This is a genomic window from Pseudomonas sp. YA1 (assembly GCF_058680555.1).
Genome location: NZ_JBZWBG010000031.1, coordinates 1 through 48,893, shown reverse-complemented (window position 1 = coordinate 48,893; position 48,893 = coordinate 1). Strand labels below are relative to the sequence as shown.

General features: G+C 67.7%; 43 protein-coding genes. 23 read left to right on the top strand and 20 right to left on the bottom strand.

What is annotated here, in order from left to right:
• Positions 1-187: 187 nt before the first annotated feature.
• Positions 188-2,251, bottom strand: a complete 2,064-nt coding sequence (locus AC4OR5_RS30065; protein WP_003101985.1) for a TonB-dependent receptor — start codon at positions 2,249-2,251, stop codon at positions 188-190.
• A 463-nt stretch (positions 2,252-2,714) separates the two neighbouring features.
• Between AC4OR5_RS30065 and putA the strand changes: the two genes are divergently transcribed.
• Both putA and putP read left to right on the top strand, forming a co-directional pair.
• The gene (putA, locus tag AC4OR5_RS30060; protein WP_003085590.1) at positions 2,715-5,897 is read left to right on the top strand and encodes a bifunctional proline dehydrogenase/L-glutamate gamma-semialdehyde dehydrogenase PutA; all 3,183 of its coding nucleotides are present in this window, start codon (positions 2,715-2,717) and stop codon (positions 5,895-5,897) included.
• Positions 5,898-6,208: 311 nt separating this feature from the next.
• A complete protein-coding gene (gene putP / locus AC4OR5_RS30055; protein ID WP_003085592.1) occupies positions 6,209-7,729 on the top strand; it encodes a sodium/proline symporter PutP in 1,521 nt (506 codons plus the stop codon).
• 144 nt (positions 7,730-7,873) lie between these two features.
• On the opposite strand, the gene AC4OR5_RS30050 is transcribed toward putP, so the two are convergent.
• Positions 7,874-8,803 carry a LysR substrate-binding domain-containing protein gene (locus AC4OR5_RS30050; RefSeq protein ID WP_079743458.1) on the bottom strand — a complete coding sequence of 310 codons (930 nt, stop codon included), beginning with the start codon at positions 8,801-8,803 and terminating at the stop codon, positions 7,874-7,876.
• Positions 8,804-8,929: 126 nt separating this feature from the next.
• Between AC4OR5_RS30050 and azoR1 the strand changes: the two genes are divergently transcribed.
• From azoR1 to AC4OR5_RS30035, 3 genes are read left to right on the top strand one after another with little or no spacing between them, the layout of a single operon-like run.
• Positions 8,930-9,568 (top strand): FMN-dependent NADH-azoreductase AzoR1, encoded by a 639-nt coding sequence (azoR1, locus tag AC4OR5_RS30045; protein ID WP_003120774.1) that lies wholly within the window; start codon positions 8,930-8,932, stop codon positions 9,566-9,568.
• 9 nt (positions 9,569-9,577) lie between these two features.
• Positions 9,578-9,883, top strand: coding sequence for a DMT family transporter (locus tag AC4OR5_RS30040; RefSeq protein WP_003085598.1), 306 nt, complete (start codon positions 9,578-9,580; stop codon positions 9,881-9,883).
• Between the two features lie 55 nt (positions 9,884-9,938).
• A complete protein-coding gene (locus AC4OR5_RS30035; RefSeq protein ID WP_073700295.1) occupies positions 9,939-11,102 on the top strand; it encodes an AAA family ATPase in 1,164 nt (387 codons plus the stop codon).
• 4 nt (positions 11,103-11,106) lie between these two features.
• On the opposite strand, the gene AC4OR5_RS30030 is transcribed toward AC4OR5_RS30035, so the two are convergent.
• Positions 11,107-14,232: a transglycosylase domain-containing protein gene (locus AC4OR5_RS30030; RefSeq protein WP_031693836.1), complete on the bottom strand. Its 3,126-nt coding sequence runs from the start codon at positions 14,230-14,232 to the stop codon at positions 11,107-11,109.
• A gap of 154 nt (positions 14,233-14,386) precedes the next feature.
• Between AC4OR5_RS30030 and AC4OR5_RS30025 the strand changes: the two genes are divergently transcribed.
• From AC4OR5_RS30025 to AC4OR5_RS30015, 3 genes are all read left to right on the top strand, one after another.
• Entirely contained in the window at positions 14,387-14,596 is a 210-nt protein-coding gene (locus tag AC4OR5_RS30025) for a hypothetical protein (RefSeq protein WP_009875978.1), read from the top strand.
• A 4-nt stretch (positions 14,597-14,600) separates the two neighbouring features.
• On the top strand, positions 14,601-15,266 hold the full coding sequence (locus AC4OR5_RS30020) for a class I SAM-dependent methyltransferase (protein ID WP_031639890.1): 666 nt from the start codon (positions 14,601-14,603) through the stop codon (positions 15,264-15,266).
• A gap of 322 nt (positions 15,267-15,588) precedes the next feature.
• Positions 15,589-17,004 (top strand): amino acid permease, encoded by a 1,416-nt coding sequence (locus tag AC4OR5_RS30015; RefSeq protein WP_003109752.1) that lies wholly within the window; start codon positions 15,589-15,591, stop codon positions 17,002-17,004.
• A gap of 121 nt (positions 17,005-17,125) precedes the next feature.
• On the opposite strand, the gene AC4OR5_RS30010 is transcribed toward AC4OR5_RS30015, so the two are convergent.
• Entirely contained in the window at positions 17,126-17,941 is an 816-nt protein-coding gene (locus AC4OR5_RS30010) for a sulfite exporter TauE/SafE family protein (protein WP_058156866.1), read from the bottom strand.
• A gap of 106 nt (positions 17,942-18,047) precedes the next feature.
• On the opposite strand from AC4OR5_RS30010, the gene AC4OR5_RS30005 reads away from it, so the two are divergent.
• Positions 18,048-18,836, top strand: coding sequence for an AraC family transcriptional regulator (locus tag AC4OR5_RS30005; RefSeq protein WP_034049240.1), 789 nt, complete (start codon positions 18,048-18,050; stop codon positions 18,834-18,836).
• Here AC4OR5_RS30005 and prpD read toward each other — a convergent pair.
• The 6 genes from prpD to AC4OR5_RS29975 form a co-directional block, all read right to left on the bottom strand.
• Positions 18,814-20,298, bottom strand: a complete 1,485-nt coding sequence (prpD, locus tag AC4OR5_RS30000; protein ID WP_003109750.1) for a 2-methylcitrate dehydratase — start codon at positions 20,296-20,298, stop codon at positions 18,814-18,816. The two genes, AC4OR5_RS30005 and prpD, sit on opposite strands and share 23 nt — an antisense overlap.
• Positions 20,299-20,432: 134 nt before the next feature.
• A complete protein-coding gene (gene prpF, locus AC4OR5_RS29995; RefSeq protein WP_003085624.1) occupies positions 20,433-21,620 on the bottom strand; it encodes a 2-methylaconitate cis-trans isomerase PrpF in 1,188 nt (395 codons plus the stop codon).
• A 118-nt stretch (positions 21,621-21,738) separates the two neighbouring features.
• A complete protein-coding gene (gene acnD, locus AC4OR5_RS29990) occupies positions 21,739-24,345 on the bottom strand; it encodes a Fe/S-dependent 2-methylisocitrate dehydratase AcnD (protein ID WP_058160725.1) in 2,607 nt (868 codons plus the stop codon).
• Positions 24,346-24,475: 130 nt separating this feature from the next.
• Positions 24,476-25,603: a bifunctional 2-methylcitrate synthase/citrate synthase gene (prpC, locus tag AC4OR5_RS29985; RefSeq protein ID WP_003085628.1), complete on the bottom strand. Its 1,128-nt coding sequence runs from the start codon at positions 25,601-25,603 to the stop codon at positions 24,476-24,478.
• Positions 25,604-25,695: 92 nt separating this feature from the next.
• Complete coding sequence (gene prpB, locus AC4OR5_RS29980) at positions 25,696-26,592, bottom strand: methylisocitrate lyase (RefSeq protein ID WP_003103044.1); 897 nt, start codon at positions 26,590-26,592, stop codon at positions 25,696-25,698.
• 10 nt (positions 26,593-26,602) lie between these two features.
• A complete protein-coding gene (locus tag AC4OR5_RS29975; protein WP_003085635.1) occupies positions 26,603-27,325 on the bottom strand; it encodes a GntR family transcriptional regulator in 723 nt (240 codons plus the stop codon).
• Between the two features lie 117 nt (positions 27,326-27,442).
• Between AC4OR5_RS29975 and AC4OR5_RS29970 the strand changes: the two genes are divergently transcribed.
• Complete coding sequence (locus tag AC4OR5_RS29970; protein WP_003118644.1) at positions 27,443-28,093, top strand: class I SAM-dependent methyltransferase; 651 nt, start codon at positions 27,443-27,445, stop codon at positions 28,091-28,093.
• A gap of 13 nt (positions 28,094-28,106) precedes the next feature.
• Here AC4OR5_RS29970 and AC4OR5_RS29965 read toward each other — a convergent pair whose 3' ends face one another.
• On the bottom strand, positions 28,107-30,428 hold the full coding sequence (locus AC4OR5_RS29965; RefSeq protein WP_003085638.1) for a DEAD/DEAH box helicase: 2,322 nt from the start codon (positions 30,426-30,428) through the stop codon (positions 28,107-28,109).
• A gap of 325 nt (positions 30,429-30,753) precedes the next feature.
• On the opposite strand from AC4OR5_RS29965, the gene AC4OR5_RS29960 reads away from it, so the two are divergent.
• From AC4OR5_RS29960 to AC4OR5_RS29940, 5 genes are all read left to right on the top strand, one after another.
• Positions 30,754-31,050: a DUF3649 domain-containing protein gene (locus tag AC4OR5_RS29960; protein WP_003085639.1), complete on the top strand. Its 297-nt coding sequence runs from the start codon at positions 30,754-30,756 to the stop codon at positions 31,048-31,050.
• Complete coding sequence (locus AC4OR5_RS29955) at positions 31,047-32,567, top strand: PepSY-associated TM helix domain-containing protein (protein WP_058160727.1); 1,521 nt, start codon at positions 31,047-31,049, stop codon at positions 32,565-32,567. The genes AC4OR5_RS29960 and AC4OR5_RS29955 overlap by 4 nt, the downstream gene beginning before the upstream one ends.
• On the top strand, positions 32,567-32,890 hold the full coding sequence (locus tag AC4OR5_RS29950) for a DUF3325 domain-containing protein (protein WP_004364132.1): 324 nt from the start codon (positions 32,567-32,569) through the stop codon (positions 32,888-32,890). Before AC4OR5_RS29955 ends, AC4OR5_RS29950 begins: the two co-directional genes overlap by 1 nt.
• Before the next feature lie 85 nt (positions 32,891-32,975).
• The gene (locus AC4OR5_RS29945) at positions 32,976-33,416 is read left to right on the top strand and encodes a VOC family protein (RefSeq protein WP_058160728.1); all 441 of its coding nucleotides are present in this window, start codon (positions 32,976-32,978) and stop codon (positions 33,414-33,416) included.
• Between the two features lie 31 nt (positions 33,417-33,447).
• Positions 33,448-34,269: an aldo/keto reductase gene (locus AC4OR5_RS29940; protein WP_058160730.1), complete on the top strand. Its 822-nt coding sequence runs from the start codon at positions 33,448-33,450 to the stop codon at positions 34,267-34,269.
• 209 nt (positions 34,270-34,478) lie between these two features.
• On the opposite strand, the gene AC4OR5_RS29935 is transcribed toward AC4OR5_RS29940, so the two are convergent.
• Complete coding sequence (locus tag AC4OR5_RS29935) at positions 34,479-34,706, bottom strand: hypothetical protein (RefSeq protein ID WP_003085644.1); 228 nt, start codon at positions 34,704-34,706, stop codon at positions 34,479-34,481.
• A gap of 560 nt (positions 34,707-35,266) precedes the next feature.
• Here AC4OR5_RS29935 and AC4OR5_RS29930 point away from each other — a divergent pair.
• The 3 genes from AC4OR5_RS29930 (at position 35,267) to AC4OR5_RS29920 (ending at position 37,598) form a co-directional block, all read left to right on the top strand.
• The gene (locus tag AC4OR5_RS29930; protein ID WP_003114197.1) at positions 35,267-35,662 is read left to right on the top strand and encodes a DoxX family protein; all 396 of its coding nucleotides are present in this window, start codon (positions 35,267-35,269) and stop codon (positions 35,660-35,662) included.
• A 626-nt stretch (positions 35,663-36,288) separates the two neighbouring features.
• Positions 36,289-37,056, top strand: coding sequence for an N-acetylmuramoyl-L-alanine amidase AmpDh3 (ampDh3, locus tag AC4OR5_RS29925; RefSeq protein WP_003114198.1), 768 nt, complete (start codon positions 36,289-36,291; stop codon positions 37,054-37,056).
• Positions 37,057-37,124: 68 nt separating this feature from the next.
• Positions 37,125-37,598 carry an SRPBCC family protein gene (locus AC4OR5_RS29920; protein WP_058160732.1) on the top strand — a complete coding sequence of 158 codons (474 nt, stop codon included), beginning with the start codon at positions 37,125-37,127 and terminating at the stop codon, positions 37,596-37,598.
• A 51-nt stretch (positions 37,599-37,649) separates the two neighbouring features.
• On the opposite strand, the gene AC4OR5_RS29915 is transcribed toward AC4OR5_RS29920, so the two are convergent.
• From AC4OR5_RS29915 to AC4OR5_RS29890, 6 genes are all read right to left on the bottom strand, one after another.
• Complete coding sequence (locus AC4OR5_RS29915) at positions 37,650-38,966, bottom strand: Nramp family divalent metal transporter (RefSeq protein ID WP_058160734.1); 1,317 nt, start codon at positions 38,964-38,966, stop codon at positions 37,650-37,652.
• A 106-nt stretch (positions 38,967-39,072) separates the two neighbouring features.
• Complete coding sequence (locus tag AC4OR5_RS29910) at positions 39,073-39,774, bottom strand: haloacid dehalogenase type II (protein ID WP_003116497.1); 702 nt, start codon at positions 39,772-39,774, stop codon at positions 39,073-39,075.
• A gap of 30 nt (positions 39,775-39,804) precedes the next feature.
• The gene (locus tag AC4OR5_RS29905; RefSeq protein WP_003085654.1) at positions 39,805-41,052 is read right to left on the bottom strand and encodes an MFS transporter; all 1,248 of its coding nucleotides are present in this window, start codon (positions 41,050-41,052) and stop codon (positions 39,805-39,807) included.
• Positions 41,049-42,344 (bottom strand): 3-keto-5-aminohexanoate cleavage protein, encoded by a 1,296-nt coding sequence (locus AC4OR5_RS29900; RefSeq protein ID WP_003085656.1) that lies wholly within the window; start codon positions 42,342-42,344, stop codon positions 41,049-41,051. The genes AC4OR5_RS29905 and AC4OR5_RS29900 overlap by 4 nt, the downstream gene beginning before the upstream one ends.
• Before the next feature lie 288 nt (positions 42,345-42,632).
• On the bottom strand, positions 42,633-43,880 hold the full coding sequence (locus tag AC4OR5_RS29895) for an aminotransferase class V-fold PLP-dependent enzyme (RefSeq protein WP_058160741.1): 1,248 nt from the start codon (positions 43,878-43,880) through the stop codon (positions 42,633-42,635).
• Entirely contained in the window at positions 43,877-44,311 is a 435-nt protein-coding gene (locus AC4OR5_RS29890; RefSeq protein ID WP_003158601.1) for a RidA family protein, read from the bottom strand. Before AC4OR5_RS29890 ends, AC4OR5_RS29895 begins: the two co-directional genes overlap by 4 nt.
• A gap of 220 nt (positions 44,312-44,531) precedes the next feature.
• Here AC4OR5_RS29890 and AC4OR5_RS29885 point away from each other — a divergent pair, with 220 nt between their 5' ends.
• Positions 44,532-45,485 (top strand): LysR family transcriptional regulator, encoded by a 954-nt coding sequence (locus tag AC4OR5_RS29885; protein WP_003085661.1) that lies wholly within the window; start codon positions 44,532-44,534, stop codon positions 45,483-45,485.
• On the opposite strand, the gene AC4OR5_RS29880 is transcribed toward AC4OR5_RS29885, so the two are convergent.
• The gene (locus AC4OR5_RS29880; protein WP_003111828.1) at positions 45,458-46,342 is read right to left on the bottom strand and encodes a LysR family transcriptional regulator; all 885 of its coding nucleotides are present in this window, start codon (positions 46,340-46,342) and stop codon (positions 45,458-45,460) included. The genes AC4OR5_RS29885 and AC4OR5_RS29880 overlap by 28 nt on opposite strands.
• Before the next feature lie 100 nt (positions 46,343-46,442).
• Here AC4OR5_RS29880 and AC4OR5_RS29875 point away from each other — a divergent pair, with 100 nt between their 5' ends.
• Positions 46,443-46,868, top strand: coding sequence for a VOC family protein (locus AC4OR5_RS29875; RefSeq protein WP_043104329.1), 426 nt, complete (start codon positions 46,443-46,445; stop codon positions 46,866-46,868).
• A gap of 30 nt (positions 46,869-46,898) precedes the next feature.
• Here the strand turns inward: AC4OR5_RS29875 and AC4OR5_RS29870 are convergent, their stop codons facing one another.
• Entirely contained in the window at positions 46,899-47,171 is a 273-nt protein-coding gene (locus tag AC4OR5_RS29870) for a hypothetical protein (RefSeq protein WP_003085667.1), read from the bottom strand.
• Positions 47,172-47,377: 206 nt separating this feature from the next.
• On the opposite strand from AC4OR5_RS29870, the gene AC4OR5_RS29865 reads away from it, so the two are divergent.
• From AC4OR5_RS29865 to AC4OR5_RS29855, 3 genes are all read left to right on the top strand, one after another.
• Positions 47,378-47,617 (top strand): hypothetical protein, encoded by a 240-nt coding sequence (locus tag AC4OR5_RS29865; RefSeq protein WP_058160744.1) that lies wholly within the window; start codon positions 47,378-47,380, stop codon positions 47,615-47,617.
• Positions 47,618-47,880: 263 nt separating this feature from the next.
• Positions 47,881-48,246, top strand: a complete 366-nt coding sequence (locus AC4OR5_RS29860; protein WP_003111825.1) for a type II toxin-antitoxin system RelE/ParE family toxin — start codon at positions 47,881-47,883, stop codon at positions 48,244-48,246.
• Complete coding sequence (locus AC4OR5_RS29855) at positions 48,239-48,562, top strand: XRE family transcriptional regulator (protein WP_031693826.1); 324 nt, start codon at positions 48,239-48,241, stop codon at positions 48,560-48,562. The genes AC4OR5_RS29860 and AC4OR5_RS29855 overlap by 8 nt, the downstream gene beginning before the upstream one ends.
• The last annotated feature ends 331 nt before the right edge of the window (positions 48,563-48,893 follow it).

Genomic DNA, 48,893 nt, shown 5'->3' with positions numbered 1-48,893 from the left:
CCAGATCCAGACCAATGCGACTAAGGTTCATGCTGACTCCCCCTCCGGGACTTGTGGCTGCACCATTAGTCTGGCGCTTGACGCCGTAGGAGGGAGGAGTCCATTTCATTGCCCTACCGGGAGTGGTGTAGGGTGGATAACGGCGCGGACGTCATCCGCCGAGCGGATTCGTCCCGCACGGCCTGTCTCAGAACGCCACCTTCACCCCCGCCTCGATGCCGCGTCCCGCCGCCGGCACCCGGTCGCGCAGGATCGAACTGGCGTAGCGCACGGTCTGGTTGGTCAGGTTGGTGCCCTTGACGAAGGCCAGCCAGCGGCTCTCGCCGAGGTCGAAGTTGTAGCCGAGGCTGGCGCCGAGGGTGGTGTAGCCGTCGGTGGAGAGTTCTTCCTCCGGCACGCGGTGCTGCGAGGCGGCGTGTTCGACGTCGACCCGCGCCTGCCACTGCTGCAACTCCCAGATCAGCGCGGTGTTCAGGCGCAGCGGGGCGATGCGTGGCAGCGGTTCGCCGGTGTCCTTGTTCTTGGCGCGGGTGTAGTCCCCGGAGAGTTCCAGGTCGAAGTTGCCGTACGGGCTTTCCAGCAGGTGGATGCGGTCCTGCGCCTCGACGCCGTAGAAGTCCGCGCGAACGCCGCTGTAGAGGTATTCCGGTAGCGCCTCGTCGTCGCCGGCGGCGACCACTTCGCCTTCCTCGTTGCGATGGCGACCGCTGGCGAGCAGGCCGATGTAGTTGGAGAAGCGGCTGTAGAACACCCCGACGCTGCCCTTGTGCACGCCGTTGTCGAAGCGCAGGGCGAGGTCGGTGGAGACCGCCTTTTCCTTGTCCGCGTCGGCATCGCCTACCTCGTAGGTGCCGGTGGCGGCGTGCGGACCGTTGGCGTACAGCTCGTAGAAGGTCGGTGCGCGCTCGGTGTAGCTGAGGGTGGCGGCCAGCGACCAGATCGGCGTGAGCTTGTACACCGCGCCGGTGGACAGGCTGCCGGTGGTGAAGCTCTGCGAACCGTCGTTCTCGGCGAAGCGCTCGTTGCCCTTGGCGTCGGGGTCCACGCGGGTGTGCTCCAGGCGGGCGCCGAAGCTGAGGTCGAGGCGGTCGCTGAGCTTCCATTCCTCCAGGGCGAACAGCGCGGCGCTGTCGGTTTCCGTGTGCGGCACGAAGGCTTCCTCGCCGAGGGCGGAGAAGCGGCTGTTGGCGAACTGCGCGCCGACCACCCCGTTCAGCGGGCCGAGCGGGCGGTGGCGGGCCTCGATGCGGCCTTCGTAGCCTTCGTTCTTGAAGGTGGTGCCGGTCTCGCCGTCCTCGATTTCCTTGTGCTCGTACTTGGTATAGGCGGCGTCCAGCTTCAGCGAGGTGAACGGGCCTTCGAGGTCGCGGATCTCGGAGGCGAAGGCGTAGCGGTCCTGCTGCATCTTCAGGCGCACGTCGTCCTCGGCCGGCGAGCCATAGTTGCTGTCGTAGCCGCTGTAGGAGAGGCCGGCGTAACCGTGCTCCCAGTGATAGGAGCCACCGACGGCGCCGCCGTCCTGGCGGCCGTCGCTGTTCTGCACCCGATGCTTGCCGGTGTCGCCGTCGATCTGCCGCTGGCGGCTGGAATGGGCGTAGCCGGGAATCCTGACGTCGTTGAACTCGCGGCTGGCGGCGTCCACGTGCAGGGCGAAGTTGCCGTCGCCGGCCTCCAGTGCGCCGGAGCGGCTACGGGTGGTGTCGGCGCCGCCATAGCGCAGTTCGCCGCTGCCGTGGATGCCGTCGACGGGTTCGCTGGGGATGCGGTTGTCGAAGCTGTTCACCACCCCGCCGATGGCATTGCCGCCGTAGAGCAGGGCGGCCGGGCCGCGTACCACTTCCAGGCGTTCGACACTGTTGGGGTCTTCCGGCACCGCGTGGTCGTAGGACAGCGACGAGGCGTCGAGCGCGCCGACGCCGTTGCGCAGCAGGCGGATGCGGTCGCCGTCCATGCCGCGGATCACCGGTCGGCTGGCGCCCGGTCCGAAGTAGGTGGAGGACACCCCGGGCAGGCCGTTGAGGGTTTCGCCGAGGCTGCCTTTCTGACGCAGGGTCAGCTCGTCGCCTTCGAGCACGCTGCTGGGCGTGGCGGGAGATTCGTTGCCCAGTGGGTTGGCGGTGATCACCTGGGAGGGCAATTCGCTGGGGCGGCCGTCGGCGCCGAGCGTTTCCCCCGAAACGATCAGGCAGGCCAGCGCCAGTGGCGTGAGAGGCCAGAGCGGACGGGAAGGGAAAAGGCCGGAAGAGGACATTGCGGGCTCCATGGTCATGGGTCGAACTTTTTTCAGGCCAAAGCGAACCCAGGCCCTTCCCGGAGGAGGGGCGACGGGGTCGGATCGGCGTATTTATTGGGATGTTATATTATTTCTTTTTGTGTCGATAGACCCGCGTAGCCACTCTGCATGGCGTCGTGCCGACGAGCAGCGGCAATGTCCGCATGCCTGCCGGCGAAGAGGAACGGGAAAGTTCCGCGGCCAGGAGTTTTCCGCAAAAACTCCAGAGTCTTTCGCAAGAATCGCCCCTCTCGCAGCCACTACATTCCGCTATCCGCTGGTGCCTCGCGCCGGCGGAATGGGCCTGACCCATACTGATCCGTATTCCCGCGCCACAGGACGTGCCGCGCCGCCGGCACAACCCGTCGGCGGCGGTGCCCCGGGCAATGGACGCCTGGCCGGACTTCTTTCAATAACAATGGCTCCACAAGAGGAGGGCGTGATGTTCAAAGCCAGTCACGTCTTGCAGGGCGAGGACCAGACCCGGTCCGCAGCCGAATTCTTCCCTGTCATCAGCGCCAACTACGCGGTCGACGAGGAAGCCTACCTGGGCGAACTGCTGCAGCTCGCCGACCCCGGTCCCGACGGCATCGAGGCTATCCGCCGCAACGCCCGCGCACTGATCGAAACCGTGCGCAGCCGGGACAACGCCGTCGATACCCTCGACGCACTCCTGCGCCAATACAGCCTGGACACCCAGGAAGGCCTGATGCTGATGTGTCTGGCCGAGGCGCTGTTGCGTGTGCCTGACGCGGCGACCGCCGACGCGCTGATCCGCGACAAGCTGTCCGCCGCCGACTGGCAGCGCCATCTCGGCCAGAGCGACAACGTTCTGGTCAATTTCGCCGCCTGGGGCCTGGTGATGACCGGCAAGGTGGTGAACATCGACGAACGCACCGACGGCCGCGCCCCGAGCGTCATCAGCCGGCTGGTGCAGCGCTCTGGCGAACCGGTGATCCGCGCCGCGATGAATCAGGCGATGAAGCTGATGGGCAAGCAGTTCGTGCTTGGCCGGACCATCTCCGAAGCGCTGAAGAACGGTCGTCCATGCCGCGAGCAGGGCTACACCTATTCCTTCGACATGCTCGGCGAGGCCGCGCTGACCGCCGCCGACGCCGAGAAATACATGGCCGACTACCGCCAGGCCATCGACACCGTCGGCGCCGAGCCGCAGGTCGGTCCGGGGCCGCGGCCGTCGATCTCGATCAAGCTCTCGGCGCTGCATCCGCGCTACGAAGTGGCGCAGCGCGAGCGGGTGCTCAGCGAGCTGTTCGCCAACGTCCTGGAACTGGCGGTGCGCGCGCGCAAGCTGAACGTCGGCATCACCATCGACGCCGAGGAAGCCGATCGCCTGGAGCTGTCCCTCGAACTCTACGAGAAGCTGATGCGCGACCCGGCCATCGCCGGCTGGGGCGAGTTCGGCCTGGTCATCCAGGCCTACTCCAAGCGCTGCCTGCCGGTGCTGGTATGGCTGACCCTGCTCGGCCGCGAGCTTGGCGCACGCATCCCGCTGCGCCTGGTGAAGGGCGCCTACTGGGACAGCGAGATCAAGCAATGCCAGGTGCAGGGCGCCGACGGCTACCCCGTCTACACCCGCAAGGAAGGCACCGACACTTCCTACCTGGCCTGCGCCCGCTACCTGCTCAGCGAGCACACCCGCGGGGTGATCTACCCGCAGTTCGCCAGCCACAACGCCCACACCGTGACCGCCATCCTCGCCCTGGCCGACGAAGCCAGGGCCGCCGGCGGCGAGGAGCGCGACTTCGAGTTCCAGCGCCTGCACGGCATGGGCGACGCGCTGTACGACACGGTGATCGAGAAGTACCGCCGCAACGTGCGCATCTACGCCCCGGTCGGCGCGCACAAGGACCTGCTGCCGTACCTGGTCCGCCGCCTGCTGGAGAACGGCGCCAACTCTTCCTTCGTGCACAAGCTGGTGGACCCGCGCGTGCCGGTGGAGACGCTGATCCAGCACCCGGTTACCCAACTGCGCCAGTTCAAGACGCTGGCCAACGACCGTATCCCTCTGCCCCAGGCGATCTTCGGCGCCGGGCGGAAAAACTCCCAGGGCATCAACATGAACATCCAGAACCAGTGGAACGAGCTGGAGCTCGCCTACAAGCCGCACCTGACCCGCCAGTGGCAAGCCGCGCCGATCGTCAACGGCGAGAAACTTTCCGGCCCGGCCCACGAAGTGCGTTGCCCGTACGACCTGGAGAGGCTGGTCGGCAGCGTCCAGTACGCGTCCGCCGAGCAGGCCGGCAAGGCCCTCGACGTGTTGCAGGCGGCCTGGCCGCGCTGGAGCGCCACCCCGGTGGACGAGCGTGCCGGCATCCTCGAGCGTCTCGCCGACCTGCTGGAAGCCCAGCGCGGCGAGCTGATGGCGCTGTGCACCCTGGAAGCCGGCAAGTCGTTGCAGGACGGTATCGACGAGATCCGCGAGGCGGTCGACTTCTGCCGTTACTACGCCCAGCAGGCCCGCCAGCGCCTGGTCCGCGAGGAATTGCGCGGCCCGACCGGCGAGCGCAACGAACTGTTCTACGAAGGCCGCGGCATCTTCGCCTGCGTCAGCCCGTGGAACTTCCCGCTGGCGATCTTCCTCGGCCAGATCAGCGCCGCGCTGGTGGCCGGCAACACCGTGCTGGCCAAGCCGGCCGAGCAGACCAGCCTGATCGCCGCGCGCACCGTCGAACTGATGTTCGAAGCCGGCCTGCCGAAGGACGTTATCGCCCTGCTGCCGGGCGACGGCGCCACCCTCGGCGGCGTGTTCTGCCGTGACGCGCGGGTCGCCGGGGTGGCCTTCACCGGCTCCACCGACACCGCCCGCATCATCAACCGCCAACTGGCCGAGAAGCCCGGCGCCATCGCCACCCTGATCGCAGAGACCGGCGGGCAGAACGCGATGATCGTCGATTCCACCGCTTTGCCGGAACAGGTGATCAAGGATGCGGTACAATCCGCGTTCACCAGCGCCGGCCAGCGCTGCTCCGCGCTGCGCGTGATGTACGTGCAGCAGGACATCGCCGAGCGGGTGATCGAGTTGCTCAAGGGCGCCATGGCCGAGCTGAAGGTCGGCCCGACCGACGTGCGCGTCAGCGACGTCGGCCCGGTGATCGACGCCGAGGCCAAGGCCGGCCTGGAGCAGCACATCGCCGCGCTGAAGGCCGCCGGCAAGCTGATCGCCGAGACCAAGGTGCCGGGCAACCTGAACGGTCACTTCGTCGCTCCCGTCGCGTTCGAGATCAGCGGCATCGACGAGCTGAAGAAAGAGAACTTCGGCCCGGTGCTGCACGTGGTGCGTTATGCCGCGCAGGACCTGGAAAAGGTCGTGCAGGCGATCAACGCCACCGGTTTCGGCCTGACCATGGGGGTCCATAGCCGCAACGAGGAAACCGCCCGTCGCATCGAAGAGCTGGCGCGGGTCGGCAACCTCTACATCAACCGCAACCAGATCGGCGCGGTGGTGGGCGTGCAACCGTTCGGCGGCCACGGGCTGTCCGGCACCGGTCCCAAGGCCGGCGGGCCGAACTACCTGCTGCGTTTCGTCAGCGAGCGCACCACGTCGGTGAACACCACCGCGGTGGGCGGCAACGCGTCGCTGCTGTCGCTGGCCGACGCCGAGTGATACTCCGTTCCCGGGCGCCTTGGCGCCCGGGTCGGTTTCCGGGGTTCGCCGTGGCGGACGCCGAGGGAAATGACCGCCGTTCCGGTGCGTGCCCGGAGCGGACCATAAAGGACGATTTTCCCTGCCCGACAGGGGAGGGATCGTGAGGCGTGGGCCTGTTCGGACTCGTTTGAGGCCACCCACGTTTCCGGCTTGCTCCGGCAAGCGCTCACGGAGTGACGCCACAAGCGCCATTCTGCCAACCAAGGGCCCGCTACCCGTTGCTTGCACACGCAAGGGCCCGGATAAAAACAAGCAATAGGGGAGTCCCTATGAGTGTCAATACGCCCACGCTGATCACCTTCGTGATCTACATCGCGGCCATGGTCCTGATCGGCCTGGCGGCATATCGCTCCACCAACAACTTCTCCGACTACATCCTCGGCGGCCGCAGCCTCGGCAGCTTCGTCACGGCGCTGTCCGCCGGCGCCTCCGACATGAGCGGCTGGCTGCTGATGGGCCTGCCCGGCGCGGTGTACCTGTCCGGCCTGTCCGAAAGCTGGATCGCCATCGGCCTGATCGTCGGCGCCTACCTCAACTGGCTGTTCGTCGCCGGCCGCCTGCGGGTGCAGACCGAGCACAACGGCAACGCGCTGACCCTGCCCGACTACTTCACCAACCGCTTCGAGGACAACAGCCGCCTGCTGCGGATCTTCTCGGCCCTGGTGATCCTGGTGTTCTTCACCATCTACTGCGCTTCCGGCATCGTCGCCGGTGCGCGCCTGTTCGAGAGCACCTTCGGCCTCTCCTACGAGACCGCGCTGTGGGCCGGCGCCGCGGCGACCATCGCCTACACCTTCATCGGCGGCTTCCTCGCGGTGAGCTGGACCGACACCGTGCAGGCCTCGCTGATGATCTTCGCGCTGATCCTCACCCCGGTGATCGTGATGCTCGCCACCGGCGGCGTCGAGCCGACCTTCACCGCCATCGAGCTGAAGGACGCGACCAGCTTCGACATGCTCAAGGGCGCCTCCTTCATCGGCGTGATCTCGCTGATGGCCTGGGGCCTGGGCTACTTCGGCCAGCCGCACATCCTGGCGCGCTTCATGGCCGCCGATTCGGTGAAATCGATCCCGGCCGCGCGCCGCATCTCCATGACCTGGATGATCCTCTGCCTCGGCGGCGCCGTGGCCGTGGGCTTCTTCGGCATCGCCTACTTCCAGGCGCATCCGGAGCAGGCCGGCGCGGTCAGCGACAACCCCGAGCGGGTGTTCATCGAGCTGGCCAAGATCCTGTTCAACCCGTGGGTCGCCGGCGTGCTGCTGTCCGCCATCCTCGCCGCGGTCATGAGCACCCTGAGCTGCCAACTGCTGGTCTGCTCCTCGGCGCTCACCGAGGACTTCTACAAGGCCTTCCTGCGCAAGGGCGCCAGCCAGCTGGAACTGGTCTGGGTCGGTCGCGCCATGGTGCTGCTGGTGGCGGTGATCGCCATCTGGCTGGCCGCCAACCCGGAAAACCGCGTGCTCGGCCTGGTGTCCTATGCCTGGGCCGGCTTCGGCGCCGCCTTCGGCCCGCTGGTGCTGTTCTCCCTGCTGTGGAAGCGGATGACCCGCAACGGCGCGCTGGCCGGCATGATCGTCGGCGCGGCGACAGTGATCCTGTGGAAGAACCTGCTGGGCTGGACCGGCCTGTACGAGATCATCCCCGGCTTCCTCTTCGCCAGCGTCGCCATCGTCGTCTTCAGCCTGCTCGGCAAGGCGCCTTCGACGAGCATGCTCAAACGCTTCGACGATGCGGAGCAGGAGTACCGCGAGGCGCACCAGGGTTCCGCCGCTCCGGTAACCCAGCGCTGATCGAGCCTGCGGGCGGGTGAAGCGCCCGCGCATGGAGACGGCCCGCCCCGCAAGGTGCGGGCCGTCGTTTTTTCCGGCGGCTGCTGCGCCTCTCCGCGCAGGACGGATAACGGCAGCCGCGTTGTCTCTGTCCCGCCGCGCCGCTCAGGCGTCCCGCTCCAGCCGGCAAGCGTGCCCCGACTGTCGTGCCTCCAGCCTCAGCCATTCGAAGAATGCCTTCACCGGCGGATGACGTTCCCGTCCGGGCACGCATAGCGCGCTGTAGCCGGCGCCGTCGACACTGATATCCGCTCTGTAGGGTTGCAGCAGGCCGCTGGCGACGCTTTCCGAAACCAGGATCGAACTGGCCAGCACCAGTCCCTGGCCGGCGATGGCCGCCTGCAGGGCATAGTGCTCCTCGTCGTACTGGCGGATCACCGGCTGGCCCTCCATCCAGTTTTCGCCGGCCTGCGCGCACCAGGCCTCCCAGCCGTGGGCGTAGAGCCTGGAGTTGTGCCAGCGCACGCTGATCAGGGTCGGCTGCCGTTCTCCGGCCAGGGCGACCTGGGCCGGCGAGCCATAGACCGCGAAGCATTCGTCGAACAGGCAGAGACCGTAGAAGTTCGGGTAGTCGTCGAGGCTGTAGCGGATCACCAGGTCGATGCTGGCGTCCTGGTGCAGGTCGAGGACTTCGCAGTTGGTGTCCAGGCGCAGGTTGATCTGTGGGTGCGCGGCGTAGAAGCGGCCGAGACGCGGCACCAGCCAGAGGGCGGCGAAGGCCGGGGTGGTGGAGACCGTCAGGTTGCCGCCGCTGCGCTGCGGCCGCAGCGTGTCGACGCTCTGCGAAATTTCCAGCAGGGCTCCGTGCAGGCTGCGGAACAGCCGTTCGCCGCAGTCGGTCAGGCGCACTTGCCGTGGCAGGCGCTGGAACAGCGGAACGCCGAGCCAGGCTTCCAGCGAACGGATCTGGTGGGAAACCGCGGTTGGCGTTACCGCAAGCTCCTCGGCGGCGGCCTTGAAGCTCGACTGACGGGCCGCCGATTCGAAGGTGCGCAACGCGGTCAGCGGCAGGGAAGCGAACATTGGAATCTCCATGGATGAACTGAATTCATCCTGAACAACTATTGCTCATTTGTCGGGAACCCCCGCTGCCAATAATTTCTGGCTCAAGGCGAAGGGGCTTTAGGTCATTCGAGTCTAGCCGAATCCAAGGAGATACAGATGAGTAGAATTCTTGCAGTGCATGCCAGTCCGCGAGGCGAGCGCTCGCAGTCCCGGCGTCTCGCCGAGGTTTTCCTGGCGGCCTATCGCGAAGCCCATCCGCAGGCCCGCGTGGCTCGCCGCGAAGTCGGCCGGGTACCGCTTCCGGCGGTCACCGAGGCCTTCGTCGCCGCCGCCTTCCATCCCCAGCCGGAACAGCGTTCGCTGGCGATGCAGGCCGACCTGGCGCTGAGCGACCAACTGGTCGGTGAACTGTTCGACAGCGACCTGCTGGTGATCTCCACGCCGATGTACAACTTCAGCGTGCCCAGCGGCCTGAAGGCCTGGATCGACCAGATCGTGCGCCTCGGGGTGACCTTCGATTTCGTCCTCGACAATGGCGTCGCCCAGTACCGGCCGCTGCTGCGCGGCAAGCGTGCGCTGATCGTCACTAGTCGCGGTGGCCATGGCTTCGGCCCGGGCGGCGAGAACCAGGCGATGAACCACGCCGATCCCTGGTTGCGCACCGCGCTGGGTTTCATCGGCATCGACGAGGTCACGGTGGTCGCGGCGGAAGGCGAGGAATCCGGCGGCAGGTCCTTCGAGGACTCCTGCGCCGAGGCGGAACAGCGCCTGCTGGCGCTGGCGCGGTCGGCCTGAGGAGCCGCCATGGCCTGGTTCCATCTGCTGGTGGCGGCGGCCTTCGAGGTCGCCTTCGCCATGGGCATGAAGTTCTCCAACGGCTTCGGCAGGCTCTGGCCATCGCTGCTGACGGTGGTCGCGGCGATCGGCGGGATCTATTTCCTGACCCTGGCGCTGCGCGAGTTGCCGGTCAGCGTCGCCTATCCGATCTGGACCGCGATCGGTTCGCTGGGCACGGTGTTCCTCGGCGTCCTGCTGCTTGGCGAGAGCCTGACGGCGGTGAAGCTGATTTCTGTCGGGTTGATCGTCGCCGGGGTGGCCGGGCTCAAGTAAGCGATGCGGCATTTGGCCTACAATCGGCCGCGTTTCCGTTCCTTCGAGAGCAGCCATGCTGACCACCCTGGCGGTGTCCAACTACCGCACCCTGCGCGACCTGGTGATGCCGCTGCGGCGCCTGAACCTGATCACCGGCGCCAACGGCGCCGGCAAGTCCAACGTCTACCGGGCCTTGCGCCTGCTGGCGGACAGCGCGCGCGGCGAAGTGATCCCGTCGCTGGCGCGCGAGGGCGGCCTGCCGTCGACCCTGTGGGCGGGACCGGAGGACATCAGCCGGGCCATGCGCAGTGGCGCCCAGCCGATCGAAGGCAGCGTGCGCCGGCAGTCGGTGAATCTGCGCCTGGGCTTCGCCGGGGAGGATTTCGGTTATTGCATCGACCTCGGCCTGCCGGAGCCAAGCAAGAGCAAGTTCGGTCTCGACCCGGTGATCAAGCGCGAATGCATCTGGGCCGGCCCGTTCCTGCGCCCGGCCAATGTCCTGGTCGACCGTCGCGGGCCGTTGTTGCGCGCACGCGGCGGCGGCGGTCGCTGGGAAGTGGCGGCGCAGCACCTCGCCACCTTCGACAGCATGCTGGGCGCGGCGGTGGACCCGCGACAGGTGCCGGAACTGCTCGGCCTGCGCGAGCGGATCCGCTCCTGGCGCTTCTACGACCATTTCCGCAGCGACGCCGAGGCACCGGCGCGGCGGCCGCAGATCGGCACCCATACGCCGGTGCTGGGCGCCGACGGCGCCGACCTGGCCGCGGCCCTGCAGACCATCCGCGAGATCGGCGATGCTGCGGCGCTGGACGAAGCGGTGGACGATGCCTTTCCCGGCAGCCGCCTGCACATCGACAACCCGGGAGGGCGCTTCGACGTGCTGATCGAGCAGCCCGGCCTGCTGCGGCCGCTGCGCACCGCGGAGCTGTCGGACGGCACCCTGCGCTACCTGCTGTGGATCGCCGCCCTGTTGTCGCCGCGGCCGCCGGCGCTGCTGGTGCTCAACGAACCGGAAACCAGCCTGCATCCCGACCTGCTGCCGGCCCTCGGGCGCCTGGTCGGCCAGGCCGCGCAGTACTCCCAGGTGCTGGTGGTGTCGCACGCCGCGCGGCTTGTCGCGACGCTCGAAGAACACCCGGAATGCCATTCGCTGGGGCTGGAGAAGGACTTCGGCGAGACCCGCATCCAGGGGCTGCGCGAGCTGGACCGGCCGGCCTGGTACTGGCCGGTGCGCTGAACCGCTACAGGCGGCCGATCTGTTGCGGCGACAACGGTACCTGGCAGCGGGTGGCGGTGCGTGGGTCGAGGTAGTCCCTGAGGAGCGGTGCCATGCCCTTGAGTACCTGCACCGGCAGGGCCGAGGTGAACTTGAACTGGCTCGACTCGCTGCCGTCGACGTAGGCGGTGAGGGTACCGAAGTGCCGCGGGCCGATGTAGAAGACGAAAGTGGCGGTGCGGTTCAGTGCCTTCGAACTGCGCACATGGCCGCCGGCGCTGAAGGTCTGCAGGCGGTTGTCGCCGGTGCCGGTCTTGCCGCCCATCACCAGCGGCGCGCCGTCCGGACGGCTGAAGGTGCCTTGCAGGCGCCGCGCGGTGCCGGCGTCGACCACCTGGGACAGCGCGTTGCGCAGGGTGGTGGCGACCTCCGAGGTCATCACCCGCTGGCCGAGGGTGGCTTCCGGGGCGAAGCGCGTCTCGTAGGGCGTACCCAGGGCGAAGTCGAGGTGCTCCAGGCGCAGGGTCGGCATGCGCACGCCATCGTTGACGATGATCCCCATCAGTTCGGCCAGCGCCGCCGGGCGGTCGCCGGAGCTGCCCAGGGCGGTGGCGTAGGAGGGCACCAGGTGATCGAAGGGATAGCCGAGTTTCTTCCATTGCTGGTGCAGATCGAGGAAGGCCTCCACCTCCAGCAGGATGCGGATGCGCTTGTCGCGGGCGTTCTTGTGCCGCGACTTGAACAGCCAGCCGTAGACCTCCTTGCGCTCGGCGCCGCTGGCCGCCACCGCCTCGCCGAAGGTCGCCTGCGGCTGCTTCTGCAGATAGCCGAGCAGCCATAGCTCCAGCGGGTGCACGCGGGCGACGTAGCCCTGGTCGTTGAGGTTGAACTTGCCCGGGCCGTAGCGCTCGTACAGCTCGGCGGCGCGCTTGTCGGTCAGGCTGCCGCGGGGCAGGCGTTCGCGGAGGAAGGCGCTGAAGCTCGCCAGGTCGGCCTGTGGCTGCAGGTAGCGATGGATCGCAGCCAGCCGCACCGGCCAGGGACGCAGGCCGTCGAGGAAGGTCTCCAGGCGCTGGTTGGCGTCCTTGTCGCGGTACTTGACCCAGAAGCGGCGCAGGTAGACCTGGCTTTCCTTGTCGACGAAACGGTCGAGATAGTCGGCGCGGCGCGGGTCCTTGTCGTCGGCCAGCAACTGCACCTTGCTCCCGGCGTTCTGGTAGATGTCGTGGCGGATCAGGTCGCGCAGCAGGCGCACGAAGGGCAGGTTGATCGATTCGCGCAGGGCTTCCAGCAGCATTGGCCGGCGGCCGTTGTCTTCCTTGCGGAAGTTGTTGAAGGTGTGCAGCCCGCCGCCGGTGAAGAAGCTCTCGTAGGGGCTGGCCGAATAGCGCCGTTCCATGGCCGCCTGGAGCATCGCGGAAAGATCGCGGTCGCGGCTGGCCACCAGGTGGTCGATGCCCCAGCGGAGGATGAAATCGAGCGGCTCCACTTCCACCTTGCGCAGCTCGGCGACGCTCATGCCGCCATAGTCGCGGTGGATCTGCGCGACGGTCTCCAGGTAGCTGGCCAGCACCCGTAGCTTGGCGGTGGAGCCCAGCTCCAGCTTGCTGCCTTCGTTGATGTCGAAGGGCTGGTCGGTGTTGTCGGTCTGCACCCGCACTTGGTTGCCGCTCGGCGTACGTTCGAACAGGGTGAAGCTGTAGCGTACCGAGCGGGTCGAGGTCGGGGTCAGCAGGCGTTCGCCGATCAGCCCGAGCTGGGCGGCGTAGTCCGGGTCGGCGAGTTTCTGCAAGTAGGCGGTGACGCTTTCCTGCAACTCGTGCTGGAGGGTGGTATTGGCCCGCAGGTCGAGACGGTCGAGGTCGTACAGTGGCACGCCGAGCATCCCGGCCAGGCGGGTGCGAGCCAGGGTCACGCCCTTGTTGGTCGGCAGCGGTTGCACCGTCGGCTGGCTGCGTGGGTCGCGGAACGCCAGCTTCTGCGCCAGCGCCGCATCGCGTAACGGCGCCTCGATGACGCCGGCCTGGGTCAGGACCCGCAGGTGGCTGTCGGTCATCCGGTCCAGCTCGTCGCGGCCGCGTGGCGCCAGATAGAAGGAAGGCCGGCGGTGGGCGATCATCAGCGCCAGCACCTGGCGCAGGGCCAGGCCCTGGGCGGTGAGTCCGGCCTTGCCGTCGAGGGCCTCGCCGACCTGCCGGTAGTCGGCGCCGTACCAGACCCACAGGCCATCGGCCAGGCCGGTGACCTCGCCGTAGCCCGGCGCCGCCGACAGCGGCACCGAGTTGAGGTAGGTGAGCACGATGTCCTGGCGCGCGGCGAAGTTGGCCGGGCCTTCGCGATAGCTGCGTACGCTGGCCGAGAGCATCTGCCGCAGCTTGTCGCCGATGCTGCCGGTGCGCCCTTCGGCAGAGTGGCGGTATTTCTCGATCTGGGTCGCCAGGGTGCTGCCGCCGGAGGAATGCGCGCTGAAGCCGAGCATCTTGCCGACCTGCGACAGCGCCGCCTGGGTGAAGCGACCCCAGTCCACGGCCGGGTTGAGGTAGGGGCGTTCGTGATCGAGCAGGTCGCGGTTCTCGATGAACAGCAGGCTCTGCACCGCCAGCGGCGGCAGGCTGGCGAAGTTCGCGTAGCGCCGTTGCGGATAGCGGAAGTCGTAGATCGGCACGCCGCGGCAATCGGCGATGTCCAGCCCGGCCTGGGCCTTTTCCGCGTAGGGCGGGAACAGCCGGTGTTCGGCGTAGCGCATCAGCGCCGGGGAGAAGTGCGCCTGGCGGGTGATGGCGTAGTCGCGGTCGTACAGGCGCTGCATGAACGAAGGCAGCAACTGGTAGCCGAGGCGGCGGTCGAAGGGGCCGTCCGCCGGGAACAGGATGGCCTCGCTGGGACCCTGGCGCACCTCGTAGTCCAGGGTCGCGGCGTAGCGTGCCAGCTCGCGTGCCTGCAACCGCGAGGTGTGCGCTTCGTGAAGGACCACGATGCCTACCGCGGCGAGGATCGGCAAGGCGAAGCCGATCAGCATCAGGCGTTGGCGGAGACGGCTTTTTCGAGGAGAAGCGGAGGCAGGGAGACTGCAGGGTTGCAGCTCGGAAGGGTCGTTCGTGGATCGTTCTGATGCACCCATGCTCGCACCGCCTGTAGCTGCGCAATTCATCCGCACCTGGGGGGAAGTCTAGTTGTCCCGCTGCAACCCTGCTGTCATTCGTGCAAGGAAAATCTCCCCGACGGCAATCGGACGACCGAGGATTGGAGCGGCGTGGCGCAGGGGTTAGAGTGTCTGTCTGAGTTCCTTGTGTTTCGGGTCCGGAATGTCGATGCGCACACTTTTCCCCCTTCTCGTCGGTGTCGTCCTGGCGGGTTTCTCCGGCCTCGCGGCGCAGGCCGCGCCGGCACCCTTCTACAAATGGCAGAGCAAGCTCGACGGCCAGGTCGCCTGCATGCAGACCTCGCCGGGAGACGGCTGGGTCAGGCTCGACGGCCCCTACCGCGATCTCCGCTGCCGCGAGCCTCTGCGCTGACCCCATGGAGCGCAGCCGACGGCTCGAGCGCAGCTGGCGCGGCAATGCCGAGGCCTGGGCCCGCGCCGTGCGCGAGGGACGCCTGGAAAGCCGCCGCCTGGCCACCGACGACGCGATTCTCCAGGCGCTGCGCCAGCGCGCGCCGCGGCGCCTGCTGGATATCGGCTGCGGCGAGGGCTGGCTGTGCCGGGCGCTGGCCGGCGAGGTCGGTGAATGCGTCGGCATCGACGCCTCGCCGGAACTGATCGAACTCGCCCGCGCGGCGGGCGGCGGCCGCTTCCGGCGCCTGGCCTACCGCGAGCTGGATGCGGCCTCGGGGCTCGGTCGTTTCGACGCCCTGGTGTGCAATTTCTCCCTGCTCGACGAAGACCTTGCCGGTTGCCTGGCGGCCTGGCCGGCGCTGCTGGAAAGCGGCGGCGAGTTGCTGATCCAGACCCTGCATCCCTGGGCTGCCGGCGACGAGGACTACCGCGACGGCTGGCGCGAGGAGCGCTTCGACGGTTTCGGCGAAGGCTTCCGCGACAGCATGCCCTGGTATTTCCGCACCCTGGAGTCCTGGCTGGCGCTGCTCGACGGCAGCGGCTGGCGCCTGCGGGGCCTGAGCGAAACCGTCCATCCCCGGCTCGGCAGGCCGCTGTCCCTGTTGCTGCGGGCGGGACTCGCCGAGTGAAACCTTTCAGCCCCGCAATGGGCGTTGCAGAGCGCTTACGCCTTTGGTCCAGTTGCCCTGTCGCGGGGCATGACGGCCTCGAAATCTTGTGTAAAACTCCGGCCCGACCTCAGTTGTAGTCGACTCCCGCAATGCCCACGTTCGCTCCACGAGAGCGGACAGCCTCTTCCGGTGTGCAGTCCTGGAACCTATGACGCCCCGTCGTCGCCTGCTGTGCGGTATCGCGCAGGGGCCGCGCCGTTGGCGAAATCCGCTTCCCTACCCCGACCGCACGAGCGAGTCCGCAACTGATCTATCTCAATAACAAAATGAGGTTGTTCCCATGTCGTCTGTCGGCGAACAGAAGGTTCAAGACGGCTCCCTGAAGCGCGAGCTCGGTGAGCGACACATCCGCCTGATGGCGCTCGGCGCCTGTATCGGCGTCGGCCTGTTCCTGGGCTCGGCGAAGGCCATCCAGATGGCCGGCCCGGCCATCATGATCTCCTACATCCTCGGCGGCCTGGCGATCCTGGTGATCATGCGCGCCCTCGGTGAGATGGCGGTGCACAATCCGGTGGCCGGTTCCTTCAGCCAGTACGCCAAGGACTACCTGGGCCCGCTGGCGGGCTTCATCACCGGCTGGAACTACTGGTTCCTCTGGCTGGTGACCTGTGTCGCCGAAATCACCGCCGTCGCCGTCTACATGGGTATCTGGTTCCCCGACGTGCCGCGCTGGATCTGGGCCCTGGCGGCCCTGGCGAGCATGGGCACGATCAACCTCATCGCGGTGCGTGCCTTCGGCGAGTTCGAGTTCTGGTTCGCCCTGATCAAGATCGTCACCATCCTGGCGATGGTGGTGGTCGGCATCGGCATGATCGCCTTCGGCTTCGGCAACGACGGCATCGCCACCGGCATCTCCAACCTCTGGGCCCACGGCGGCTTCATGCCCAATGGCATCCAGGGCGTGCTGATGTCGCTGCAGATGGTGATGTTCGCCTACCTCGGGGTGGAAATGATCGGCCTCACCGCCGGCGAAGCGCGTAACCCGACCAAGACCATTCCCAGCGCGATCAACTCGGTGTTCTGGCGCATCCTGCTGTTCTATGTCGGCTCGCTGTTCGTGATCATGTCGCTCTATCCGTGGAACGAGATCGGCACCCAGGGCAGCCCCTTCGTGATGACCTTCGAGCGCATGGGCATCAAGACCGCCGCCGGGATCATCAACTTCGTGGTGATCACCGCCGCGCTGTCGTCCTGCAACGGCGGCATCTTCAGCACCGGGCGCATGCTCTACAGCCTGGCCCAGCATCGCCAGGCCCCGGCCTTCTTCGGCAAGGCCTCGCGCAGCGGCGTACCGCGCCGGGCGCTGATCCTGTCGATCCTGGCGCTGCTGCTGGGCGTGTTGCTGAACTACCTGGTGCCGGAGAAGGTGTTCGTCTGGGTGACCTCCATCGCCACCTTCGGCGCGATCTGGACCTGGGCGATGATCCTGCTGGCCCAGTTGCGCTTCCGCAAGACGCTCAGCCCGGCCGAGTGCGACAAGCTGCAATACCGCATGTGGCTGTACCCGCTCAGTTCCTACCTGGCGCTGGCGTTCCTGGTGATGGTGGTGGTGCTGATGGCCTTCTTCGAGGACACCCGCATCGCCCTCTACATCGGCCCGCCGTTCATCCTGCTGCTGACCGTCCTGTACTACGCCTTCAACCTGGCGCCGAAGGAGCCTGCCGGCGCCGGCGCGGTAAGCCGCGCGGCGTCCTGAGCGGTGTAGCGCCGGAAAAGAAAGAGGGCCTCGGACGAGGCCCTTTTTTCGTTGCGCCGATATCCGGCCCGGTGCGGCGGATAACGCCGTTGGCGTTATTCGCCCTACCCAGGCTGGGGCATCAGCCCGCCAGCATGCTCAGCATCACCGCCGCCAGCAGGCCGACGTACACCCGCGCATGCAGCGCATCGGGAATCCGCCCGATCAGCGGGGTCGCCAGGCGGATGCCGAGCCAGCCGCCGCCGGCCAGAGCGGCGAAGGCCAGCAAGTCGATGTAGCCGACGAAGCCTCGGCCCAGGCCTTGCTCCTGGTAGCCGGCCAGGACCAGGTAGGTAAGGGTGCCGCCAAGGGCCACCGGCAGGCTCAGCGGGTTGGCCATGGAGGTCGCCTGGGTCATGCTCAGCCCGCAGCGGCGCAGCAGCGGTACGGTCATCACGCTGCCTCCGACGCCGAGGAAGGTGGCGATCGCACCGATCAGCGTTCCGCCCAGGCGCGTCTCGCCGACACCCAGCGGCCGCGCCTGGCGCTCCTCGGCGCGGCTGAGGAAGCCGCGGCGCAACAGGCAGTCGAGGATGGTGATGGCGAGGTAGGCGACGAAGGCCAGGCGGATGAAGTCGCCGCTGGCCAGGCCGACCAGCGCCGCGCCGAGCACCGCGCCGACACCGATGTACGCGCCCAGCGGCCAGACATAGGCGCGCAGCAGACTGCCGGCGCGCCGGTGGCGATAGGTGGCGAGGGCGGCGTTGACGATCATCACGCAGGTCGAGGTGGCCACCGCGACCTGCATGGCCGCCTGGGCCAGCGGGTCGTCGGCGGCGCGACCGAGTTGCAGCAGGTGATAGAGCAGCGGCACCACCACGAAGCCGCCGCCAAAGCCGAACAACACGGCGCTGACCCCGGTGAGGCAGCCGCAGAGAAAGAGCAGGAGATAGAACATGGCGGGTTTCCGGAGCGAGAGCGGAAGGCCAGCTTAGGTGTCCCGGGGTTGGCCCGCTTCGCGAGGTTGGCCAATACTATTCGTGTTTCGGCCAGGTGCTTCGACCATGCGCAACGCTTCCATCGAGCAGTACGACGCCACGCCCCGGGCCGTGGTGGCCATGGGTACCGACTATCCCGACGGCTACCTGCTGCCGCGCCATCGGCACCGTCGCGCGCAATTGCTGTACGGTGCCAGCGGAGTGATGCAGGTGCGTACCGGCGACGCCGGCTGGGTGGTGCCGCCACAGCGCGCGGTGTGGATTCCGCCGGGCGTCGAGCACGAGGTGCGAATGCTCGGGGTGAGCACCCGCAGCCTGTACATCGAGCCCGGCAGCGCCACGGCGATGCCGGCGCACTGCCAGGTGCTGGCGGTGTCGCCGTTGCTGCGGCAACTGTTGCTGGCGGCGGTGGACATGCCCCTGGAATACGACACCGAAGGTCGTGACGGCGCGCTGGCGACGCTGTTGCTCCATGAGCTGGCGGCGGCCGAGACGCTGCCGCTGCACGTGCCCTTGCCGCCCGAGCCGCGCTGGCTGGCGCTTTGCGAGGCGTTCCTCGTCGAGCCCGACATCCGCGCCAGCGCCGAGCGCTGGGCCGGGCTGCTGCATACCAGCCTGCGCAGTTTCAACCGCACCTTCCGTCGCTACACCGGCCTCAGCTTCGGGGCCTGGAAGCAACGCGCCTGCGTGGTGCAGGCACTGGCGCGGCTGGCCGGCGGCGAAACGGTCACCGCCATCGCCCTGGACTGCGGCTACCAGAGCCCGGCAGCCTTCTCGACCATGTTCCGCCGGGTCCTCGGCCAGCCGCCCAGCGCCTTCCAGGCGGGCACGCTCAGATCGCCAGGAGGTCCATGAAGCGGTTCACCGGCGTGGCTTCCAGTGACGCCTGGTGGCTGCACAGGTCGAAGATCCTCTGGCAGCGCTGCGGCGGGAAGCGCGTGGCCAGGTTGGCCTTGAACTTCTCCTGCAGCAGCGGAATGCCTTCGGCGCGCCGGCGGCGATGGCCGAGCGGGTACTCCACGGCGACCTGGCCGGTGCTGCTGCCGTCGTCGAAGAACACTTCCACGGCGTTGGCGATGGAGCGCTTGTCCGCCTCCAGGTATTCACGGCTGTAGCGCGGCTCCTCGACGATCTCCATTTTCTCGCGCAAGCGGTCGATCAGCGGGTGGGCGGCGTGGAAGGCGTCCTCGTAGTGCTCGGCCACCAGGTCGCCGAAGATCAGCGGCACGGCGGTCATGTACTGCAGGCAATGGTCGCGGTCGGCGGGGTTGGCCAGCGGGCCGACCTTGGAAATGATGCGGATCGCCGACTCGTGGGTGGTGATGACGATGCGGCTGATCCGTTGCAGGCGGTCCTTCACCAGCGGATGCAGGCGCACGGCGGCCTCGGCGGCGGTCTGCGCGTGGAATTCGGCGGGGAAGCTGATCTTGAACAGTACGTTTTCCATCACGTAGCTGCCGTAGCCCTGGGGGAAGCTGAAGCGCCGCTTGTCCTCGGGCTTGGTCGCCAGGTCCTTGCTGGTGTGGCTGAACAGGACATCGTAGAAACCCCACTGCGGCGCGCTGAGCACGCCGGGGATGCCCATCTCGCCGCGCAAGGCGATGTCCGCCAGGCGTACGCCGCGGCTCGTCGCGTCGCCAGCAGCCCAGGACTTGCGCGAGCCGGCGTTCGGTGCGTGACGGTAGGTGCGCAGGGCCTGGCCGTCGACGAAGGCGTGGGAGAGGGCGGCCAGCAGTTGCTCGCGGTCGGCCCCCATCAGCTTGGCGCAGACGGCGGTGGACGCGACCTTGACCAGCAGCACATGGTCGAGGCCGACGCGATTGAACGAGTTCTCCAGGGCGATCACGCCCTGGATCTCGTGGGCCATGATCATCGCTTCCAGTACCTGGCGCATGCTCAGCGGCGCTTCGCCGTTGGCCAGGCGTTTCTGCGAGAGGTGGTCGGCGACGGCGAGGATGCCGCCGAGGTTGTCCGAGGGATGGCCCCACTCGGCGGCCAGCCAGGTGTCGTTGTAGTCCAGCCAGCGGACGATGCAGCCGATGTCCCAGGCGGCCTTGACCGGGTCGAGCCGGAAGGAGGTGCCCGGCACCCGCGCGCCGTGCGGGACCAGGGTGCCCTCGACCAGCGGGCCGAGGTGCTTGGTGCATTCCGGGAAGCGCAGCGCCAGCAGGCCGCAGCCGAGGGTATCCATCAGGCAGTTGCGGGCGGTGTCCAGGGCCTCCGCGGAATCGATGCGGTAGTCCAGCACGTAGTCGGCGATGTCCTGCAGGACGGCGTCGTAGTCGGGACGTTGGTTGAGATCGACGTTGGCACTCATCGCGTACTCCAGTGGTTCGTAAGTGGTGGGTTTCCTCTCGGGTCAGGCTGGTTCGGGGATGGTTTTTCTTGTCGTGGCTGCAAGACGCCCCGGCCTTTCGCGGTGGCGGAAGGCCGGAGCAAGGATAGGTCGGTTCAGAAGGCCTCGCCGGGTACGCGCACCCAGCCTTCCATGAGGATTCGCGCGCTGCGGCTCATGATCGCCTTGGTCACCGTCCATTCGCCGTTCGCCTGGCTGGCCTCGGCGCCCACTCGCAGGGTGCCGGAGGGATGGCCGAAGCGTACCGCGCTGCGTTCGCCGCCGCCGGCGGCGAGGTTCACCAGGGTGCCGGGAATGGCCGCGGCGGTGCCGATGGCCACCGCCGCGGTACCCATCATCGCGTGGTGCAGCTTGCCCATGGACAGCGCGCGGACCAGCAGGTCGATATCGCCGGCCGCCACCAGCTTGCCGCTGGCGGTGCGGTAGTCGCGGGGCGGGGCGACGAAGGCGATCTTCGGCGTGTGCTGGCGGGTCGCGGCTTCCTCGGGGGTCTTGATCAGGCCCATGCGCAGGGCGCCGGCGACGCGGATCCGTTCGAAGCGCGCCAGTTGCTGCGGGTCGCCGTTGATCTCTTCGCGCAGCTCGGTGCCGCGGTAGCCGATCTCCTCGGCATTGACGAACACCGTGGGAATCCCGGCGTTGATCATGGTCGCCTTGAAGGTGCCGACCCCCGGCACCTCCAGGTCGTCCACCAGGTTGCCGGTGGGGAACATGGCGCCGCCGTCCTCGCCGTCGTCGGACGGGTCGAGGAATTCCAGCACGATCTCGGCCGCCGGGAAGGTCACTCCGTCCAGCTCGAAGTCGCCGGTTTCCTGGACTTGGCCGCCGCTCACCGGCACGTGGGCGATGATGGTCTTGCCGATATTGGCCTGCCAGATGCGTACCTCGCAGATGCCGTCTTCCGGTATCCGCGCCGGATCCACCAGCCCGGCGTGCAGGGCGAAGGCGCCGGCCCCGGTGGAGAGGTTGCCGCAGTTGCCGCTCCAGTCGACGAAGGGCTTGTCGATGGAGACCTGGCCGTAGAGGTAGTCGACGTCATGGCCCGGCTGGCTGCTCTTCGAGAGGATCACGCACTTGCTGGTGCTGGAGGTGGCGCCGCCCATCCCGTCGATGTGCGCGGCATAGGGGTCGGGACTGCCGATCACCCGCATGAACAGCCGGTCGCGCGCCTCGCCGGGGACCCGGCAGGATTCCGGCAGGTCTTCCAGGCGGAAGAACACGCCCTTGCTGGTGCCGCCGCGCAGGTAGGTGGCGGGGATGCGGATCTGGGGTGGGTGGGCCATGCGTCGTCGTCCTCGGCAATCGAATTCAGGGGCAGCGGATGCGTTCGACAGCCGCTGCCGGTCGTCGGCGGATGACGCTACGCGTCGTCCGTCCTACCAGGGTGTTTCGCCGGCGCCATCAGGCGCCGGCCGCCTCCAGGAAGTCCTGGGCGAAGCGTTGCAGTACGCCGCCGGCTTCGTAGATGGAGACTTCCTCGTCGCTGTCCAGGCGGCAGGTCACCGGCACTTCGAGCCGCTCCCCGTCGCGCCGGTGGATGACCAGGGTCAGGTCGGCGCGCGGCCGGCGAGCGCCGAGCACGTCGAAGGTCTCGCTGCCGTCGATCCCCAGGGTCAGGCGGGTGGTACCCGGCTTGAACTCCAGCGGCAGCACGCCCATGCCGATCAGGTTGGTGCGGTGGATGCGCTCGAAGCCCTCGGCGACGATCGCCTCCACCCCGGCCAGGCGCACGCCCTTGGCCGCCCAGTCGCGCGAAGAACCCTGCCCGTAGTCGGCGCCGGCGACGATGATCAGCGGCTGCTTGCGCTCCATGTAGGTCTCGATGGCTTCCCACATGCGCATCACCTTGCCTTCCGGCTCGACCCGCGCCAGCGAACCCTGCTTCACGCTGCCGTCGGCGTTGCGCACCATCTCGTTGAACAGCTTCGGGTTGGCGAAGGTCGCGCGTTGCGCGGTGAGGTGGTCGCCGCGGTGGGTGGCGTAGGAGTTGAAGTCCTCCTCGGGCAGGCCCATTTTCGCCAGGTATTCGCCTGCCGCGCTGTCGGCGAGGATCGCGTTGGACGGCGACAGGTGGTCGGTGGTGATGTTGTCCGGCAGCACCGCCAGCGGGCGCATGCCGCGCAGGGTGCGTTCGCCGGCGAGGGCGCCTTCCCAGTACGGCGGGCGGCGGATGTAGGTGCTCGTCGGGCGCCAGGCGTAGAGCGGGTCGACCTTCTCGCGCTCGCCGTGGGTGATGTCGAACATCGGGATGTAGACCTGGCGGAACTGCTCGGGCTTCACCGCCGCCCTGACCACCGCGTCGATCTCCTCGTCGCTCGGCCAGAGGTCCTTCAGGCGGATCTCCTTGCCGTCCACCACGCCGAGCACGTCGCGCTCGATGTCGAAGCGGATGGTCCCGGCGATGGCGTAGGCCACCACCAGCGGCGGCGAGGCGAGGAAGGCCTGCTTGGCGTAGGGGTGGATGCGCCCGTCGAAGTTGCGGTTGCCGGAGAGCACCGCGGTGGCGTATAGGTCGCGCTCGACGATCTCCCGCTGGATCGCCGGGTCGAGGGCGCCGGACATGCCGTTGCAAGACGTGCAGGCGTAGGCCACCACGCCGAAGCCGAGGGCTTCCAGGTGCGGCAGCAGGCCGGCTTCGCGCAGGTATTCGGTGACCACCTTGGAGCCGGGTGCCAGCGAGGTCTTCACCCATGGCTTGCGGACCAGGCCGAGGCAGTCGGCGTTGCGCGCCAGCAGGCCGGCGGCGATAACGTTGCGCGGGTTGCTGGTGTTGGTGCAACTGGTGATCGCGGCGATGATCACCGCGCCGTCCGGCATCAGGCCCTCGGCTTCCTCGGCGCGGGCCCGCTCGAGGTTGCCGGCGATGCCTTTCGCCGCCAGTTCGCTGGTGGCGACCCTGGCGTGCGGATTGGACGGGCCGGCCATGTTGCGCACCACGCTGGACAGGTCGAACTTCAGTACCCGCTCGTACTCGGCGTCTACCAGGCTGTCGGACCAGAGTCCGGCGGTGCGCGCATAGGCCTCCACCAGGGCGACCTGCTCGTCGTCGCGGCCGGTGAGGCGTAGGTAGTCGATGGTCTGCTGGTCGATGGCGAACATCGCCGCGGTGGCGCCGTATTCCGGAGCCATGTTGGAGATGGTCGCGCGGTCGCCGAGGGTCAGGCTGGAGGCGCCTTCGCCGTAGAACTCCAGGTAGGCGCCGACCACCTTCTGCTTGCGCAGGAACTCGGTCAGGGCCAGCACCACGTCGGTGGCGGTGATGCCCGGCTGGCGACGGCCGCTCAGCTCGACGCCGACGATGTCCGGCAGGCGCATCCAGGAGGCGCGGCCGAGCATCACGTTCTCCGCTTCCAGGCCGCCGACGCCGATGGCGATCACGCCCAGGGCGTCGACGTGCGGGGTATGGCTGTCGGTGCCCACGCAGGTATCGGGGAAGGCCACGCCGTCGCGCGCCTGGATCACCGGCGACATTTTCTCCAGGTTGATCTGGTGCATGATGCCGTTGCCCGGCGGGATCACGTCGACGTTGCGGAAGGCCTGCTTGGTCCAGTCGATGAAGTGGAAGCGGTCCTCGTTGCGGCGGTCCTCGATGGCGCGGTTCTTGGCGAAGGCCTCGGGGTCGTAGCCGCCGCATTCCACCGCCAGCGAATGGTCGACGATCAGTTGCACCGGCACCACCGGGTTGACCTGGGCCGGGTCGCCGCCCTTGTCGGCGATGGCGTCGCGCAGGCCGGCGAGGTCGACCAGCGCGGTCTGCCCGAGGATGTCATGGCAGACCACCCGCGCCGGGTACCAGGGGAAGTCGAGGTCGCGCTTGCGCTCGACCAGTTGGCGCAGCGAAGCCTCCAGGGTCGCCGGGTCGCAGCGGCGCACCAGGTTCTCGGCGAGCACGCGGGAGGTATAGGGCAGCTTGGCGTAGGCGCCGGGCTGGATCGCCTCGACCGCCTCGCGGGCGTCGAAGTAGTCCAGGCGGGTGCCGGGGAGCGGTTTGCGGTGTGCGCTGTTCATGGCTCGGACTCAATCACGGGGTGTTCGGAAGCGTGTCGCTCGCGCCGTGGCGCAGCCCACGCCGGCCTTTCGAATTCTGGGTGCGGCAACCGTCCGGCGCGCTCGTGTTCGGCGCGCCGGACGGCGTGGATCAGCGTTGCTCCAGCGGCACGAACGCGCGCTGCTCGACGCCGGTGTACTCGGCGCTCGGGCGGATGATGCGGTTGTTGGCGCGCTGTTCGAAGACGTGGGCGGTCCAGCCGCTGGTCCGCGAGCAGACGAAGATCGGCGTGAACAGCTTGGTCGGGATGCCCATGAAGTGATACGCCGAGGCGTGGTAGAAGTCGGCGTTGGGGAACAGCTTCTTCTGCTCCCACATGGTCTTGTCGATGGCTTCGGAAACCGCGAACAGGACCTTGTCGCCGACCTCGTCGGCGAGCTGCTTCGACCAACCCTTGATCACTTCGTTGCGCGGGTCGGAATCCTTGTAGATGGCATGCCCGAAGCCCATGATCTTGTCCTTGCGCTCGAGCATCTTCAGCAGCTCGGCGGTGGCTTCCTGCGGCGAAGAGAAGCGTTCGATCAGTTCCATCGCCGCCTCGTTGGCGCCGCCGTGCAGCGGGCCGCGCAGCGAGCCGATGGCGCCGGTGACGCAGGAGTACAGGTCGGACAGGGTCGAGGCGCAGACCCGCGCGGTGAAGGTGGATGCGTTGAACTCATGCTCGGCGTAGAGGATCAGCGAGACGTTCATCACCTTCACGTGCAGCTCGCTGGGCTTCCTGCCGTGGAGCAGGGCGAGGAAGTGCCCGCCGATGGTCGGCTCGTCGCTGTTGCAGTCGATGCGCTGGCCTTCGTGGGTGAAGCGGTACCAGTAGGTCATGATCGCCGGGAAGGCGGCGAGCAGGCGGTCGGCGACGTCGCGCTGCTGGTCGAAGCTCAGCTCCGGTTCCAGGGTGCCGAGGACCGAGGCGCCGGTGCGCATCACGTCCATCGGGTGGGCGTCCTTCGGAATCCGTTCGAGAACTTCCTTCAGCGCCTGCGGCAGGTCGCGCTGGCCCTGGAGCTTCTTCAGGTAGGCGTCGAGCTGTTGCTTGTTCGGCAGTTCGCCGTAGAGCAGCAGGTAGGCGACTTCCTCGAAGATCGCCGCCGCCGCCAGGTCGCGGACGTCGTAGCCACGGTAGGTCAGGCCGGCGCCTTCCTGGCCGACGGTGGACAGGGCTGTCTGGCCGGCCACCTGGCCACGCAGGCCGGCGCCACTCAGTACTTTTGCTTCAGCCATTGCTCTCTCCTTTCTTGAATTTTTTCTGGATGCTGCAACTCGGTTTCACGGGGTTCGCGGACCGGCGCTCAGGCGCACGCCGGGCTCGATGCTCAGGCGTTCTTCTTCTGCGCGAAGAGCGCGTCGAGCTTCTGCTCGAAGCTGTGGTAATCGATGCGATCGTACAGCTCCATGCGGGTCTGCATGGTATCGATCACGTTCTTCTGGGTGCCGTCGCGACGGATCGCGGTGTAGACGTTCTCCGCCGCCTTGTTCATGGCGCGGAAGGCCGACAGCGGGTAGAGCACCAGGGACACGTCGGCGGAGGCCAGTTCGTCGGTGGTGAACAGCGGGGTGGCGCCGAACTCGGTGATGTTGGCCAGCACCGGCACCTTCACCGCGGCGGCGAACTCCTTGTACATGGCCAGTTCGGTCATGGCTTCCGGGAAGATCATGTCGGCGCCGGCCTCGACGCAGGCGCAGGCGCGGTCGATGGCGGCCTGCAGGCCTTCCACGGCCAGCGCGTCGGTGCGCGCCATGATCACGAAGGAGTCGTCGCTGCGGGCATCGACGGCGGCCTTGATGCGGTCGACCATCTCCTGCTGCGAGACGATCTCCTTGTTCGGCCGATGGCCGCAGCGCTTGGCGCCGACCTGGTCCTCGATATGCATCGCGGCGGCGCCGAACTTGATCATCGACTTCACCGTGCGGGCGACGTTGAACGCCGAGGAGCCGAAGCCGGTGTCGACGTCCACCAGCAGCGGCAGGTCGCAGACGTCGGTGATCCGGCGCACGTCGGTGAGCACGTCGTCGAGGCCGCTGATGCCCAGGTCCGGCAGGCCCAGGGAACCGGCAGCGACGCCGCCGCCGGACAGGTAGATGGCCTTGAAGCCGGCGCGCTTGGCCAGCAGGGCGTGGTTGGCGTTGATGGTGCCGACCACCTGCAGCGGGTGCTCGGTGGCCACGGCTTCGCGGAAGCGCTGGCCGGGGGTAAGGGACGTCTGGCTCATCACGGACCTCTTAGACGGTGGAGGAAGCGGAGGCGAGCTTCGCCGGCTGGGGTTCCAGCTGGCGCTCGATATTGCGGCGCGACGCACTGATGTGGCGGCGCATCAGCAGCTCGGCCAGTTCGCCGTCACGGTCGGCGATGGCGTCGAGAATGCGGTGGTGTTCGGCGAAGGCCTGGCGCGGCCGGTTCGGTGTGGTCGAGTACTGGATGCGGTACATCCGCACCAGTTGGTAGAGCTCGCCGCAGAGCATGCGGGTGAGGGTGGCGTTGCCGCTGCCCTGGATGATCCGGTAGTGGAAGTCGTAGTCGCCTTCCTGCTGGTAATAGCCGCGCCCGGCCTGGAACGCCTCGTCGCGCTCGTGGGTGTCGAGCACCCGGCGCAGTTCGTCGATCTCGGCCTGGCTCATGCGCTCGGCGGCCAGTCGGCAGGCCATGCCTTCCAGGGACTCGCGGATCTCGTAGAGTTCGATCAGCTCGGCGTGGCTCAGCGACACCACCCGCGCCCCGACATGCGGCACCCGCACCAGCAGGCGCAGGCCTTCCAGGCGGTGGATCGCCTCGCGCAGCGGGCCGCGGCTGATGCCGTAGGTGCGCGCCAGCTCCGGCTCGGAGATCTTGCTGCCCGGCGCGATCTCGCCGCTGACGATGGCGCTCTGGATCTTGCGGAAGACGTGTTCCGACAAGGTCTCGCCGTCGTCATGGGCAATTTCGAGAGGGGGCGGGTTCTGGGTCATGGTACTGGCTGTCTGGGTCGATGTGTCGACAATGTTTGCGAAAGCTACCGCCTGGATTGCGTGGGGTCAATCATTCGTCGCTTGATTGTCGACAATCGTCTAATGCATCGCTGGTCTATGCTTTCCCCTCCAGCCGCTGTGCCAGGAGAGAGTTTCGTGGGCATCTATGACCGTTACGTGTTGCCGCGCCTGATCGACTTCGCCTGCGGCATGGGCGACGTGATGAAGCAGCGTTCGCTGCTGGTGCCGCGCGCCCATGGGCGGGTGCTGGAGATCGGTCTGGGCACCGGGCTCAACCTGGGCTTCTACGACGCGGCGAAGGTGTCGGCGATCGTCGGCGTCGACCCGGCCGCGCAAATGCAGGCGCTGGCCCGCGAGCGCGCGGCGCAAATCGGCATCCCGGTGGAAATGGTCGCCCTCGAGCTTGGCGAGATCCGCGCCGAGGCGGAAAGCTTCGACACCATCGTCTGCACTTTCACCCTTTGTTCCATCGCCGCGCCGCTGCCGGCGCTGGGCGAGATGCGTCGGGTGCTGAAGCGTGGCGGCGAATTGCTGTTCTGCGAGCACGGGCGCGCGCCGGACGCCTCGGTGCTGGCCTGGCAACGGCGCCTGACGCCCTGGTGGAAACCGCTGGCCGGCGGTTGTCACCTGGACCGCGACATGCCGGCCTTGCTGCGCGAGGCCGGCTTTCGCATCGACGAGCTGGAACAGGGCTACCTGCCCGGGCCGCGGCCGATGACCTACGTCTACCGCGGCGTCGCGCGCTGAATCCGGGCGGCGCTCAGAGCGCCTTGGGCAAGGGCGCGAACAGCGCGTCGATATCGGCCTCGTCGAGCTTCCAGCCGTCGCCGTTGCCTTCGCTGAACAGGCCGTCGGCGAGGGCGGCCTTTTCCTGCTGCAGGTGCTGGATCTTCTCTTCCACCGTGCCGCGGGCGATCAGCCGGTAGACGAACACCGGCTTGTCCTGGCCGATGCGGTAGGCGCGGTCGCTGGCCTGATTCTCCACCGCCGGGTTCCACCAGGGATCGTAGTGGATCACGGTGTCCGCCGCGGTCAGGTTGAGGCCGACCCCGCCTGCCTTCAGGCTGATCAGGAACACCGGCACCTTGCCGCTCTGGAAGCGCTGTACCGGGGCGCGGCGGTCGCGGGTCTCGCCGGTCAGCAGGACGTAGTCGACGCCGCGCTGGCGCAGGGCGTCCTCGATCAGCGCGAGCATCGAGGTGAACTGCGAGAACAGCAGGACCCGGCGACCCTCGGCGATCAGTTCGTCGAGCATGTCGAGCAGGTAGGCCAGCTTGCCCGAGCTGAGCGCCCGGCCGCTGCGCGCGCCGTCTTCCTGGCGTTGCAGCAGGCGCGTGTCGCAGCAGACCTGGCGCAGCTTGAGCAGCGCCTCGAGGATCACGATGCGGCTGCGCGCCAGGCCGCGCCGGGCGATCTCCTCGCGGACCTTGCGGTCCAGCGCCAGGCGCACGGTCTCGTAGAGTTCGCGTTGCGCCTCGCTGAGTTCGACGAACTGGGTGAACTCGCTCTTCGGCGGCAGTTCCGAGGCCACCTGTTCCTTGGTCCGTCGCAGCAGGAACGGCCGCAGGCGCGCGGCCAGGTGGCTGAGGCGTGCCTCGTCGCCGTGCTTCTCGATCGGCGTGCGGTAGTCCTGGGCGAACTGGCGGGCGTCGCCGAGCCAGCCGGGCATCAGGAAATGGAACAGCGACCAGAGTTCGCCGAGGTGGTTCTCCAGCGGCGTGCCGGTCAGGCACAGGCGATGCCGTGCCGCCAGCTCGCGGGCGGCGACGGCGGCCTTGGTGGTGGCGTTCTTGATGTTCTGCGCCTCGTCGAGGATCAGCAGGTGGAACCGCCGCTTGCCCAGCTCAGCGGCGTCGCGTGGCAGCAGGGCATAGGTGGTCAGCACCAGGTCGTGCTCGTCGATACGGGCGAAGTCGCGGCGCCGGCCGGCGCCGTGCAGGGCCAGCACGCGCAGATCGGGAGCGAAGCGCTCGGCCTCGTCCAGCCAGTTGGGGATCAGGCTGGTGGGCATCACCACCAGCGCCGGCGTGTCGAGCCGCCCGGCCTGCTTTTCCAGGAGCACGTGGGCCAGCGACTGCAAGGTCTTGCCCAGCCCCATGTCGTCGGCCAGCACGCCGCCGCTGTCGAGTTCGCGCAGGGTCTGCATCCAGCTCAGGCCTTCGAGCTGGTAGGGCCGCAGTTCGGCGCGCAGGCCTTGCGGCGGGGTCGCCGGACGAGCCTGGAAACTGCGCAGGCGGCGGGCGAAGTCGCGCAGGTTGTCGCCGCCCTCCCAGGCCAGCGGCAACTCGTCGAGATCGGCCAGGCGCGCCGCGTCCGGTGCGCCCAGGCGCAGCTTGCGCTGCGGTTCGGGGTCGCCCAGGTAGAAGTCGGAAAGCGTCGCCAGCACCGGCTTCAGGCGGCCGAAGGGCAGCGCCACGCGCAGCGGCGGGTTGAGTTCCAGGCGCAGCACCAGTTGCTCTTCGTCGGCGTGCCGGGCGAGGGCGCGCGGATCGAGCAGGGCCGGACTGCGGCGGATCAGCTCGGTCAGAGCCGGCAGCAGGCTGACCCGCTGTCCGGCGACCTGGATGCCCAGTTCCAGCTCGAACCACTGGCGGTCGTCGGCTTCCTCGACCTCGGCGTACCAGGCGTCGATGGGCGTCAGGTCGTAGGCGAAGTCAGCGCGGATGTCGATGAACCAGCCCTGCTGGCGCAGGCGCGGCAGGTCGTCCTGCATGAAGTGCAGCCAGGCGTTGTCGCCGGGCAGTTCGAACATCTCGCCGGCGCTTTCCTCGAGCGCGTCGCTGCGCCGGGTCGCCGGCTTGAAGCCGAGGCGGCGCAGGGTCTCGCGGTATTCCTGCTCGTGCGCCGGACGCCGTTCGATACGCCGCTGGGCCTCCCGTGGCTCGCTGCCGGGACGCCCGGAAACCGCCTCGCCGGCATAGATGAAGGCCAGCGCCGCGCGGTGCCGGGAAATGCTCTGCATGCGTCCGCTGCGCAGGTCGTAGCCGCTGTGCACGTGGCTGCCGAGGGTCAGCCGCGCATACGGCCGGGCCGGGTCGATGGCCAGGCTGAGCTGGGTGTCTGGGGCGGAGGGTGAAGTCATCCGGTATGTCCTTCGGCGGAACCAGCCGAAACCGCAAACAGCCGATATTACCAAGCTCGACGCGCTTGCGCAGAGCGGAGATGGACGTATGGCGAGGCGGGCGGGGACGGCGGGATACGACCCGCTCTCGTCGGACCCCGGCAATCCCAGGCGTGCCGCGACCTGGCGGTCGTCCGGAGCAAGTACAAATGCGAACGTAATTGAGATACAGTCGCAAACCTTCCGAATCGACGACCGCCTCGCCACCCGCGAGCGCGGCGTCGCCGTGCCAGCCAGACGAGGTAGCGACGATGCAAGGCCCTGTTTCCACCCGGGACGCCGCCCCATGACCAGCCAGGCCCTGGCCGGCGGACTATCCGTCACCGGCCGCATCCTCGTCGCGGTCCTGCTTGGCTACGCGCTGGCCTATGCGGTCACCGCCTGCCTGAGCATCTACCTGCCGCTGCCGCGTCCCGACCGGGTCTCGTTCGGCAGCCTCGGCTGCTTCGCCGTGTGGGTCGCGGCCATCGTCTACGCCTTCGCCGCGCGCAGCGCCTGGCGCGCCTGCTGGGTGCTGGCGCTGGCCAGCCTGGCGCTGGGCGGCCTGGCCTGGCTCGGCCTCGACTACGGAGCGCGTCCATGAACCTGCGTCAATCGATGTCCGGCCTGCATACCTGGTCGGGGCTGCTGGTCAGCTGGCTGCTGTTCGTCATCGTCTTCGCCGGCAGCCTGGCCAGCTTCGACAAGGAGCTGACCCGCTGGATGCAGCCGGACCTGCACCTGCCCGGCGCGCAGTCGCTGGGCGCCGACCAGGTGCGCGACTGGTTGCGCCAGCGCGCGCCCGATGCCCATGCCTGGTGGATGCTGCCGCCGAGCGAGCGGGCGCCCTACTGGAACGCCGGCTGGGAGCCGCGCGACGGTAGCGAGTTCAAGGTCTTCCAGCTGGACGCGGTGAGCGGCCAGCCGCTGCCGAAGACGGTCGGCGGCGAGTTCTTCTTCACCCTGCACTACGACCTGCACGCCGGCATGGTCGGCCTGTACATCGTCGGCATCGCCGGGATGCTGATGCTGGTGGCGCTGGTCAGCGGGACCATCGTGCACCGGCGGATCTTCAAGGACTTCTTCACCCTGCGCCCGCAGGCGGCGCGGCAGCGCGCCTGGCTCGACGCGCATAACGTGCTGGGGGTGATCGGCCTGCCGTTCCACCTGATGATCGCCTACACCGGCCTGGTGATCTTCATCGTCTACTACATGCAGGCGGGCCTGCAGGTGGTCTACCAGAACGATGGCGAGCGCTTCTTCCATGAAGTGCAGGGCTCCTACGAACGCGAGGAAGTCGGCCGCCCGGCGGGGCCGCCGGCGTCCATCGATGGCCTGATCGTCGAGGCCGGCAAGGTCTGGGGCGACGGCGGCGCGCCGGGCTGGATCAGCGTCCACCATCCCTATGACGAGGCGGCCACCGTGGACATCCGCCGGCGCGACGCCTCGCGCATCCTCGACGACCAGCGCACGGTCAACTTCGATGCCTCCAGCGGCGAACTGCTGCATGCCCAGCCGTCCTATGCGCCCGGCTACGCCACCTACGGCTGGCTGACCGGCCTGCACATGATCCAGTGGGGCGGCCAGTTGGTGCGCTGGATGTACCTGTTGCTCGGGCTGTCCGGGGCGATGATGATCTTCGGCGGGTTGCAGGTCTGGCTGGCCAAGCGCGAGGCCCGCGGCAGTCGCGGCGTTGGTCTGGTGCGGGCGCTGAACCTGGCGGTCTGCGGCGGCCTGCCGCTGGCCAGCCTGGCGCTGCTGTGGGGCAACCGCCTGCTGCCGACGCCACTGGCCGGCCGCGACACCTGGGAGATCCGCGTGTTTTGCGCCAGTTGGGTGCTGGTCGCGCTGTGGGCCATCGTCCGCCGCAACAGCGGGACCCTCGGTCGCACGCAACTGCGCCTCGCCGCCGTGCTGGCGCTGGGCCTGCCGCTGCTCGGCCTGCTGCGTAGTCCGGAAGGCAACCTGTTGGCCAGCCTGCAGCGCGGTGACTGGGTGCTGGCCGGCGTCGACCTCAGCCTGCTGGGCTTCGGCCTGCTCTGCGCCTGGCTCGGCTGGCGACGTCGGCAAGCGTCGAGCAAGCCCGCCCGGCGACGCCTGAACGTCCAGGAGGTGGCCTGATGCTGCTGGTCTTCGGCCTCAACCTGCTGGCCTTCACCGCTCTCTGCCTGGCCATGAACCGCCACCACAAGAACCTCCTCGGCCACCAGCCGTCGGCTTCCCGGGTGCTTCTGCTACGCGGCGTGGCGCTGCTCGACCTGGGCCTGGCGCTGGCCTTCTCGATCCACCGGCAGGGCGTGGAGATCGGCATCGTCTTCTGGTCCTGCCTGCTGATGCTGGCGGCCGGCACGCTGGTCCTGCTGCTCGCCTGGCGGCCACGCTGGGCATTGCCTTGCGCCGCCGGAGTGCCGTTGCTCGGCGGGGTGCTGGCGCTGCTGCGCTGAAGGGCGCGCCGCCCATCCGTGCCTCGGGGGCGGCCCGGTCCAGCGTCTATGCTGGTGGTCGTGCTTTCCCCCGGAGGTATGCGCCATGCACACGCCCGCCAGCAACACCGTCGCCAGCGTCATTCCCTGCCTGCGTTACCGCGATGCGCCGGCCGCCATCGACTGGCTGTGCCGGACCTTTGGCTTCCAGCGCAAGCTGGTGGTGCCCGGCGAGGACGGACAGGTGCTCCACGCCGAGTTGACCTACGCCAGCCCGAACGGCGCCAACGGCATGCTGATGCTCGGCTCGAGCGTCCGCGACAACGCCTACGGTCGGCTGATGCGGCACGTCGACGAAGCCGGCGGCAATACCCAGAGCCTCTACCTGGTGGTCGCCGATCCCGACGCCCTGTTCCGCAGCGCCCAGGTCGCCGGCGCCGAGATCGTCATCGACATCAAGGACGAGGACTACGGCGGTCGCGGCTTCACTTGCCGCGATCCGGAGGGCCACGTCTGGAGCCTCGGCAGCTATGATCCCTGGGCATGAGGCCCCGTCCATTCACCACAGGAGACGCTGCATGAAAACGCTCACGCTGATCGATGGCCAGGAGGTCGCCGCCATCGGCCAGGGTACCTGGCATATCGGCGAGCAGCCCGGCGAACGCAAGCGCGAGGTCGCGGCGCTGCGCGAAGGCATCGAGCTGGGGATGACGCTGATCGATACCGCCGAGATGTACGCCGAGGGCGGCGCCGAGGACGTGGTCGGCGCGGCTATCGCGGGACGCCGCGAAGAGGTCTTCCTGGTCAGCAAGGTCTACCCGCACAACGCCAGCCGCAAGGGGCTGCCGGCGGCCTGCGAGCGCAGCCTGCGCCGGCTCGGTTGCGAAACCATCGACCTCTACCTGCTGCACTGGCAGGGCCGGTATCCGCTGGAGGAAACCATCGAAGCCTTCGAGCGGTTGCGCGACCAGGGCAAGATCCTGCGCTGGGGCGTGTCCAACTTCGACCTGGGCGACATGTACGAACTGGACGGCAGCGCCTGTGCCGCCAACCAGGTGATGTACAACCTGGAGGAACGCGGTATCGAATACGACCTGCTGCCCTGGTGCCAGGAGCGCGGCATGCCGGTGATGGCCTACTGTCCGGTGGGGCAGGGCGGCAGGCTGCTACGGCACCCGGCGCTCGGCGAGATCGCCGCGCGCCACGACGCCAGCAGCGCCCAGGTCGCCCTGGCCTGGCTACTGGGGCAGGGGGTGATCGCGATCCCGAAGGCGGTGACGTCCGCTCACATCCGCCAGAATGCGGCGGCGGCCGACCTGGAACTGAGCGCCGACGACCTGCGGGCGCTCGACCAGGCGTTCCCGCCGCCTACCCGCAAGCGAAACCTGGCGATCGTCTGAGTGGAGTACAGGAGAAACGGCCTGCGCTTGTTTCCCCTGGCCGCGGGAATATGACGAAGTTGGCGAGGAAATATTTAAAAAGGAATAAGTAAATATTTATTTCCTGTGTGGGAACTTTCTTCAACTTAACCTGTACTTTTCGCTGTCCCACAAAAAAGCCCCGTCGGGGACGGGGCTTTTCCTTGCATTCGCGCTGATGCTTGCATGATTCAGGCAGCCAGTGTTTTCTTGCGAACTCGATTGATCACTTCTTCCATTTTGCCGGAGTCGTCGTACTGCTCCGGATACAGGCGCTCGCTGTGGCAGGCCACGCCATGCTGGTCAACGATGGTGAAACTGAAGTTTCCTTTACGAGTTGCCTGGATCAGGCAGTCGAACGGCGCAAATGCGGCGGTTAGGGTGCGAATTGCATCCTGAGTACGATGTTGAATAGACATATTCTTATGTTCCTTTACTTTCACGCTTATGGAGCAGCGTATATTGCAAATGTTCCCGCTCCGTGACAGTGCCAAGAAAGCTTTGTGTCGGGGGAACGTACTGGTTATGCCGGCTTTTTTCGAAAAGAGCAAGCTGGCAGTTCAGGTACTAATCAGAGGATCGATTGGCAGGAAAGTTTCCAGGCCAGGATCCTGATCAATCTGCGGGTGGTATTGCGGGACGCCGGTCTTCCCATCGGCCCTGCGTGGCAGGGGATTGCTTCAGAAGAGTGGCGACCGAAGAACCATCGGAAGGCTGTAACCCTGATGGTAGAGCCCTTTTCATCTGTGGGCCCGGTCGTGGGGTAAAGCCTGATTGACTTTCAGTTTGGTACGCAGTCCCGGATTCTATGTCTTTCGACGAAGAAAGGCCAGGACATTTTTTGAACAGATGTCGCCCCGGCGGCGGGAATGTTTGAGCATTTGTTTCGGCGGACGCCTGCCAACCGGGCAAAGGTTATGGGCCTGGCGTCGGCGGCGCGTGGCAGGATTGCCGTTCCATCGCCGCGCCGAGGTTATCCATGCCGTCGCCCGCTCGCACGCTGCTCCTGGCCTTCGTGTCCGCCTGGTTCCTGCTGGGTGGGCTGGGCCATTTCGTCTTCACCGATTTCTTCGTCGGCATCGTCCCGCCCTACGTGCCCTGGCCGCTGGCGGCGGTGTGGGTCAGCGGGGTCTTCGAACTGCTCGGCGCCGCCGCCCTGCTGGTGCCGGCATGGCGCCGGCTGGCGGCGTGCGGGCTGTTCATCCTGACCCTCTGTGTGACCCCGGCCAACCTCTACATGTGGCAGCACCCCGACCTGTTCCCATCCTTCCCGCCGACGCTGCTGGCCGCTCGCCTGGCGTTGCAGGCGTTCCTCCTCGGCTGCATCCTGGCGCTGATGCTGGCGCGGGACGAGGCGCCGCTGGCACGACGCTAGGCGCAGGCGAAAAAAAGCCACTGTGCGGGGGTGGACAGTGGCCGGGAATGCCAGGAGATGGAGGAGCAATCGGACCTGGCGTGGATAGAGTAGTAGCCGCTCTGTCGAGGGTCTGTATGGCTATTGGTGAACTTTGTGAAGAAGTGCAAAGTAGAGCGGCCAACGGACGAACGGTGTTGCACGCGGCGGGACGCTCGCGGTAGTTTTTTCCCATGATCACGTTTCCCGTGGTCGCCCTCGAAGCCCGGCCCCAGCGCCGGGCTTCGTCGTTTCCGCCCGCCGCGCAACCGGACGCAGCGGGCGGCGACCGGTGCGAAAGGCTCTGGGGTGCGCCCGCACGGCGTCCGGCCAACTTAAAGTTCGGTTGTGCCGACTGCTGTCATAACGCCATCGTTCAGTGGCCTCGGTGAGCCCCCGTACCCCCAGTTCGCTGGGGCTTGCCTTTGGTGTATCCCTTTTGCCCGGCCGCGTGCCGGGCTTTTTTATGCCCGGTCTTCTTCCTTCCGGTTTAGCCGGGGCCCGCGTTTCCTCGGCCGGCCCCTGAACCTCATCGCTGCATCGACGTCCCTAGCTACAGGCGAGCCTGTGGCCGGAGGCTTTCCATCATCCGCAAAAAGGTGAAAACCATGCTGACCATCGACTACAACAGCTATCGCACCACTACCCCCTACGGCAAACGCGTGCGCTTCCTGGTGCTGCACTACACCGCGCTCGACTTCGCCGCCTCGGTCAAGGCGCTGACCACCGGCGCCGCCAGCGCCCACTACCTGATCCCGGCGCCGCACGACCCCAGCTACAAGGCCGCCGGCTTCAAGGGCCAGCGCATCTTCAACCTGGTCGCCGAGGAAGACCGCGCCTGGCACGCCGGCGTCAGCGGCTGGGCGCGCCGCGACAACCTCAACGACACCTCCATCGGCATCGAGATCGTCAACCTCGCCCGCGACGACGACGGCGTGTTCACCTTCCCCGACTACGAGCGCTCGCAGATCAACGCACTCAAGCAACTGGCGAAGAACATCCTGCAGCGCTACCCGGACATGACCCCGAAGAACGTGGTCGGCCACTCCGACATCGCCGTCGGGCGCAAGTCCGACCCGGGTCCGAAGCTGCCCTGGAAGGAACTCTACGAGGCCGGTATCGGCGCCTGGTACGACGATGCCACCCGCGATCGCTATCGCGAAGGCTTCGAGCGCGACGGCCTGCCGCCGCGCGCCGACCTGCTGGAGGCGTTCCGCCTGTACGGCTATGCGCTGCCGGCGACGGTCGACGACGCCTACTTCGCCAGCCTGCTGCGCGCCTTCCAGATGCATTTCCGCCCGGAGAACTACGACGGCGCGCTGGATGTGGAGACGGCGGCGATCCTCTACGCTCTGAACGAGAAATACCCGGCCTGAGCCATTCACCGCGAGCGGCCGCCCGATGCGGCGGCCGCTCCCTTGCCCACCCCCATGGAGGACTTGCCATGACTGCCGTCGCACAGGTCGTCGCCAAGGCGGAAATGCTGATCCGCCGCCCCATCGCCGAGGTCTTCGAAGCCTTCGTCGATCCGGCCATCACCGCCAGGTTCTGGTTCAGCCGCGGCGATGCCCGCCTCGAAGCCGGGAAACGGCTGCGCTGGCACTGGGACATGTACGGGGTTTCCCAGGAAATCGAAGTGAAAGACCTGCAAACGAACCGCCGCATCCTCATCGAATGGCCGAATGGCGACAGCAACCCTTCCCAGGTGGAGTGGCTGTTCGAGGAACTGCCCGGCGCCGGGACCTTCGTCAGCATCCGCAACAGCGGTTTCGTAGGCACCCCGGAAGAGGTCATCCCGCGGGTGGTAGATGCCACCGAAGGTTTCACCCTGGTGCTGGCCGGGCTCAAGGCCTGCCTGGAGCACGGTATCGCCTTGAACCTGGTGGCCGCCCGTTTTCCCCGCGGTCTCGATGGCTGAGCATTGCCTGAGTGCGCGTCCCGCACCGCGCAGCGTGCCCTCAGGCAATGCTCAGCCGAACGCGAAGTCGGCCAGCAGTTGCAGGTTCAGGCCGACGATCGCCAGCGCTACCGCCCAGGCCAGCCACCGGGTCCCGGCGCCGATCGCCAGCGGGCCCATCAGGCGCCGGTCGGAAACGAACTGTAGCAGCGGGATCACCGCCAGCGGCAACTGCATCGACAGGATCACCTGGCTGAAGATCAGCAGCCGCGTGGTGCTGTCCTCGCCGTAGAGCAGGGTCACCAGCAGCACCGGCAGCACCGCGACGCCACGGGTCAGCAGGCGCCGCGCCCAGGGCGCCAGGCGCAGGCGGAGGAAGCCCTCCATGACGATCTGCCCGGCCAGGGTGGTGGTGACCGTCGAGTTGAGGCCGGACGCGAGCAGCGCCACGGCGAACAGCAGCGAGGCGAGTTCCAGGCCGAGCAATGGCGAGAGCAGCGCGTGGGCCTGCTCGATATCGACCACTTCGGTGTGCCCGTTGCGGTGGAACACGCTGGCGGCGACGATCAGGATCGCCGCGTTGACCAGCAGCGCCAGGGTCAGCGCCAGGCTGCTGTCGGCCACCGCCCAGCGCAGCGCCTGGCGCTTGCCGGCGAGGCTGCGCGGGTAGGCGCGGCTCTGCACCAGTGAGGAATGCAGGTAGAGGTTGTGCGGCATGACGGTCGCGCCGACGATGCCGATCGCCAGGTACAGGGCAGCCGGATCGCTGAGCACCCGCGGGCTCGGCAAGAACCCTTGGAGCACCTCGCCGAGTTCGGGACGCGAGAGCAGCAACTGTACCGCGAAGCAGGCGAAGATCAGTGTCAGCAACGCCACCACGAAGGCCTCCAGCGGCCGCTGGCCACGTCCGATCAGCACCAGCACCAGCAGCGCGTCGCCCACGCAGAGCAACGCGCCCCAGGCCAGCGGCAGGCCGAACAGCAGCTTCAGGGCGATGGCGGTGCCGATCACCTCGGCCAGGTCGCAGGCGATGATCGCCGTCTCGCAGGCCAGCCACAGCAGGCGGCAGGTGCTCGGCGAGTAGCGTTCGCGGCAGGCCTGGGCCAGGTCCAGGCCGCTGGCGATGCCCAGGCGCGCGGACAGCGCCTGCAGCAGCATCGCCATCAGGCTGGAGAGCAGGATCACCGAGAGCAGCAGGTAGCCCAGCTGCGCGCCGCCGGCGACGTCGGTGGCCCAGTTGCCCGGGTCCATGTAGCCCACCGCGACCAGGTAGCCGGGGCCGGCGAAGGCCAGCAGGCGGCGCCACCAGTGGCCGCCACCGGGGACTTCGACCGGCTGGGCGCGACCGGGCTCGGCGGCCTGGGGGGCCGGGGTATCCTTCGCGGACATGACGAAGCTCCTGCCGGACGCGTGCCGGCGCTGCGCGCGCCTTTCCCGGCGCGCCGTGGCGCGCAGGTTGGGCGAGCGGTTCAGGGGGCAGGAAGGAGGAAGTCGGTCAGGCCGAGGCCGCCAGTTGCCGGTGCAGGTCCGGCAGGTCGCTGGCGATCAGGTCCCAGTCCTGCTCGGCGGCGAGGTCCTGGGTCTGGCCGGGGCCGTATTCCAGCGGCCGGGCGATGAACGCGGTCTTCAGGCCGAGGGCGCGCGCGGCCTTGAGGTCGTAGTTGTGCGCCGCGCAGAGCATCACCTCCTGCGGCGGCAGGTCGAGCAGGCGGCAGGCGCCGAGGTAGACCTGCGGGTCGGGCTTGTAGTGGCCGAACAGGTCGGCGCACAGCAGCATGTCCCAGGGCAGCCCGGCGTGCCGCGCGACGTCGAGCATAAGCGCGGTGTTGCCGTTGCTCAGCGCGGCGAGCCAGTAGTCGGCCTTCAGCGCGTGCATCCCGGCGAGCGTGTCCGGCCACGGCCGCAGGCGGTGCCAGAAGCCAGTGATGCGTTGCAGCAGGGCCTCGTCCAGCGCCAGGCCGAACTCTCCGGCCAGGGCCTCGAGACTCTGCCGGTGCAACTGGTCGAGGTGCTGCCAGGGCGCCTGGCCGTTGCGTACCCGGTCCATCGCCGGCTTGTATTGCTGGCGCCAGCGGTCGGTCAGTTCCACGCAGGGCAGGGTCCCGCCGAGTTCGCGCTCCAACGCCTGGAACTGCTCGATCAGGCTGGAACGCCAGTCCACCAGGGTACCGAACACATCGAACAGGATCGCGCGCATCGTGCCTCCTCGGCCGTGGCCGTCATCGCTTCAGTGCTTCTGTGGCAGCGCGGTGGGCAGGCCGCGGCCGCTCCAGGCGGTGACCACAAGGGCTACCGCCGCCATCAGGCAGAGCGCCAGCCAGCCGGGGACGAAGCTGTGGCTGAAGTCCTTGAGCAGCCCCAGCGCCGGCGGCGCGAGAACGATCGCCAGCTGGTTGATGGCCATCGCCAGGCCGAGGGCGAAGCCGGTCTTGCCGACCGGCGCGGTATCCGCCACATAGGCCACCCAGGGACCGTACCAGCCGAAGCCGAAGAAGCCCAGCCAGGCCACTACCAGGCCCATCCCCAACGGCGATTGCAGGGGCAGCAGGACCAGCGCCAGCAGGCCGAGGATCACCGCGCCGAGGCAGACCATCACCGGGAAGTAGCGCCCGGCGCGGCAGCGGTCGCTCCAGGCGGCCAGCAGGATGCGCCCGGCGACGCCGCTGCCCTGGGCGACGAACAGCAGGGTCGCGGCCATGCCGATGCCGATCTCCAGGGTCTCGTGCAGGTAGAGCACGGTGAACACCAGGATGCCGTACTGCACCGAGATCAGCGCCACCCCGGAACAGACGATGTTCTTCATCGCCGGGTCGGTGATCATCGCCAGCCGCGACTTCACCACTGCGCCCAGGTCGCGTTCGGCGGGGTTCGCGCCGGGCGCCGGGGCGTCCGGCGGGGTGCGGTAGAAGAGCATGAAGGCCAGCGCGCCGAGGAACGCCACCAGGCCGCCGGCGAGGAATGCACTGCGCCAGCCGTAGATCCCCGCCAGGTACGGCAGCAGCGCGGCGGACAGCGCGCCGCCCAGCGGCAGCCCGGCCTGGCGGATGCCCATGGCGAAGCCCAACTGGGTCTTGGCGAACCAGCGTGACACCGACTTGCTGCCGCCCGGCTGCGCCGTGCTGTAGCCGGCGCCGACGACCACCAGGAACAGCAGGATGGTCAGGTAGTCGGTGGCCCACAGCGAGGCGCAGAGGGCCAGCGCGACGATCAGCGTGCCGAGGCCGACCACCAGCCGTTCGGAGTAGCGGTCGAGCAGCTCGCCGGCCACCAGCAGGCCGACGATCGGCACCAGCTGCGCCGCCGACACCAGCAGGCCGATCTGCAGCGACGAGAGTTGCAGGTCGTTCTGGATGAACACGGCGATCGCGCCGATGCCCTGGACGAAGAAGCAGGCGCAGGCCTGGGCGAAGGTGGCGATCAGCAGGATGACCCAGCGGTAGCGCTGGGTCGGGTTCGCGGCGAGGGCGGCGGTCACTGGACGAACTCCCGTGCGAGGGTGAAGTTGGCTTCGCCGAGCGGATGCAGGCGCTGCAGCGACAGGTATTCGCCGAGGGTGCGTTCCATGCCCATGCGCTGGAAGATCCGTTCGCCGTCGAGCTCGGCCTCGGCGCCGTTGGCGCGCAGTTCGTCGAGGGCCTGGCGCAGCAGTTGGCAGTTGTCGCTGAGCGTCACCCGGCCGTCATCGTCCACCGCGTAGGGCGTGTCCTCCATGCCGACCCGCAGCACATCGACCTGGCTGTCCGCCTGCGCGGCATAGGCGGCCAGCCGGCGCACCGCGCAGAGCGGGGTGCCGGCGCGAGGACCGACGTCGAGCGGCCGGAAGTGCTGCGCGGCATGCTGCGGCATCACCGCCGCGCCGACCGTGATGCTGACCTTGCGCTTGCGCACGCCGGGTTCGCCGATGTCGTACTCCAGGCTCTTGGCGCTCTCGATCACCGCGCGGAACTGCTGGTAGGTCTCCGGGAACGGCAGGCGTGGCGAGAAGCCGAACAGCAGGATCACGTTCAACTGGCCGGAACCGCCCAGGCGCAGGCGCGGGTGCTCCACGGCGAAACGGGTCATGGCGTAGCTGCGCACATGCTGCACCCACTCCACCTCGTGGAACAGGCCGAGCTTCTGGCGCGCCTGGATGGCGTTGCGGTAGACCTGGAACTGGGTCATCGGCGAGGTCACCCCGTAGTCGGCGCCCTTGCTGGTGGAGTGGGTCTGCAACTCGGCCCTTTCCAGCGCCGTCGACGGCTGGTAGTCGCGCAGGTCGGCGAGGAAAGCCGGGCTGGAGGCATAGTCGAGGTCGAGCTTGCGCCTTTGCTTCTCCAGCTCGCAGATCACCTGCAGTTCGATGGCCGCCTGGATCGTCACGAAGTGCGCACCGCCCAGGTGCAGCGGGATGGCGCAGTGGCTGACCCGCTCCCACTCGCCGAAGCGGCGGATGTTCTCCTGCACCTCGCTGCCGTTGCGGCTGGCGCCGAAGCTCAGCATCAGGTCGGGGAAGCGGTTCTGCAGGGCGCGGCTGACCGCCTGGTAGATGTCGTTGTCGGTGGTCTGTTCCTGGGTCAGCGGGTTGCGCGCATGATAGTGGTAGTAGCGGCAACCCATCTCGTAGAGCTGGCGCGCTTCGTCCAGCAGTTCGCCGGGGGCGGTGCGGATGGTGGCGCCGGTGCAGATGCTGTCGAGCAGGCGGTCGCCGGTGGCGGCGTGGTTGCGCGGGGTGAACTTGGCGCCGGTGGAGGCGCATCCGAGAATCAGGGTTTTCCGGGATCCGGTCATGGTCGTCTTTCCTCCATTCATCATTCCATTGAGGGCGGAGCGGTCCGCGGCGGACCGAAAGGCTGCCCAGGGCGTCGAAAGTCGTCGGTGTCTCAGGCAGGTGAAAGATGTCGCTGGCGGGATCGTTATGCGTTGTTCTACGAGAGGGATTTAAACCGCATGGCGGCGGCCGTGCGCGGCGCATTCGGCAACGCTCGTTGCCGCCGGCACAAAGACCTTGCGCAAATCGCCCGGCGTTGCGCCAACCGCCGGCACGGCGGCGCAACGTTGCCATTCGCGCAAGGTCGCTCAACTGGCGGCGCGCTGTCGCAGGCAATCCTCCAGGGCCTCGCCGAGGCGCTCGATCTCGCCGTCGTCGGTCAGGTAGTGCGGAGTCAGGCGCAGTACCCCCGGCAGCGCCTGCTCGCGCAGCGCCCAGCGGGCATACTGCGGGCCGATGTAGGAGGCGTTCACGCCGCGCGCGTGGAGGCGCTTCAGCCATTGCTCGCCGCTCAGTTCGGGGGCCGCGTAGGTCATCAACGCGCTGGCGTGCGGCCCTTGTTCCAGTGGCGTCCAGCCGAGCCGGCGGTAGAGCTGCTGGGCGATGCGTTCGCGCAACTGGCGGTTGCGTCGGGCGATGCGCCGGACATCGGTCTGCAACAGGTAGTCGCAACTGGCCTTGAGCGCCAGGCGCAGCCCCGGGTTGAACTCCGAGCATTCGAAGCGCCGCGCGTCATCCCGTGCCTGCAGGGCGAAGGCGTCGCTCCATTGCGCGCCGCCGACGTCCAGCCCGTCGGGCAGGGCCAGGCGCTCCAGGGCGCGTTCGCCGAGATAGAGCACGCCGAGTCCCTTTGGCCCGCGCAGCCACTTGCGTGGCGGGAACACCAGCACGTCGCAGCCGGTCGCCTCCACCGCCAGGGGCAACTGGCCGACCGCATGGCTGGCATCGAGGAAGAACAGCCCGTCATGGGTGCGGATGCGCTCGGCCACGCCCTCCAGCGCGGTAGCCGCGCCATGCCCGGTGGGCACCGCGCTGAGCGACAGCAGCGGCGTCTGGCCGGGGGCGAGGTTGTGCAACTGCTCGTCGAGCCGTTGCAACAGCTGTGCGGCGTCGCCGCGTGCGTCGATCAGGCGCAGCTCCAGCCCGCGCTGCTGGCGCGCGGCGAGCAGGCACAGGCTGTTGGAACCGTATTCGTCGAAGCTGCTGATCGCCCGTATCCGTGGATGGGCGGCCAGGGCCGCGGCAAAGGCCACCGACCATGCGCGGCTGGCGCAGTCGAGCAGGGCGATGTGCCGTGGCTGGGTGCCGAGCACTCGCGCGACGCTGTCGCGGACCGCCAGCAAGGGCTCGGCGAAATGCTCGGCGGCGCGCTGCACGCCCCAGCGCCGCTCGGCTTCCAGCCAGCTGTCGAGGGCGTCGTAGAGCACCTGCGGCGGCAGGCTGGCGGAGCCATGGGCGAAGTGCGCGTAGCTGCCCCAGGCCGGGGTCTCGCGGCGCAGGCGCAGCAGTTCGTCGGCACCGAAGGCGTCGGGGGCGGCGGGGAAGAGCGCGCTCATGGTCGCACCGCCGCGATCAGTTCCACCTCCACCGCGGCGCCGCGCGGCAGCTCGGCCACGCCGACGGCGGCGCGGGCGTGGCCGCCGCGCGCGCCGAGCACCTCGTCGAAATATTCGCTGGCAGCATCGATCACCGCCGGCTGCTGGACGAAACCCGCCGCGCTGGCGACGTAGCCGGTCACCTTGAGCAGCCGCTCGACCCGTTGCAGGCCGCCCAGCGCCTCCTCCAGCGCCAGCAGGCAGCGCGCCGCGCAGAGCCGGGCGGCCTGGCGGGCCTGTTCCAGGTCGAGTTCGCTGCCGACCTTGCCGGTCCAGCGCAGCTCGCCGTGCTGGCGCGGCAACTGGCCGCTGACGTAGGCGATGCCGGCGTGGAGCACCACCGGCTGGTAGGCGCCGCCGGCGACGATGGCCGGAGCGGGGGATGTCTGCATGGTCCTGTCCTCGTGGCGGACCCGCCCGGCCACGATGCTCGGGCGGGTCGATGGCTGGAAAAGCGCGACCTCACTACTGTGGGCCGGTTTTCCCGGTCTGTTTTGCGGGAGTCGACGAGCTGCTTGCCAAATCGGCAAAACAAACCGAACTTTAGCCTTGCAACAGGCACCGCCGCGCGAAGTAGACTGAAAACGCCCGACCGTTGAGGAACGCGCAACGATGATCGACCTGGTGATGCTCAAGGACTTCCTCGTCCTCTGTCGGATCAAGAGCTTCAGCCGTGCGGCGCAGGAGTGCCATGTCTCCGTGTCCGGGCTCAGCCGGCGTATCCAGACCCTGGAACAGTGGCTCGGCGCGCCGGTGTTCGAGCGCCACAAGCACGCCCTCGAACTGACCGAGGCCGGCCGCCAGTTGCAAGGCGTGGCGCAGGACGCGGTGCGCGCCCTGGACAACCTGCGCCAGTCGATCCGCGAGCGCGACGAAGACGCCCAGCGGCGCATCCGTTTCTGCGCCCCGCACATCCTCTCCTCGGTGTTTTTCCCGCACTGGATTCCGCGTCTGCAGGCGGACTTCCGCAGCGCCAAGTTCAGCGTCGACTGCGATTACCTGCCGCAATGCCTGTCGCGCCTGCGCGACGGCTCGGTGGACTACGTGGTGGCGTTGCTCGACGAAGGCGAGGCGGTGTCGCGCCGCCTGGGCATCGACAGCGAAGCCGAGTTCCAGCGCCTGGAGCTTGGTCACGAACAACTGGTGGCGGTCTGCGCGCCGGACGCCGCCGGCCAGCCGCTGTTCAACCTCGACCGCCTGCAGACCGAAGCGCTGTCGTTCCTCGGCTACTCCGAGGAATGCCACCTGGGCTGGGCCCTGGAACCGCTGCTGCGCGACAGCGGCCTGTTCCTCCAGCGCCATCACAGCTCCAGCCAGACCGAGGGGCTGCGCTTCTTCGCCCAATCGCGCCTGGGCGTCGCCTGGCTGCCGCATACCCTGGTCCGCGAGGACCTCGCCAGCCGTCGCCTGGTGCGCGCCGGCGGCCAGCGCTTCGACGTACCGCTGCGCTACACCCTGATCCGTCGCCGCCTGCCGCTACCCGGCGAGGCCGAACGCCTGTGGACCTTCCTCGGCGAGCTGGCGCGCCCGGCGCCGCGCTACGCGGTGGTCGGCGCGGCCTCCTGAGCCGCCGTCTCGGCCAGCAGGGCGCGGCGGAATTCACCGACCAGGTCGTCCTGCGCCGAACCGCTGCGGCTGACCATCACCAGCTCGCGCTGGAATTCCAGCGCGCCCAGTTCGATCACCCGTACCCGCGCCGGCTCGCGTAGCCACAGCCCGGCCCGGGGCAGCAGCGCCACGCCGAGACCGTTCTCCACCATCCGCGCGATCGCGTCGATCTCGTCCAGCTCCATCACCTGGCGCGGCCTGAGCTGCTGCGCCTCGAGGAAATCGCCCACCAGGCGACCGCCGAAGGACACATGGTCGTAGCGGATGAACGGTTGCGTGCGCAGCAATTCCAGCGCATCCGTCGCGGTGCATTGCGGCGGCGCGATCAGCACGAACGGCTGGCGCTCGACCCGTTGCGCGGAGAGCCCGCGCGGCAGGTTGAACGGCGGGCGGATGAGGATCGCCAGGTCCAGTTCGGCGGCGTCCACCTGGTCCAGCAGGTGCAGCGAGACGCCCGGCACCACCTGCGGCTCGATGTGCGGCGCCTGTTCGGCGAGGCGCTTGAGCACCTCCGGCAGCAGCCCGGTCTGCGCCGTGTTCACCGCACCGATGCGCAGGCGTCCGCGCGGGCTGTCGCCCTGGCCGATGCCGTCGAACAGCGCGAGGATCTGCTCGGCCGTACGCACCGCCTGCCGCCCGGCCTCGTTCAGGTGCGCCGCGCGCGGCGTGCGCTGGAACAACTCGACGCCGACGCTGCGTTCCAGCGCGCGGATCTGCGCGCTCACCGCCGACTGCGTCAGCCCCACCTGTTCCCCCGCCGCGGCGAAGGAGCCCCGGCGTGCCACGGCGACCAGGGTGCGGAGTTCGCGGATCATCCAAGCCTCGAAAAAAGTGTTGCTCAGGCGAAATATTATGCGCTTTCCATCGAAATCGGCACGGCAAATAATTCCGGCACACCCACAGAGGAACCACGCCATGAGCCTGATGCCCTTCCACCTCGCCATCCCTGTCCACGACCTGCCGGCCGCCCGGCGCTTCTACGGCGAAGTCTTCGGCCTGAGCGAAGGCCGCTCCGCCGAGCACTGGGTCGACTTCGACTTCTTCGGCCACCAGTTGGTCATCCACCAGCACCCGCAGAGCGACTCCCAGCGCCACGCCGGCAGCAACCCGGTGGACGGCCACGACGTGCCGGTGCCACATTTCGGTGTGGTCCTCGCCTGGGACGACTGGCACGCCCTGGCCGAACGCCTGAAGCAGCGCGGCACCCGCTTCGTGATCGAGCCGTACATCCGCTTCAAGGGCCAGGTCGGCGAGCAGGCCACGCTGTTCCTCTTCGACCCCTGTGGCAACGCGCTGGAGTTCAAGAGCTTCCGCGACATGGACCAGTTGTTCGCCAAGTGAGATTACCGGCGCTCCGCCTGGAGGCTGCGCTTACTGCGCGCAGTCCGTGCAGAACTCCAGCGCCGCGCAGCTGGACTGCTCGTCCGGCAGGCTCGACGTCGCGCACTCTTTCTTGCGCACCACGCTGCCCAGCGGCGCCAGCTTGAACCGCTCCGGCGGCGGGCTGGCCGGCTTTGCGCTTGTCGTCCCGTCGAGGTCGGGCTTGAAGGCGTGTTCAAGGTCGCCCAGGCGTTCGTCCAGGGTGGCGGAGGAGGCGAGGGCGGGCGTCAGGGCCAGGATGAGCAGGAGAACGCGGTAGGGCATGGGGTTTCCGGTGTGGGTGGCGATGTGCTGGAGCCGGGCACGGCATCCCCGCATGACGAGGAATCGAAGCGGCCATTCAAGGCGATTGCGTGTTGGCGCTGGGATGCGCTCGCTCTCTGTTTGGCATTTTGTGAAGCGCTTCACACCTTGCCCGAGCGGCGCCTTGGCCGGGTAAAACCGTCACCGCACAGTCCCCTTCCACCTTCATCCCCCTGCGACGCACCTCGCAATGCAACCAGCATCCCGGCTGCGCCACCCTCTACCTGGACTGCAGCGCAGCCAGCGAAGACCTGTTCGACACCGCCCGCCGCCGTCTGGAGTCGGCGATCGGAACGCTGAGCGTCCTCGACCTGCTCGACGAAACCGAAGAGCGGCGAAAGCACCGCCGCATCACCGGCTCCTTGCTGTCGCTGTTCGAGGCGGAATACGCACGCAGACACCGATAACCGACGGAGGCGGTAAATGGCCAAGGCTGGGCAGGACTGGGGCTGGAGAGGAGGGGACGGGCCAAGCTCTGTGCTATGCCGGCCTGTATGGGTGAGTAATTTCGACACTTTTTCGACACACGGAATGAGGCTGCCTCGCGGGTCTTGGTGCGTCCATCTGGGACCGGATCGTCTTCAGGACTCCGTGCGCTCGGTCCGTTGTCGGGAAGCGCTCTCTTTGAGTAGGATTCCTTTGATGGAATATTCCCTGGGGGTTATATTTTGTGGCGTGGGATATCGAGTACACCGACGAGTTCGGTGATTGGTGGGGTTCTCTGTCCGAGGATGAGCAGGAGTCGCTAGCTGTGACGGTTCGCTTGCTTGAGGAGCGGGGGCCATCCTTGGGGCACCCCCACAGCAGCGGCATCAATGGCTCCCGCCATGGCCATATGAGAGAGCTACGGACTCAACACGGCGGGCGACCTTTCCGAACGCTTTACGCGTTTGATCCCAGACGCTCCGCGATACTGCTGATCGGTGGCGACAAGACTGGCGATGATCGTTGGTACGAATTGAACGTGCCCATTGCCGACCGCCTCTATGACGAACACTTGCACCAGCTCCGTGAGGAGGGACTGATCGATGGTTAAGAAATTCTCCGACCTTCGGGCGCAAATGTCGCCTGAGGCACAGGCCCGCGTCGAGGCCAAGGCCCAGGAACTGTTGGCTGAAATGCCCCTGAATGAGTTGCGTCAGGCTAGAGGCTTGTCGCAGAAGATGCTGTCTGAAGTGCTGCACGTGCAGCAGCCGGCAATTGCCAAGATGGAGCGGCGTACGGATATGTACATCTCCACCTTGCGCAGCCACATCGAAGCCATGGGCGGCCAGCTGGAAGTGATTGCACGCTTCCCGGATGGCGCGGTGAAAATCAGCAACTTCGCGGATATCGAAGAGGTGGGCGCCTAAGGCTATTCGTTACGACAGTTCTTCGACTTCAAAGCCTTAGAGCTGTTTCCAATTTAAAGGTATTTTAGATATCACCGATAAGAAGTAAATGACGCCAATGGAGATGGTCTTATGGGTTTGAAGAAGGTTTAGTAAGGTGTAAAGAAGACAGGTTTTGAGTTTGAGTTTGGGGTTTCGAGTCGCGAATCTATTAAAGGGGGATGGTTGTTGAATGTAGTGGTCAACCCATCCCGGACAGTGGGTTGAGTTTTTCTTCGGCCACCGCAGGTGGTAACCCGTCGTTGAATTGATGCGGCCTGATCCAGTTGTAGCGGTGCATCAAGTAATGACT

What these genes read in the sequence shown, in the direction of transcription:
- AC4OR5_RS30065 (WP_003101985.1), bottom strand. Translation starts at nt 2,251, where the DNA reads ATGTCCTCTTCCGGCCTTTTCCCTTCCCGTCCGCTCTGGCCTCTCACG.
- putA (WP_003085590.1), top strand. Translation starts at nt 2,715, where the DNA reads ATGTTCAAAGCCAGTCACGTCTTGCAGGGCGAGGACCAGACCCGGTCC.
- putP (WP_003085592.1), top strand. Translation starts at nt 6,209, where the DNA reads ATGAGTGTCAATACGCCCACGCTGATCACCTTCGTGATCTACATCGCG.
- AC4OR5_RS30050 (WP_079743458.1), bottom strand. Translation starts at nt 8,803, where the DNA reads ATGGAGATTCCAATGTTCGCTTCCCTGCCGCTGACCGCGTTGCGCACC.
- azoR1 (WP_003120774.1), top strand. Translation starts at nt 8,930, where the DNA reads ATGAGTAGAATTCTTGCAGTGCATGCCAGTCCGCGAGGCGAGCGCTCG.
- AC4OR5_RS30040 (WP_003085598.1), top strand. Translation starts at nt 9,578, where the DNA reads ATGGCCTGGTTCCATCTGCTGGTGGCGGCGGCCTTCGAGGTCGCCTTC.
- AC4OR5_RS30035 (WP_073700295.1), top strand. Translation starts at nt 9,939, where the DNA reads ATGCTGACCACCCTGGCGGTGTCCAACTACCGCACCCTGCGCGACCTG.
- AC4OR5_RS30030 (WP_031693836.1), bottom strand. Translation starts at nt 14,232, where the DNA reads ATGAATTGCGCAGCTACAGGCGGTGCGAGCATGGGTGCATCAGAACGA.
- AC4OR5_RS30025 (WP_009875978.1), top strand. Translation starts at nt 14,387, where the DNA reads ATGTCGATGCGCACACTTTTCCCCCTTCTCGTCGGTGTCGTCCTGGCG.
- AC4OR5_RS30020 (WP_031639890.1), top strand. Translation starts at nt 14,601, where the DNA reads ATGGAGCGCAGCCGACGGCTCGAGCGCAGCTGGCGCGGCAATGCCGAG.
- AC4OR5_RS30015 (WP_003109752.1), top strand. Translation starts at nt 15,589, where the DNA reads ATGTCGTCTGTCGGCGAACAGAAGGTTCAAGACGGCTCCCTGAAGCGC.
- AC4OR5_RS30010 (WP_058156866.1), bottom strand. Translation starts at nt 17,941, where the DNA reads ATGTTCTATCTCCTGCTCTTTCTCTGCGGCTGCCTCACCGGGGTCAGC.
- AC4OR5_RS30005 (WP_034049240.1), top strand. Translation starts at nt 18,048, where the DNA reads ATGCGCAACGCTTCCATCGAGCAGTACGACGCCACGCCCCGGGCCGTG.
- prpD (WP_003109750.1), bottom strand. Translation starts at nt 20,298, where the DNA reads ATGAGTGCCAACGTCGATCTCAACCAACGTCCCGACTACGACGCCGTC.
- prpF (WP_003085624.1), bottom strand. Translation starts at nt 21,620, where the DNA reads ATGGCCCACCCACCCCAGATCCGCATCCCCGCCACCTACCTGCGCGGC.
- acnD (WP_058160725.1), bottom strand. Translation starts at nt 24,345, where the DNA reads ATGAACAGCGCACACCGCAAACCGCTCCCCGGCACCCGCCTGGACTAC.
- prpC (WP_003085628.1), bottom strand. Translation starts at nt 25,603, where the DNA reads ATGGCTGAAGCAAAAGTACTGAGTGGCGCCGGCCTGCGTGGCCAGGTG.
- prpB (WP_003103044.1), bottom strand. Translation starts at nt 26,592, where the DNA reads ATGAGCCAGACGTCCCTTACCCCCGGCCAGCGCTTCCGCGAAGCCGTG.
- AC4OR5_RS29975 (WP_003085635.1), bottom strand. Translation starts at nt 27,325, where the DNA reads ATGACCCAGAACCCGCCCCCTCTCGAAATTGCCCATGACGACGGCGAG.
- AC4OR5_RS29970 (WP_003118644.1), top strand. Translation starts at nt 27,443, where the DNA reads ATGCTTTCCCCTCCAGCCGCTGTGCCAGGAGAGAGTTTCGTGGGCATC.
- AC4OR5_RS29965 (WP_003085638.1), bottom strand. Translation starts at nt 30,428, where the DNA reads ATGACTTCACCCTCCGCCCCAGACACCCAGCTCAGCCTGGCCATCGAC.
- AC4OR5_RS29960 (WP_003085639.1), top strand. Translation starts at nt 30,754, where the DNA reads ATGACCAGCCAGGCCCTGGCCGGCGGACTATCCGTCACCGGCCGCATC.
- AC4OR5_RS29955 (WP_058160727.1), top strand. Translation starts at nt 31,047, where the DNA reads ATGAACCTGCGTCAATCGATGTCCGGCCTGCATACCTGGTCGGGGCTG.
- AC4OR5_RS29950 (WP_004364132.1), top strand. Translation starts at nt 32,567, where the DNA reads ATGCTGCTGGTCTTCGGCCTCAACCTGCTGGCCTTCACCGCTCTCTGC.
- AC4OR5_RS29945 (WP_058160728.1), top strand. Translation starts at nt 32,976, where the DNA reads ATGCACACGCCCGCCAGCAACACCGTCGCCAGCGTCATTCCCTGCCTG.
- AC4OR5_RS29940 (WP_058160730.1), top strand. Translation starts at nt 33,448, where the DNA reads ATGAAAACGCTCACGCTGATCGATGGCCAGGAGGTCGCCGCCATCGGC.
- AC4OR5_RS29935 (WP_003085644.1), bottom strand. Translation starts at nt 34,706, where the DNA reads ATGTCTATTCAACATCGTACTCAGGATGCAATTCGCACCCTAACCGCC.
- AC4OR5_RS29930 (WP_003114197.1), top strand. Translation starts at nt 35,267, where the DNA reads ATGCCGTCGCCCGCTCGCACGCTGCTCCTGGCCTTCGTGTCCGCCTGG.
- ampDh3 (WP_003114198.1), top strand. Translation starts at nt 36,289, where the DNA reads ATGCTGACCATCGACTACAACAGCTATCGCACCACTACCCCCTACGGC.
- AC4OR5_RS29920 (WP_058160732.1), top strand. Translation starts at nt 37,125, where the DNA reads ATGACTGCCGTCGCACAGGTCGTCGCCAAGGCGGAAATGCTGATCCGC.
- AC4OR5_RS29915 (WP_058160734.1), bottom strand. Translation starts at nt 38,966, where the DNA reads ATGTCCGCGAAGGATACCCCGGCCCCCCAGGCCGCCGAGCCCGGTCGC.
- AC4OR5_RS29910 (WP_003116497.1), bottom strand. Translation starts at nt 39,774, where the DNA reads ATGCGCGCGATCCTGTTCGATGTGTTCGGTACCCTGGTGGACTGGCGT.
- AC4OR5_RS29900 (WP_003085656.1), bottom strand. Translation starts at nt 42,344, where the DNA reads ATGACCGGATCCCGGAAAACCCTGATTCTCGGATGCGCCTCCACCGGC.
- AC4OR5_RS29895 (WP_058160741.1), bottom strand. Translation starts at nt 43,880, where the DNA reads ATGAGCGCGCTCTTCCCCGCCGCCCCCGACGCCTTCGGTGCCGACGAA.
- AC4OR5_RS29890 (WP_003158601.1), bottom strand. Translation starts at nt 44,311, where the DNA reads ATGCAGACATCCCCCGCTCCGGCCATCGTCGCCGGCGGCGCCTACCAG.
- AC4OR5_RS29885 (WP_003085661.1), top strand. Translation starts at nt 44,532, where the DNA reads ATGATCGACCTGGTGATGCTCAAGGACTTCCTCGTCCTCTGTCGGATC.
- AC4OR5_RS29880 (WP_003111828.1), bottom strand. Translation starts at nt 46,342, where the DNA reads ATGATCCGCGAACTCCGCACCCTGGTCGCCGTGGCACGCCGGGGCTCC.
- AC4OR5_RS29875 (WP_043104329.1), top strand. Translation starts at nt 46,443, where the DNA reads ATGAGCCTGATGCCCTTCCACCTCGCCATCCCTGTCCACGACCTGCCG.
- AC4OR5_RS29870 (WP_003085667.1), bottom strand. Translation starts at nt 47,171, where the DNA reads ATGCCCTACCGCGTTCTCCTGCTCATCCTGGCCCTGACGCCCGCCCTC.
- AC4OR5_RS29855 (WP_031693826.1), top strand. Translation starts at nt 48,239, where the DNA reads ATGGTTAAGAAATTCTCCGACCTTCGGGCGCAAATGTCGCCTGAGGCA.